We start from the raw sequence: 55906 nt of genomic DNA on the forward strand, positions 1-55906 counted from the left end.
GGCAGCAACGCGCTCGGGCTGGGCGGCGCGATTTCCGGCGCGGGCGCGCTCGTGAAGGACGGCGCGGCGACCACGACACTGACAGGCGCGAATACGTACACGGGCGGCACGACGATCAACGCCGGCACATTGGCGCTCGGTTCGGGCGGCAGCCTTGCATCGACGGGCGCGGTGAATCTCGCCGGCGCGGGCGCGACGTTCGACCTGAGCGGCGCAGCGGGCGCGCAGACGATCGGCGCGCTGACCGGTGCGGCAGGCAGCACCGTGAACCTCGGCGCGAACGCGCTGACGCTGAACGGCAGCGGCGCCGGCACGTTCGGCGGCGTCATCGGCGGCACCGGCGGCCTGACGGTCGCGGGCACCGGCATTCAGACGCTGACCGGCAGCAACACGTATACGGGCGGCACCACGATCGCGGCGGGCGGCACGCTGCAGCTCGGCAACGGCGGCACGTCGGGCAGCGTGGCCGGCGACGTCGTCGACAATGGCGCGCTGATCTTCAACCAGTCCGCCAACGTGATGGTCGCGAACGTGCTGTCCGGCACCGGTTCGCTGACGCAGGCGGGCAGCGGGCAACTGACGCTGACGGGCATCAACACGCTGAGCGGCCCGACCACCGTCGGCGCGGGTACGCTCGTCGTCAACGGTTCGCTCGGCCAATCGAGCGTGACCGTGCAGAACGGCGCGACGCTGACGGGCACCGGCACGGTCGGCAGCCTCGTGGTCCAGGGCGGCGCGTTCGCGGCCGCGTCGCAGCCGGGCGCGGCGCTGAACGTGGCCGGCAACGTCACGTTCCAGCCGGGCTCGACGCTGCAGGTCGCGGTCACGCCGCAGCAGAGCGGCAGCCTGTCGGCGGGCGGCTCGGCCACGCTGAACGGCGGCACCGTGCAGGTGCTCGCGAACCAGGCCAGCTACCAGCCGAGCACGACGTACACGATCCTCAGCGCATCATCGGGCGTGCAGGGCACGTTCAGCCAGGTGAATTCGAACTACGCGTTCCTGATGCCGACGCTCAGCTACGATCCGAACCACGTGTACCTGCGGCTCGTCGCGAACGGCACGTCGCTGCCCGACGTCGCCACGACGCCGAACCAGCGTTCGGTCGCGACCGCGATCGGCGCGCTCGGTGCCGGCAATACGCTGTACGACAAGGTGCTGACGACCGATGCGGCCACCGCGCGTCAGGCCTACGGGATGCTCGACGGCGAACTGCAGGCGAGCCTGAAGAGCATGCTGCTGCTCGACAGCCGCTATGTGCGCGATGCCGTTACCGATCGCGTGCGGCAGGGCCTTGCGCCGGGATCGGGGCCGCTCGCCGCGCTGTCGTCGGGCGGCGCCGCGCTGTGCGGCGACAACACGGCCGGCGTGAGCGCCCCGGCGATGCCGCCGGAACGCCGGACCGGTTCGCGCGACGGCTGTTACGGCGGCACGCCTTATCAGCCGGTGGTATGGGGGCAGGCGTTCGGCGGCCGCAGCCGGCTCGCCGGCGACGGCAACGCGTCGACGATCAACCGCAGCATGACGGGCTTCATCGCCGGCGCCGACATGGCGCTCAACGACAAGTGGCGAGCCGGTCTGGCCGCGGGCGTCACGCACGGCTCGCTCGACAACGGCCAGAGTTCGTCCGCGTCGGTCAACAGCTACTACCTGTCGCTGTACGGCGGTGCGCAGTACGGTGCGCTCGGCGTGCGCGGCGGCGCGTCGTACACGTGGTACCGGATCAACAGCGACCGCTATCCGGGCTTCGCGGGCTTCTCCGATCACGATTCGGCCGGCTACAACGCGAATTCGGCGCAGGTGTTCGGCGAAGTCGGCTACGCGCTGCCGGTCGGGCCGGTCGCGCTCGAACCGTTCGCGGGTCTGGCCTACGTGAACCTGCATACCGACGGCTATACGGAAAGCGGCGGCGCCGCCGCACTGCGGGCCGGCGGCCAGACGACCCACGTCGGGTTCTCGACGCTCGGCCTGCGCGCCGCGTCGCAGCTCGGCACGATCGCGAGCGGCACGTTCACCGCGCGCGCGACGGTCGGCTGGCGGCATGCGTTCGGCAACGTGCGGCCGTCGTCGGCGTTCACGTTCGCGAACGGCGGCACGTCGTTCCAGGTGTCGGGCGTGCCGATCGGCCGCGACAGCGCGGTGCTCGAAGCGGGCATCGACGCGAGCATCACGAAGCGCCTGACGCTCGGCCTCACGTTCAGCGGCCAGTACGGCAGCGGCGTGCGCGACAACGCGGTGCTCGGCAACATCCTGTGGAAGTTCTGACAGGCATGTAACCTGCGTGCGCAGGCGGCGCGATGCGGCGATCGATTCGCTGCGTCGCGCCGTCTCGCCTCGTCGCTGCGCGCGCCCCCCGTTCTGGCCTATCCTGTGCGGAAACACGCGACGCGCGCCGCGCGTTGCGCCTCGACACAGGAGCATCGATGCCGAATCACGCCGAAGCCACCACGACGCAGGCGCCGCAAGTCGCGCCTGTCCCTCCGACTCAAGCGTCCGGCCCCGCATTCATCGCGCCCGAAGCCGATCCGCAGGCGCTCGCGCGCAACAACCAGTACGTGCTGAAATCCGGCGACGCGTTCGTGGTCAGCGACGCGCTCGGCGACGTCAGCGGTCACGACGACGGCCTGTTCGTCGACGACATGCGCGTGCTGTCGAAATGGCGTCTGACCTTCGGCGGCCGCGCGCCGTCGCTGCTGTCGGGCGCGACGAGCGCGGACAACGCGTCGTTTACCGCGCACCTGACGAACCGTCCGCTGCCGCCGCTCGGCGGCCGCGAGACGCCCGAGGGCGTGATCCACATCGAACGGATGCGCGTGCTCGCGGGCGACGTGCTGTACGAAGCGCTGACGCTGACGAACTACGGCGAGAGCGAGGCCGAGGTGCCGCTGTCGCTGTCGTTCGCGGCGGATTTCAAGGACATGTTCGAAGTGCGCGGCACGCGGCGCCCGAAGCGCGGCACGGTGGCCGCGCCGCGCGTCGACGCAGGGGCGGTGCGGCTGCGCTACGACGGCCTCGACAAAGTCGAGCGCAACGTGACCGTGCATTTCTCGCCGGCACCCGACGCGCTGTCGGTCGATCGTGCCGACTACACGCTGACGATCGCCGCGCAGGCATGCGTATCGATCTACCTGACCGTCGACGCGACGCTCGGTCAGGCGCACCACGGCGAGGGCCCGGGATGCGGGCGTGTCGCGCTGCGCACCGCGCTCGTCGGCGTGCATCGCGAAATGCGTTCGCGCCGCGAGTCGATGGCGCGCGTGAACACCGGCAATCCGCTGTTCGACGCGTGGCTCGACCGGTCGCTCGCGGATCTCGGGCTGCTCACGACGCAGCTCGACACCGGGCCGTATCCGTATGCGGGCATTCCGTGGTTCTCGACCCCGTTCGGCCGCGACGCGGTGATCACGTCGCTGCAGCTGATGTGGCTGCAGCCGTCGCTCGCGCGCGGGGTGCTGCGCTTTCTCGCGGAGCACCAGGCACGCGAGACGTCCGCGTTCCGCGATGCCGAGCCCGGCAAGATCATGCACGAGTTCCGCCGCAGCGAAATGGCCGCGACGGGCGAGGTGCCGTTCGCGCTGTATTACGGCGGCGTCGACACGACCCCGCTGTTCATCGTGCTCGCGGGCGCATACGTCGAACACACTGGCGACGATGCGCTGATCGACGAGCTGTGGCCCGCGCTCGAGCGCGCCGCGCAGTGGGTGATCGACAAGTGCGACCGCAATCCGTACGGGCTGCTCGATTACCAGCGCACGTCAGAGCGCGGTCTCGCGAACCAGGGCTGGAAGGACAGCCACGATTCGGTGTTCCACGCGGACGGCCGCTTCCCCGACGGCCCGATCGCGCTCGTCGAAGTGCAGGCGTATGCGTGCGCGGCGCTCGATGCGATGTCGATGTGCTCGCACCGGCGCGGCCACGCGGCCGATGCGACGCGCTATGCACTGCGCGCGAAGATGCTGCGCGACCAGGTCGACGCGCTGTTCTGGATGCCGGAGGGCCAGTTCTACGGGATCGCGCTCGACGGTCACGGCGACCTGTGCCGCGTGTTCGCTTCGAACGCGGGCCATCTGCTCGCGTTCGGGCTGCCCGACGCGGAGCGCGGCGCGGCGGTCGCGGGCGTGCTGGGCTCGACGCTGTTCCAGACGGGCTGGGGCATCCGCACGCTCGCGGCCGGCCAGCCGCGCTTCAACCCGATGGCCTATCACAACGGCTCGGTGTGGCCGCACGACAATGCGCTGATCGCGCGCGGGCTTGCGCGCTACGGCGACAAGACGGCCGCGGTGAACCTGCTGCGCGCGCTGTTCGAGGCGGCGGTCAGCTTCGAGATGCGGCTGCCGGAGCTGTTCTGCGGATTCCCGCGGCGGCGCGGCGAACCGCCGACGGCCTATCCGGTCGCCTGCCTGCCGCAGGCGTGGGCGGCCGGTGCGCCGTTCATGATGCTGCAGGCGTGTCTCGGCGTGAGCGTCGACGCGGCGCGCCACGAGGTGCGCGTCGAGCGCCCGGCGCTGCCCGAAGGCGTCGACTGGCTGCGCATCGACGACCTGCGGGTCGGCGACGAAACGGTATCGCTGACGTTCCGGCGCGTCGACGGCCAGGTGGTTGCGTCGGCGGCGCAGCCGGGGCGGGTGAAGGTGGTCGCGGTGCTGTAGCCGGCTGCACGGACGTTGCGCAATGTCGCGCCACGTCCGCGCGCAGCGGCATAGAATCGTGACATGACCCTTGAACGATGGCGGAGGCACCTACGATGACGACCGACAATCGGCCCGACGACGGCGAGCAAAAGCTCGAGAACCTGGAAGCGGCGGTCGACCACCTGCACAAGTCGATCGAGTCGCAGAGCATCGCGGCGGGCGCGGCGAAGGGCATCCTGTTCAGCCTGATCGAAACGCTCGGCGCGCTGATCGGCGATCCCGACCTGCCCGAACATGCGCGCTCGGGCTACGAGGCGCTGCGCGACAAGGCGAGCGAATTGCGCAGCGGGCTCGACCGGCATTGACGAACCGGCAGCGCCGGCGTTGGCCGCACGGCCCGCGCCGGTGCTGCCCAATCCTGCGCGGCGTACACAAAACCCCATGTGCTCAATGAGTTAGCCGGACGATGCGCAGGATATCCACAAGCTTGCCAACACAATCTGTGGAGAACCGGCTGGCCCCGAACCGGACGCGCAGGGCCCCCTGCGAGGTCACAAACGATGCCGCGTCGTTGACCTGCCGGGCCCGATCTACTGAATCTTCTTTTGTATCAGTGTGTTACGTGTCACATCGGCGGAATATCCACAGGCTTGCCAACAAAATCTGTGGATAAGTCTGACGTGATTGCTTCTTGAGGGTTGAGGATCCCGCGTGCGGCGGCCGGTGCGCCGGATCCCGTGCGCACCGGCTGCCCGATGCGCGCATCGTCACGGTAAATCGTGCGCGATCAACGGGTTAGGTCCCGGGTACCCAGGATATCCACATCCTTGCCAACAAAATCTGTGGACAAGCCGGGGCCGTCAATCGACTGCCGCCGCGTCGGCCGCTTCCGCGACGATCCAGTCGCGAAACAGCGTCATCGCCGGCGTGAGCGGCTTCGACTTCAGCGACGTGAGCCAGTAGCCGCCCGCGCGCACGTCGATGTCGAGCGGCCGCGCGAGCAGGCCGAGCTGCAGTTCGCGCGCGAACATGCAGGCCGGCGCGAGCGCGATGCCCGCGCCCTGCATCGCGGCCTCGACCATCAGCCGCGACGAATCGAACACGGGCCCGTTGACCGACCAGGGTTCGAGCTGCGCGGCGTCGAACCAGCCGAGCCATTCGTCGGTGCGGTACGAGCGCAGCAGCGTTTCGTTCGCGAGATCGGCCGGCCGCGCCAGCCGCCGCGCGATCTCCGGCGCGCACAGCGCGGTGAGCGGCGCGTCGAGCAGCCGCTCGTTGCGCGTCGCCGGCCAGTTGCCTTCTCCGAAGCGGATCGCGAAATCGAGGCCCTCGGCCGCGAGGTCGACGACGTTGTTGTTGGTCCGCAGCCGCAGCTCGACGAACGGGTGCGTGTCGCCGAAGCGCTTCAGCCGTGGCATTAGCCAGCCTATGGCAAAGGTGCCGACCGCGCCGAGCGTCAGCACCTCGTGGAAGCGCCCGCCCTCGAACTGCTTGAGCACGGTCTCGATCCGGCTGAATGCGTCGCTGAGCACCGGCAGCAGCGCGCGTCCTTCGTCGGTGAGCCCGAGGCCGCGCGGCAGCCGGGTGAACAGCGCGCAGCCGAGCCGTTCCTCGAGCGAGCGCACCTGCTGGCTCACGGCCGCCTGCGTCACGCTCAGCTCGAGGCCGGCGCGCGTGAAGTTCAGGTGGCGGGCCGACGATTCGAACGCGCGCAAGGCATTCAGCGGAAGATGAGGACGGAGCTTCGTCATAAGAATTTCTTGTATCAGCGCTCAATTATCGTTGCTTGTCAGGCAACCGTAAAGTCACGATAGTGCTGTCTCGCCGGCCGGCCGTTCTGCATCCATTCCACCACCAGAGAGACATGACATGACTTACTCATCGCAACGTCGAACCCTGTTGCTGGCCGCCGCGACGGCGCCGCTCGCCCTGACTGTCGCGGCGTGCGCGTCGCCGCCGGCCGCGGGGCAGGACGTGTCGTCCGCGACATCGTTTGCCGCGCTCGAGCGCGCGGCGGGCGGCCGTCTCGGCGTGTGCGCGATCGACACCGCGAGCGGCCGGCGTGCGCAGCATCGCGCGGACGAGCGTTTCCCGTTCTGCAGCACGTTCAAGGCGATGCTGGGTGCGGCGGTGCTCGCGCAAAGCGTCGCGCGTCCGGGGCTGTTGCAGCAGCGCGTGATGGTCGGGCAGTCCGATCTCGTGAACTACTCGCCGGTGTCGGGCAAGCATGTCGGCACCGGGATGACCGTCGCCGCGTTGTGCGAGGCGGCGATCCAGTACAGCGACAACTCGGCCGCGAACCTGGCGATGAAGCTGATCGGCGGACCGTCGGCGGTGACCGCGTATGCGCGCTCGATCGGCGACGACACGTTCCGGCTCGATCGCTGGGAGACCGAGCTGAACACCGCGTTGCCGGGCGACCCGCGCGACACGACGACGCCGGCGGCGATGGCCGCGAGCATGCGCGTGCTCACGCTCGGCGACGCGCTGCCGGGCGCGCAGCGTGCGCAGCTCGTCGCATGGCTGCGCGGCAACAAGGTCGGCGACAAGCGGATTCGCGCGGGCGTGCCGGCCGGGTCGCAGGTGGCCGACAAGACCGGCACCGGCGACTACGGGACGACGAACGACGCGGGCGTGATCTGGCTGCCGTCGCGCGCGCCGATCGTGCTCGTCGTGTACTACACGCAGGCGCGTGCCGATGCGAAGGCGAAGGACGACGTGATCGCGGCCGCCGCGCGCATCGCGGTTGCGACGTTCGCTTGAGCGGGCGGCGCGGCGTGCGTGATCGACGGATGGATGACGCGAGGAATGCACGCCGTGCCGCAGTCGTGACCGGCATGTCGAAACGTTGTGCGATCAACGACTTGGGTCACGCATGCTCAGGATATCCACATCCTTGCCAACACAATCTGTGGACAAGCCTGCAAGCGGTCGCGTTCGTGGCAACGACCGCCTCGATGGCATGCGGCACGCGTTGCGCCGGCCCGCTTGCACGGTTCGAAGCGGCGCGGACAAAGTCTTTCGGATCAAGCGCTTGTGCGTGGTATGCGCAGGCTATCCACACGCTTGCCAACACAATCTGTGGACAAGCGGCGTGGCGCGCGCGACACGCGGCGCTTCGCGTCGCGTGACGATGCGCGAGCGGCACCCTGCCTGCCGCGTGCCGTTTTCGAAGCGGCGCGGACTAAGCCTTTCGGATCAAGCGCTTGGCCGTGGTATGCGCAGGCTATCCACATGCTTGCCAACACAATCTGTGGACAAGCCTGCCGGGCCGCCTGCTCGAAGTTCAGCCATGCCGATCGTCGAGCGCGGGCCAGCGCGCGAATGCGAACACCCACAACATGATGAAGTTCAGGACCGGGACGAACATCGTCAGGATCCACCAGCCCGAATGTCCGGTACGCCGAACGATGCGGACATACGGATAGACGACGATCGCGACGAGCACGAGCGAGACGAGCAACTGCCATGCGGTGAAGTGGTGTTCCATGGTCTTCCTCGGTGAAGGTGTCGTTGTCCGATACGGGCGGAACGGCCGGCCCGTGGTGCCGTCGCGTGAAGGCGCGTGATGCGTGGCCGCGCACGGCTCGTGTGATCCTGACGCGTCGCGTGTGCGGGCGTCAAGGGGCGGGCGGGGGCCGCTGCCGCACGGAATCGTCCGTCCGGGCGCGCGGGTGAATCGCGCGGTGCCGCAACAATGACGCGGCACATGAATCGTTGGCCGATCAACGGGTTAGTCGAGGCTTGCTCAGGATATCCACAAGCTTGCCAACACAATCTGTGGGTAAGTGGCGGGACGGCACGCGTCGTGCATCGTCAAGGTGCCGACGTGGCATCGTGATGCGAAGTGCGGCGAACCGGCGCGTATGACGGCCCGGCGCGCGCCGCGTCTGCATCACGCGTGCCAAAGTCCGTCGGATCAAGGGCTTAGCGTCGCGGTGCGCAGGATATCCACAAGCTTGCCAACATTTTCTGTGGAGAAGTCCGCGTCGCGATCGGGCCGCACGGCACAGCGTGCAAACCGCGCGCGACGCCGCTTCGTGCGTCGGCTCACGCGGTGCAAATGCCCGCCACGGCGACCTTCCGGAACAAGTGCGGGCTCGCGACGGCAGACGACGGATAGGCCGAGAGTTTGGCGACGAACTCGGGATGCGTGAAGGCCGCGCGAAACGCGTCGGTCGACTCCCAGATCGCATGGTTGAAGTAAGTCGGGCTGTCGCCGAGCGCGCGATGCAGCTGCGTCGCAATGAATCCCGGCTGCCGTTTCATGAACTCGGCGTCGTCCTTCCACACGGCCAGGAAATCGGCTTCATCGGCCGGGTCCAGCGTGAAGACGTTGACGAGGACGACGGGGCTCGCGTCGATGCCGAGCTGTTGCTGGATCGGAAAGGCCGGATCCATCGGTTTGAAATGAGGCATGGGGCACTCCTGTGAGTCGTGGGTCAAGGGGGCGATCACGCTTGCTCGTCCGGCGCGTGGGCGGCGGACATCGCTGACAGGACGCGAATCGCCGCATCGAGGTCGGTCGAACTGAACTGGCCGGAGATGTCGCGGACATGCTGTTGCCATTGCTCGACCACCGCCTGATAGGCCGCGGCACCGAGCGGGGTCAGCGCATACAGCGGAGAGCGCTTGTGTGTCGGGTTCGGCAGCGGCTGCACGAGGCCTTCTTCCGTCAGCACGTTGATCTGTTTCAGGACGCCCTGCCGCGTGATGCCCATGGTGTCGGCGATCTGAGGGATGTTCGGGGCTTCCGGCGCCATCGAGATGGCGCCCAGCACTTGCCAGCGCGCGCTGGTCAGGCCGTGCGGCGCGGCAAAGGTGTTGCCCCATTCGATCAGCAGGCCGTTCAGCCGGAAGACGGACAGCGCGACGGTGGTCAACTTGGCGAGTTTCGTCATGGTCGGGAGACGCGATAAATTGACAACTACTTTACGTAATGGACAACCAGTTGTCAAGTTTGATCGCATGTCGCCCCGCTTGGCGCATTCGCTGCGCACGACCGCCAAACCCTTTCAGATCAATGGTTTGTCACCGTTAGCGGCCGGTTGTCCACAAGCTTGCCAACACAATCTGTGGAAAAGCCGCGCATCAGGCGTGCGTCAGGCCGGCACGGGAAAGCGCACCGTCACGGTCAGCCCGCGCCCGCCTTGCGTCGTGCCGAGCGCGACCGTCGCGCGATGCTGTTCGGCGATCCGCTTGACGATCGACAGCCCGAGCCCGCTGCCCGACGACGTGGCCGCCTGCGCGCCTTCGCCGCGATAGAAGCGCTCCCAGACGTCCGAGCGCTCGGCTTCCGGAATGCCCGGGCCGTCGTCGGCGACTTCGAGCACGGGCGTCGCGCCGTCGAGGCGCGCGGACACGTCGACACGCGCACCGTCGCCCGCGTAGCGGATCGCGTTGTCGACGAGGTTGTTCAGCAGCACGCGCAACGTCTCCATGTTGCCGGCGGCCATGACCGGTGCCGACACGATCGCGCCGAGGTCGATGCGGTGCGCATCCGCGACGCGCGTGCGGTCGGCGACCACCGAGCGGCACAGCGCGGCGAGATCGACGGGCGTGGATGCCGCGGCGGACGCCTGCGCATCGGGTTCGAGGCGCGCGAGCGTCAGCAACTGTTCCGCGAGGTGGCCGAGGCGCGTCGTGCCCGCGTGGATCTGGGCGAGGATCTGCTCGCGTTCTTCGGAGGTCGCCGCGCGCCGCAGCAATTGCGACTGGATCGACAGCCCCATGATCGGCGTGCGCAGCTCGTGCGCGGCATCGGCGATGAAGTGGCGCTGCAGCGTGAACGAACGATCGAGCCGCGCGAGCAGGTCGTTGATCGCTTCGGCGAGCGGCCGGACCTCGTTCGGCATCGACGCGACGTCGACCGGTTCGAGATTGTTCGCATTCCTGCGCTTCAGGCCCGATGCGATCGTGCGCAGCGGCCGCAGCCCCGCGCCGATGCCGAACCACAGCCCGATCGCGAGCACCGGCAGCATCGAGAACACCGGCCACAGCAGGTGCACGGCGATGCCTGCGATCGCTTCCCAGCGCGCATGGCGTGCCTGCGCGAACCGGATCGTCGTGCCGCCGCGTTCGGTGACATAGGTGCGCCACGGCTGGCCGCCGACATCGACGCTCGCGATGCCCGTTTGCGCGGGCGGTGGCAGCGTCGATTTGCGATCGGTCGAATAAACCAGCGTGCCGTTGCGCCAGACCTGCAGCAACACGGCGTCGGGATCGCTGGCCTCGAAGTCGTGCTTGCCGTCGCCGTGATTGCGGAACGACAGCTCGCCGTTCGGGCCGACGACGATCTGCTTCGACATGCTGCGCATCTGGTCGTCGAGGAGATCGTCGAGCTCGCGCAGCGCGCCCCAGTAGGTGCCCGCGCTTGCAACCAGCCCGATCACGCATGCGGCGGGCAGCAGCCACGTCAAGAGGCGCCGCCGCAGCGACGCGCTGCGCCAGCGCGCGATCGCGTGTTGCAGATTCGTCATGCGCCGTCACCGATCCGGTAGCCGACGCCGCGCACCGTGCGAATCATGTCGTGGCCGAGTTTCTTGCGCAGGTTGTGGATGTGCACCTGCACCGCGTTGCTCTCGATTTCCTCGCCCCAGCTGTACAGCCGTTCCTCGAACTGCTCGCGCGAGATCACCGCGCCGGGGTCGCGCATCAGTTCGTGCAGCAGCACGAATTCCTTCGGCGACAGCGTGACTTCGTCGTCGTTGAGCCAGACCAGGTGCTTGACCGGATCGAGCCGCAGCGGGCCGATGGCGAGCGTCGTTTGCGCGCGCCCCGCATGGCGGCGGTTGACCGCGCGGATGCGGGCGAGCAGCTCCTCGAGCACGAACGGCTTGACGAGGTAGTCGTCGGCGCCGCTGTCGAGCCCGGCGATGCGGTCCGGCACGCCGTCGCGCGCGGTGATGATGATCGCGGGCAGGGTTTCGTCGCGGCGGCGCAGCGACGCGAGCACCGACAGGCCGTCGCGATTCGGCAGCCCGAGGTCGAGCAGCAGCAGCCCGTAGCCGGTCGAGCGCAGCGCGAGCGCCGCGGCGTCGCCGTCCTTGACCCAGTCGACCGCGAAGCCCTCCTGTTTGAGGCCCTGTTCGAGCCCGCTGCCGATCAGCGGATCGTCCTCGACGAGCAGTACGCGCATGGATTCGTGTCTGTTGGCGGGCGCGGGCGCCCGGGATTCCCATGATAAGCGCAGGTGTCTTAGGCCGAGCTTAAAGGGCGGTAGCCGGTTGCGCTTTCGTACTCGTCCAATGCGGCACCGTGTCGCTTCGGCGCGCCTTCAGGTTTGCTTAATCTTACGGTCCGTAATCTTGGTGCGTCGCGTTCAACGGGGCGCGGCACCACATCGAAGAAGAGGAACGCAATCATGAAACACCTGGCCAGAATCCTGACAGTCGCGCTCGCGACGCTGCCTGCCGCCGTCTACGCGCAATACACCGGGCCGTCCGCGCTCGCGACGACCACCGTGAAGGAACTGCTCGCGAACGGCAAGGACGATCAGCACGTGCAGCTGCAGGGGCGCATCGTCAAGCACGTCGGCGGCGAGGATTACGAGTTCGCCGACTCGACCGGCACGATTCGCGTCGAGATCGACCACAAGCTGTGGGCGGCCGGCCAGCCCGTCAGCGACAAGAGCGAGGTGAAGGTGACCGGCGAGTTCGAGCGCAAATGGTCGGGCCGCGTGAAGGTCGATGCCGACCACGTCGAAGTGCTGCGCTGACCGATGCGCGCGGGGCCGGTGATACCATGGACGACCGGTTCCCGTTCTCACCAAGATGGCTGCCAATTTCGATGAACTCGCGTCCCGGATCCGGGCGCAATTTTCCGAACTGAGCCCGCAATTCCAGGCGGGCGCTGCATTTCTGCTCGATCATCCCGACGAGGTCGCCACCTCGTCGATGCGCAAGGTCGCGCAGCGCGCGCAGGTTCAACCCGCGTCGCTCGTGCGGCTCGCGCAGCAATTCGGTTTCCCCGGCTGGAACGAGTTGCGCGACCTGTGCGTCGCGCGCGTGCGCGCGCGTCCCGAGCCGCTCACGCAGCGTGCGCGCTCGCTCGTGCGGCCCGACGCGAAGGCGTCGCTCGCGCATGACCTGCTTGCCGCGCAACAACACAACCTGTCGGCCACCGCCGCGCAGAACGAGCACGCGCTCGTCGATGCCGCGAAACTGATCCGCAAGGCGTCGCACGTGCATGTCGCGGGGTTTCGCTCGTGCTATCCGGTCGCATTCGGCTTCGTGTACGGCTATCGGCTGTTCCGTCCGACCGTGTCACTGCTCAACGGCGTCGCCGGTTCGCTCGAAATGGAGCTGAGGACGATCGCGAAACAGAGCGTGACCGTCGTCGTCAGCTTCGCGCCGTATTCGGCGGAAGCGACGCGCGTCGCGCAGGCGGCGAAAGCGCAGGGCAGCAAGATCGTCGCGATCACCGACAGCGCGGTGTCGCCGATCGCGCTGCACGCGGATGCGCAACTGATCTTCACGCACGACAGCCCGTCGTTCTTCCCGTCGCTGGTGGCCGCGCACGCGATGGCCGAAGCGCTGGTCGCGCAGTTGCTGGCACTGGAAGGCAGCGATGCGATCGCGGCGCTCGAGCGCACGGAAGCGGAACTGCACGCGAAGGGCGCTTACGTCGTTTGACGCGGTACCTGCGGCTGCAATCCTGCGTCATTCACGATTCAACCGGACTCAACCGATAACGTTCACATACGAGGTGAGCGACGCGGGCGTTCGCAAGCAGAGAACGTTCGCAAGCAGATCGTCGCGCCGCTCATCCGATTCAACGAAAGCAGGGCCGGCTCGAACGACTTCCGTTCGCTGGCCGTGGTCGTGACGGATGGCGTGCCGCAAGCCGTGCGCGACCTCGCCAATCCGGACGGCGTGCGGATCGACGGTCGCGCGATGCGCTTTTCCGAAGCCGTCACCGACGTGTTGCTCGGCATCGACGGCGGGCCACCCGCAGCGGAGTAGGCGACTGCGGGCCGGCAGCGGACGGGCGGTGGCGCCGGCCCGCACGTTGCCGGCTGCCGGCCCGTAGTCGGCGCACCGGCTTTTTTCCTGTCGCGCGACGACATTTCGACGAACGCTGAAACGTCGCGCGCATGACTGGCGTAAGCTCATCCGTCAACTTCTTCCGGGAGTCCGAGATGACCCGTTCCGATCTTCAAGCCCGCCACGCCGAGGCCTTCCGCGCACTGCATGCACGCCCTGGCGCCTTCATCATCCCGAACCCGTGGGACGCAGGCACCGCGCGCCTGCTTGCGATGGCCGGCTTCGAGGCGCTCGCGACCACGAGCGCCGGCTATGCCTTTTCGAAAGGTCAGCCCGACAATGCGATCGGCCGCGACGCGATGCTCGATCACATCGCCGAGATCGTCGCCGCGGGCGGCCTGCCCGTCAGCGCCGATCTCGAAAACGGCTTCGGCGACGCGCCCGACACGGTGGCCGAAACGATCCGGCTCGCGGCCGAGGCCGGCGCGGTCGGCGGCTCGATCGAGGACGCGACGGGCCGCGCCGACGCGCCGATCTACGCGCGCGAAGCGGCGATCGAGCGCATTGCGGCGGCGGTCGACGCGGCGCGCGCGCTGCCGTTTCCGTTCACGCTGACCGCGCGGTGCGAAAACTACCTGCACGGCCGCGACGACCTCGCCGACACGATCGCGCGGCTCGTCGCCTATCGCGACGCGGGCGCCGACGTGCTGTATGCGCCGGGCATCACCGATGCGGACGAAATCGCGGCGGTGACGCAGGCGGTCGGCGCGCCCGTGAACGTCGTGATGGGGCTGCGGGGCGGGTTGCTGAGCCTCGATGCGCTGGCGGCGCTCGGCGTGAAGCGCGTGAGCGTCGGCGGCGCGCTGGCGCGGGCCGCGCTCGGCGCGTTCCTGCGCGCCGCGAAGGAGATGGCGCAGGAGGGCACGTTTACGTTCACGCAAGCGGCCGTGCCGGGGCGCGATATCAACCGCTGGTTTGCGGCACCGGATAATTCACCGGTTTTATTCGGGGAATGAGCGAAAGTAAATCGTGGGATCGTTCCCAGTGGAAAGTTTGATTGACTATAATCAACTGACTCCGCGTCCGGATTAATCGGCGGTGACGACGCAAAATACATCGTCTATTCTCTGCATTCCGCCCGTTTGACCGGAGCCGGCGCGCAAGCCGTGCCGGATCGGCCGATCGAGTGTGCGCCATGCGCGTCGATGCCGCGCATTGTTGCATTTTCCGGCCAGTACATTTTTTTGTACGCGGGAGTTGCCGTCCGATTTTTTGATTGATAATCTGCGGCACGTTCGAATGAACGGTTGGTGGGCCGCCGATAATATCGATATATAAAAATGCTGAGAGAGCGATGACGATCCGAGAAAATCAACGCTTCAGGTTGCGCGTCGGCGATGTCGTGACGCTGAAAACGGGCGGGCCGCGCATGACCGTCACCTATGCCGGGCCGGTCGTGTTCGACGACGGCGACTGGCTGATCTGCCAGTGGTTCGATGAACACGGCGAATTCCGGCAGGAAATGTTCCATCACGACACGGTGGTGCCCGAGCCGCGCGCGATTTCGGCCGGACGCGTACGCATGCGGATGCAGTCGCACCGCTACCGGTCGGCTGCCTGACCGCCAGCTGTCGTCGCGATGCGGCCACGCCCGGTGCCCGCGCCGCGACATTTCACGCCAGCCCGAAACATGCGGCGGCGCGCCGCGCCGATACTGTCCGCATGAACCCGACCGATCCCATCGCAGCGGTCACGCACCGCGATCCCTATCCCTACTATGCGGCGCTCGTCGACGGGCCGCCGCTCGCGTTCGACGCCACGCTCGGCCTGTGGGTCGCGAGCCGCGCGGCCGCCGTGACGGCCGTGCTCGGTCATCCGGCCTGCCGCGTGCGCCCGCTGGACGCGCCCGTGCCGCCTGCGTTGCGCGGCACGACGGCCGGCGCGCTGTTCGGCGAGCTGGTGCGCATGAACGACGGTGCGTCACGGCACGACCTGCCGAAGCAGGCGCTGCGCACGGCGCTCGCGCCGATCGACACGGCTGCGCTGCGCGACCGTGCCGCGCAGCTTGCCGCGCGGCGCTTGCCGGCGCCGGGTGATGCCGGCGCGCTGAACGCGTGGTGCCTGACGGTGCCCGTCTGCGCGGTTGCCGATCTGCTCGGCTTCGACGAGGCGCGGCTCGACGAGATCGCGGCGCAGGTCGTCGATTTCGTCGCCGCGCTGTCGCCGCTGTCGGATGCCGCGGCACTGGCCCGCGCGAGCGACGCGGCGCGGCAGTTGCTCGACCGGATGACGGAGCGCGTCGCGCAGACGCATGCGCACGACGGCACGCTCGTCGCGGCCGTGCAGCAGGCGGCCCGCGCGTCGGGCTGGCAGGCAAGCGGTGCGCTGGTCGCGAATCTCGTCGGGCTGCTGTCGCAGACCTGCGAAGCGACCGCCGCGTGGCTCGGCAATGCGCTGGTGGCATGGCACGGGGCAGTGGAAGCGGGCGCCGCGCGCGTCGCGCCGGACGCCGCCGCGCTCGACGCATTCGTTGCCGAAGCCGGGCGCTTCGATTCGCCGGTGCAGAACACGCGCCGCTTCGTCGCAGCGCGCACGACGATCGAAGGCGTGACCGTCGAAGCCGGCGACGCGATCCTCGTCGTGCTTGCCGCCGCGAACCGCGACCCGGCCGTGCATCGCGATCCGCACCGGCTGATGCCCGGCCGCGCGGCCGGGCCGAATTTCGGCTTCGGCACGGGGCCGCATGGGTGCCCGGGCGAGCGAATCGCGCGGGCCGTGACGGCGGGGGCGTTCGGGGCGTGGCTACGTGCGGGCGGCGGGCCGCCGCGCGGCGGGCTGGCGTGGCATTACCACGCGTCGACCAACGTCAGGATGCCGAGGTTCGACGCAGTGCGGTAACGGGGAAAGAGGGACTTAACGGCAGCCTTGCTTCTCCGCCCATTGTTCCTGGGCGGCGACGCGGCGCTGCACGCGCTCGACGAGACCGGTCGAGAAGGTCCGCATGCTGATGCCGCGGCGTTTGGCGAGGATGGTTTGCGCGACGTCGGTTTGCGGGTTCGGCTGGCATGCCCAGTACAGTGTCATCAGCCAGCCGATGCCGGTCCACCCGAACAGCGCGTTGAACATCGCGACCGTCAGCTTGTCGTGCCGGCCGCGCCGGTCGGCAATGACCGCCGGCAGAAAATAGATCGCGATCGCGGCCACCGAACCGGCCACTTGAATCAGGACTGCGTTCTGCATGTTGCTGCTCCATCCGAACTGCAATGGGACCGATTGTCGCGCTTTTTCCGTTCGTGTGCTGGCAATTGATTGTTGCGTTTTTAGTGACGATCAGCCCGCTTCGGCGTCCGCCGGCTGCACTTCGTTGCTCAGCGAGAAACCTTCGTCGAGCCAGCCGGTGACGCCGCCGATCATCAGCTTCACCGGCCGGCCGAGGCGCGCGAGCCGGATCGCCGCGCGCGCGGCGCCGTTGCAGTGCGGGCCCGCGCAGTACACGACGAACAGCGTGCCGGCCGGATGGCCGGCGAGCTTGCCGGCGATGATCTTGCGGTGCGGCAGGTTGCGTGCGCCGGGCACGTGGCCGGCCGCAAATTGCTCCGGACTCCGCACGTCGAGCAGCACGAAATCGGGCGCGCCGGACGCGAATGCATCGTGCACGTCCCAGCAATCGGTCTCGAAGCGCAGCGACGCTTCGAAGTGCGCGAGGGCGGCGGCGCTGTCGGCGGCGGGGACGTCGGTGACGTATGACATGAAAGGCGCTCCTGAGGAACGGCGCGGAATGCGCCGGAATGAGGGGCAGTATCGCGGTTCCGCGGCTTTTCCGGCAGTGGCGCGATCGACAAGTTCCGGTAACATCGCGCCATGCACAATCATCTCGTCGTCGCGCTCGCCTACGATCGCCTCTGCACCTTCGAATTCGGCTGCGTGGTCGAACTGTTCGCCCTCGAACGCCCCGAGCTCGGGGTCGACTGGTATCGCTTCGCGGTCTGCGCGAGCGAGCCGGGGCCCGTGCGCGCGGCGGGCGGCATCACGGTCGCCGCGCCTTACCGGCTCGCGATGCTCGATCGCGCGGATACCATCGTGATTCCCGGCTGGCGCGATCCGGATGAACCGCCGCCGGAACCGTTGCTGAAGAAACTGCGGGCCGCGCATCGCCGCGGCGCGCGGCTCTGCTCGATCTGCTCGGGCGTGTTCGTGCTGGCGGCGGCCGGCGTGCTCGACGGCCTCACGGTGACGACCCACTGGCGCTATGCGGAGAAACTGCAGGCGCGCTATCCGGCGCTGCGCGTGAATCCCGATGCGCTTTACGTCGACGAAGGGCAGGTCGTCACGTCGGCCGGGTCGGCGGCGGGGCTCGACATGCTGCTGCATCTCGTGCGCCGCGATCACGGCGGCGCGATCGCGAACCGGGTCGCACAGCGCCTCGTGCTGCCGCCGCATCGCGACGGCGGCCAGGCGCAGTTCGTGCCGCGCCCGGTGGCGCCGGGCGGCACCGACCGGCTCGCGAAGCTGATCGACTGGATGCGCGCGCACGCGGCCGAGCCGCACACGCTCGCGTCGCTCGCCGCGCAGGCCGCGATGAGCACGCGCACGCTGCAGCGGCAGTTCGCGGATGCGACGGGGATGTCGCCGCTCGCATGGCTGATCCGCGAGCGCGTGAACGTCGCGAAGGACATGCTCGAAGCGCATCCCGCGCTGTCGCTCGCGCAGGTCGCGGCGCGCGCGGGGTTCGGTTCCGAGGAATCGCTGCGCCGGCATTTCCGGCGCGTCGCGGCGACGAGCCCGGCCGCATACCGGCGCGGGATGGATCGCGGCGTCAGGCCGCCGGACGCGTGAGCGTCGCGTCTACTCCTGCCTCAGTGGCGCCCGGCCGTCGGTCGCTTCTTGCTGACTTCAAGCGCGCGTAAGATGGCGGTCGCCGTGCGGCGATCCGATCCACGCATGCCGCGCATCCCGCGCCGCTGCAGGAAGCCGCCATTGATCCCTCACAACGACAAGGACAATCACCATGGGCCTGCTGGGAAAGCTGTTCGGAAAGAAACCGCGTGACGAAGCCGCATCGCCCGCGCCGTCGGCCGGAGCGCCAGACGCCCCGGAAGCATCCGAAGCGGCCGGGCAGAACGGCCCCGACATCGCGCCCGAACTCGCGCCCGCGCTGAACGCATTCCAGGCCGGCCGGCACGAGGCCGCGATCGCGGCGGCCGCGCCGCACGCGGAGCGGCTGGCCGATGCGGCGCGCCTGTGCGCGCTGTCGTACTCGGCGATGAAGCGTTACCGGGAGGCGTTTCCGTACTGGCTCGCGTTGTTCGAGCACGAGCCGAGCGCGCACAACGCGGTGCAGCTCGCGACGACGTCCGTGATGTGCGACGAAGTGGAGCGCGGCGAAGCGTGGATGCAGAAGGCCGCCGAGGTCAATCACGACACGCACGAGCAGTCGGATGTCGCCGCGCGCGTGAACTTCATCTCCGCGCTGATGCAAGGCGGCCACCTGCGCGAGGCGCTGCCGCATCTCGCATGGGTGCGCGACGTGTACGGCCATGTGCGCATCACCGATTCGACCTTCCTCTACATGCGCGGCATTCCGTTCTTTTCTTCCTTCCTCGAGAACAGTCTCGAGATCCTGAAGGCCACGCAGCCGGCCGACGCGATCGCGCCGTGGTACGGCGAACTGAAGGGCAAGCTCGACGAAGAAGGCGAGGCGCAGCTTGCCGCGTGGGTCGGTCAGCTGCCGGCGTAACCGGCGGGTCATCCCGCGTCGCGATGCCGGCCGCGTCCTGCCGGCGCGGCGTCGCGACGCGCGTGCTCAGCGCGTGTTGGTATCGCGCGCGGTTTCCTTGATGCACGCGATCCGGTACACGCCGTCCTCGACTTCGACGCCGTGCGTGTCGTGCGTGAAGCCGGGGAAGCGCAGGTCGAACTGCTCGAGCGCCTTCAGGTAGCCGAGCAGCGGGCCATCGGCCGGCCCCGCGTTCTCGCCGGGCATCAGCAGCGGGATGCCCGGCGGATAGGGCACGACGCCCGTCGCGACGGTGCGGCCCGCCATCTCCGCCAGTTCCAGCATCTCGATGTCGTTGTGCACGAGGTGCTCGAACGCCTCGGCCGGGCTGAAGTCGGGCTGCGGCAGCGTCGAGAAGCCGCGGGACATCATCTCGGTCGTCTTCAGGTCGCTCATCGCGCTGAACATCAGGTCGCACAGCTCGCGCAGGCCGAGCTTGCCGTAGCGATCCGGATAGCGCGCGGCGAGTTCCGGCAGCGCCTGTTCGAGCGGCGCGTTCGCGTCGTAGTCGCGCTTGAAGTCGAGCAGCGTGTTGACGAGCGTGCCCCACTTGCCCTTCGTCACGCCGAGCGAGAACAGGAACAGGATCGTGAAGTCGGTCGTCTTCTCGACGACGATCCCGTGCCGGTCCAGATACGCGGTGACGACCGACGCCGGAATGCCGACCGGCATCAGCCCGCCGTGCGGCGCGACGCCCGGCGTGACGATCGACACCTTGATCGGATCGAGCATGCAGTAGTCGTCCTCGATCTCGCCGAAGCCGTGCCACGTATCGCCCGGATGCAGCACCCAGCACGACGGATCGGTGGCGAGCAGCGTTTCGTCCGCTTCATGGAAGCGCACGCGCCGGCCCGTCTTGCGATCGACCACGGTGTCCGGCTGCCAGCCGTTGAAGAACCAGTCGTCGTTCTCCTCGCATTCCGCATGCAGCCGCGCGAGCATCCGGCGGAACGAGACGGCCTCGCGGATCGCATCCGTCGTCAGCGCCTCGCCGCCGGGGCCGTCCATCATCGCGGCGCTCACGTCGTTCGACGCGATGATCGCGTAGTTCGGCGACGTCGACGCATGCATCATGTACGCCTCGTTGAAGCGCGCATGCTCGATCGGGTTGCGGCCGTCGCGGACATGGATGAACGACGCCTGCGACAGCGCGGCGAGCAGCTTGTGCGTCGACTGCGTCGCGAACACGGTCGGCTTGCTCGCGTCGTGCTGCGACGGATCGCCGTGCATCGCGTGACGGTCGCGGTAGATCGGGTTGAAGCGTGCATAGCCGTACCACGCTTCGTCGAAATGCAGCCGGTCGACGCTCTGGCCGAGCAGTTCCTCGACGCGCGCGACGTTGTAGCAGAGGCCGTCGTAGGTCGAGTTCGTGATCAGCGCATGCACGGGCGTCGGATCGATGCCGTCGCGGCCGCGCACCAGCGGGTTCGCGTCGATCGCGAGGCGCACGGCGGCGGCCGTGAGCCGTTCCGGCATGATCGGCCCGATGATCCCGTAATGGTTGCGCGACGGAATCAGGTAGGTCGGGATCGCGCCGGACATCGTCATCGCATGCTCGGCCGACTTGTGGCAGTTGCGGTCGCACAGCGCGACCTGGTTGCGCGTGACGCTTGCCATCAGGATCACGCGGTTCGACATCGACGAGCCGTTCGTCACGTGATACGTGCGGTGCGCGCCGAACACGCGCGCCGCGTAGCGTTCGCTTTCGCCGATCGGGCCCGAGTGGTCGAGCAGCGAGCCGAGTTCGCCGACCGAGATCGACAGGTCCGAGCGGAACAGCGCTTCGCCGAAGAATTCGAAGTACGCGCGGCCGACCGGCGATTTCAGGAACGCGGTGCCGCCGGTGTGGCCCGGCGTGTGCCACGAGTATTCGTACACGCGCGAGAACTGCGCGAGTGCGCGGAACATCGGCGGCAGCACGGTCTCGCGATAGCGTTCGATCGCGGCGACGATCCGCCCGCCGATGAAGGCGGTGGTGTCCTCCAGCAGCCAGATGAAGTCGTCGGCCTTGCGCATCGCGTCGACGGGAATCGCGGCCGCGCTCGCCCGGCTCGCGAGCAGGAACACCGGCACCGTCGCGTTGCGCGCGCGCATCGCGTCGAGCACGGCCTGCGCGGGCGCATGACCGGGATCGTTGCCGAGCTCCCAGTTGAGCAGCAGGCACTGGATCGCGGGATCGGCGTCGACCACCGCGCGCGCGTCTTCGGCGGACGTCGCGATCACGACGTCGACGAGCCGCGTGCGCAATTCTTCGGCGAGCGCGCTGGCCGCGCGTCCGGTGGCCGTGCGTTCGTCGATGTCGTGCTGCACGAGCAGCGCCTTCATGCCGAGGCGGCGGAACGCCGGTTGGGTCAAGGAAGCGGTCATGGGTTATTCCCCCGTTTGCTGGGTTGCCTGGACGCCCGCGGCCGGCGAGCGTGCGTGAAGGAGGTCGGCCTCGTGTCGGCCCACGGAGATCCAGAAGGTCGCGACGAGCGCGACGATGGTGACGCCGAGCGCGAGATAGCGCACCCAGCGCGGCGAACGGCCGCCCGGATGGACGTGGGTTTCCTCGATTTCGCGCTGGCGGTTGATCGACAGCTCGTAGAACACGATCGTCGCGATCACGAAGATCAGCGACCAGCGCGTCTGCTGGCCGTCGGAGCCGACCATCGCCCACAGTGCGTAGACGGCGCCGATCAGGCCGACGATCGTGTAGAAGGTGAACTGGTGCGACGGCATCTTGCCGTAGCCGAGCACCTTGATCGCGATGCACGAGTAGATGTACGGCAAGAGCGTCATGATCACGGCGATCGACGCGATCTTGCCGAACTGCTCGCTCGCGCTCGGCGACATCGTCGCCAGCACCTGCACGGACATGATCACCGCGACGATCGCGAGGCCGGCAGACGGCACGTTCTTCGAGTTGACGCGCGCGAACACGCCGGCGAACAGGCCGTCGTCGGCCGCGGCCTTCGCGGTCTGGCCGACCAGCAGCGTCCAGCCCGCGAGCGAGCCGAGGCAGCCGAGCGCCGCGCAGATCGCGACCGCGTTCGCGGCGGTGTCGCCGAGCGCGAGCCGCGCGGCATCCGCGAACGGCGCGCTCGACGCGAGCAGCGCCTTGTTCGGGATCATCCCCATGATCACGGTCGAGCTGAGCACGTAGCAGACGGCCGCGAGCACGACGCCGCCGACGGTCGCGATCGGCACGTTGCGCGACGGGTTCTCGACGACGCCGGCCGACACCGACGCACTCTCGACGCCGATGAACGCCCACAGCGTGAAGTTCAGCGTCGCGCCGATCGCGCTGAAGCTGCTTGCGCCCGATACGTTCCAGCCGGCGAAATACACGTCCTTGCTGAACCAGAACCAGCCGAACACGGCCATCCCGAGGATCGGCACGAGCGCGAAGATCGTCGTGACCGACTGCACGCGGCCGACCACGTTCGGCCCGAGGATGTTCGCGTAGGTGAACAGCCAGATCACGAAGATCTGCGCGAGCGCGAACACGAGCGGGTCGCGCAGCATCGGGAAGAAGTGCGTCAGATAGCCGAGGCCGGCGACCGCGAGGCCGACGTTGCCGAGCACGTTCGCGAGCCAGTAGATCAGGTTGGTCTGGTAGCCGATGTACGGGCCGAACGACTTGCGCGCATACGCGTACGGGCCGCCCGCGGCCGGGTCGATCGCGGCGAGCTTCGCGAATACGAGCGCGAGCGACACGGCGCCGACCACGGTGATCAGCCAGCCGAAGATCGCGATGCCGCCGGTGGCGGCGAGGTTCGCGGGCAGCATGAAGACGCCGGAGCCCATCATGTTGCCCGCGACCATCAGCGTGGCGGGGATGACGCCGATTTTCGGCGCGGAAGTCGCGGCTGGCGCGGCGGCGGATCGGGAGGAGGACGAGCTGGCATCCGACATGCGAGGCTCCTTGAGTGAACGTGACGCGGTTGAGGTGGCGCGGCCCGGCGCCGGTCGACGATTCCGGAATGGATCGCCGTTTTATTAAACGACGTCATGTTATATCGTCCATCGAATCGGTTAATGGTTAACGCTGAAATTTAATGGGTTAAATTTTGACGAATGTCATTGAAATTACCGGATTGGTGGTTCCGTGCGGAGCTGGCGGGGCAGTGTGGAAGGATCGATGTGGGTTGCTGCGGTGATGGCGGAAGCCGAAAATCAGGCTGGATCGACATTGGGTGGATAATTCATATTCTTGTCCAACTGGTTAAATCATTTCGTGATGTAAATAATGCGGCCGTTCATGATCGAATGTGTCGATTATGATCGGGCGCGTTGAACAGACAGGCGCGCCGCCGGCGTGCATGACGATCTTTTCTTTCGAAGGGTGATGCCGATGCTGCCTTCCCGTTTGCCGTTGATCCAGGCCCCGATGGTCGGTTCGCTGAGCGCGCTTGCAATCGCAGTCTGCGAAGCGGGCGGGCTCGGCTCGCTCGCCTGCGCGGCGCTCGGTCCGCGGCAATTGCGCGACGAGATCGCGGCGATCCGCGCGCGCACGCAGGCCCCGTTCAACGTGAACTTCTTCTGCCATGCGCCGCCCGCGCCCGACGCCGAGGTCGACGCGCGCTGGCGCGCGGCACTGGCCGGCTACTACGCGGAAGCCGGGCTCGATCCGGCCGACGTGAAAGGCGGCGCGGGCCGCGCGCCGTTCGACGACGCGATGTGCGCGGTCGTCGAGGAGTGGCGGCCGGCCGTCGTGAGCTTTCATTTCGGGTTGCCGGACGACGTGCTGCTCGAGCGCGTGCGCCGCACGGGCGCGCAGGTCGTATCGTCGGCGACGACCGTCGAGGAAGCGCGCTGGCTCGACGCGCGCGGCGTCGATGCGATCGTCGCGCAGGGTGCGGAGGCCGGCGGCCATCGCGGGATGTTCCTGACCGACGACATTCACGCGCAGCCGGGGCTGTTCGCGCTGTTGCCGCAAGTCGTCGACGCGGTGCGCGCGCCGGTGATCGCAGCCGGCGCGATCGCCGACGGCCGCGGCATCGCGGCCGCGTTCGCGCTCGGCGCACGCGCGGTGCAGATCGGCACCGGCTACCTGCTGACGCCGCAGGCCGGCCGCTCCGCGCAGCACCGCGCGGCGGTGCGGGCGGCGCGCGACGACGGCACCCGCATGACCAACCTGTACACGGGCCGGCCGGCGCGCGGCCTGCTGACGCGTTTCATGCGCGAGCAGGGGCCGATGAGCGCGCTCGCGCCCGCGTTCCCGCTCGCGACGGCCGCGGTCGATCCGCTGCGCGGCGCATTCGAACGGCAGGGACGCGACGATTTCTCGCTACTGTGGGCGGGCGAGGCCGCGGCGCTCGCGCGCGAAGAGGACGCCGGGGCGCTGACGCGACGACTGTGGGACGACGCGCTGGCGTGCGCGGCGGGGCTGCGCGACGCATTCCCGCCAGGCGTCTGAACGGGCGCGGAAAGCGGCTTGGGAAAGGGGCTCGGGAAAGGGGGCCGGGGACCCGCCCGAAGCGGGCCGCGGAAAGGGTCCCGGAAAGACTCCCGGAAAGGCTCCCGGAAAGGCTCCCGGAAAGGCTCCCGGAAAGGCCCCGGCCGGGGGCCAACGGCGTATCATCCGGGTTTTCGTCAGCCCGATCCAGGCACCCCACCATGACCTCCGTCGACACGACCCCCGTCCTCGACCATGACAAGCTCGTTACCTTCGTCGAGCGCAAGTGGAACGATGAAATCCTCCACGCACTGACCGATTACATCGCGATCCCCGCGAAGAGTCCCGCATTCGACCCCGACTGGGCGCAGCGCGGCTATCTCGAGCGCGTCGTCACCGATGCCGCGCAGTGGGCCGAACGCCAGCCGGTGAAAGGCCTGAAGCTCGAGATCGTGCGCCTGCCGGGCCGCACGCCCGTGATCTTCTTCGAAACCCCTGCAACGCGCTCGGGCAGCACCGACACGATCCTGCTGTATGGCCACCTCGACAAGCAGCCCGAATTCGACGGCTGGCGCGCGGACCTCGGCCCGTGGACGCCGAAGTTCGAGAACGGCAAGCTGTACGGCCGCGGCGGCGCCGACGACGGCTACGCGATCTACGCAAGTCTCGCGGCGCTCGGCGCGCTCGACGAGCAGGGCGTCGAACGGCCGCGCTGCGTCGGCCTGATCGAGACCTGCGAGGAGTCGGGCAGCTACGACCTGCTGCCGTACGTCGACGCGCTGCGCGACCGGCTCGGGCAGGTGTCGCTCGTCGTGTGCCTCGATTCGGGCGCCGGCAACTACGACCAGATGTGGCTCACGACGTCGCTGCGCGGGCTGGTGTCCGGCGACCTGCAGGTCGAGGTGCTCGAGGAAGGCGTTCACTCGGGCGTCTTCGGCGGCATCGCGCCGTCGAGCTTCCGCGTGATGCGCCAGTTGTTCGAGCGCTTGGAAGATGCGAAGAACGGCAACCTGCTGCCGGGCGTGTTCCATTGCGAGATTCCCGACAGCCGCGTGCGCGAAGCCGACGCGGCCGCCGCGATCCTCGGCGACACCGTGTGGAAGGGGCTGCCGTGGGCCTGCGGCGCGGACGGCAAGCCGGTGTTGCCGACCACGACCGATCCGCGCGACGCGCTGCTGAATTCGACCTGGCGCCCGTCGCTGTCGGTGACGGGCGCGGCCGGCCTGCCGGCGCTCGCCGACGCGGGCAACGTGCTGCGTCCGCGCACGGCGTTCAAGCTGTCGCTGCGCCTGCCGCCGCTCGTCGACGCCGCGCAGGCCGTGCAGCAGCTGAAGGCACTGCTCGAACTCGATCCGCCGTACAACGCGAAGGTCACGTTCAAGCCGGACGCGGGCGCCGCGACCGGCTGGAGCGCGCCGGATCTCGCGCCGTGGCTCGCGTCGTCGCTCGACGCCGCGTCGCGCCGCCACTTCGGTGCGGACTGCGCGTACATGGGCCTCGGCGGCACGATCCCGCTGATGAACGTGCTGCAGGAAGGTTTCCCGGCCGCGCAGTTCATGGTGTGCGGCGTGCTCGGGCCGAAGTCGAACGCGCACGGCCCGAACGAGTTCCTGCATGTGCCGTACGCGAAGAAGCTGACCGCGGCGGTGGCGGACGTGATCGCGTCCGCGCGCTGAGCGTTCGCGCTGCCTCTTCCGCCCTCACCGGATTCCACCCGACCAGACGGAGCCTTGCCGATGACCGCGCCGCCGCCCCCCGATACCGACCCGCTGCGTATGCGCGCCGAACCGCTGCACGCATTCGTCGCGGCACTCTGGGAGCGGGCCGGCAGCAGCGAGCGCGAGGCGCGGCTCGTCGCCGATCACCTGGTCGGCGCGAACCTGGCCGGTCACGATTCGCACGGGATCGGAATGATCCCGAACTACGTCGCTTCGTGGCGGGAAGGGCAGTTGCAGTTGAACGGTCACGCGTCGATCGTCCGCGACGGCGGCGCGGTGCTGACGATCGACGGCGGGCGCGGCTTTGGCCAGGTGATCGCGTTCGAGGCGATGGTCGAAGGCATCGAGCGCGCGCGGCGCATGGGCATCTGCGCGATCGGGCTGCGCGACGTCCATCACCTCGGCCGCATCGGGCACTGGGCCGAGCAGTGCGCGCGCGCGGGGCTCGTGTCGTTCCATTTCGTCAACGTGCCGGGCGACCTGCTCGTCGCGCCGCTCAACGGCACCGATCCGCGCTTCGGCACGAATCCGTTCTGCGCCGCGTATCCGCACGCGGGCCGGCCGCCGCTGCTGCTCGATTTCGCGACGAGCGCGATCGCGTACGGCAAGACGCGGGTGGCGTACAACCAGGGCAAGCGCGTGCCGGCCGGGTCGCTGATCGATCATCGCGGCCAGCCGACCGACGAACCGGCCGTGATGCACGAGCAGCCGTTCGGCTCGCTGCTGCCGTTCGGGCTGCACAAGGGCTATGCGCTGGCCGCGATGTGCGAGATCTTCGGCGGCGCGCTGGTCGGCGGGCATACGACCTACGGCGACACGCTGCAGAAGACGAGCGCGATCGTCAACGGGATGCTGTCGGTGCTGATCGATCCGGACGCGTTCGATGCGGCCGATGCGCAGCGTGAGGCCGATGCGTTCGTCGCGTGGGCGAAGGCGTCACCGCAGGCGGGCGATGTGCCGGTGCGGATGCCCGGCGAGCCGGAGGAGGCGAGCCGCGCCGCGCGCGGCGCGGACGGCATTCCGGTCGATCGTGCGACGTGGCGGCAGATCCGCGCAAGCGCGGCGGCCGTCGGCTTCGACGACGCGGAACTCGACGTGTGGACGCAGCGCTGCACGGCGTTCGAATGAGCTGGCAAGCGGAGAAGGCGCACGGCGAGGAGATCGCGTACCAGCTCGCGCCGCTCGGCAAGGTCGAGGTCGCGCGGTTCTTCAGCGGCGCCGCGATGCGGCTCGACGGCGTGATGTTCGGCTTCATGTCGCGCGGGTCGCTGTTCCTGCGCGTCGACGACGTGAACCGTCCGGCGTTCGTTGCGGCGGGGATGGGGCCGTTCTCGTACGAGCGGCCCACGCGCACCGTTGCGCTCGAGGGCTATTACGAAACGCCGGCCGACGTGCTCGAGGACGCGGGCGCGCTGTTCGACTGGTGCCGCGGCGCCTATCGCGCGGCGCTGCTGGCGGGGGCGCCGAAGCGCAAGGCAAAGGTAAAGGCGGCGCCAAAGACGCCGTTGGAATCGAAACCGGCTACGAAGCGGCGTGCGAAACCGTCCGCGAAGCCGACGCCGAAACCTGCATCGAAGCCGGCCGTGAAATCCGGCGTGAAGCGCAAGCAATCGTAGTGTCATCGACGCGTCGCCTGCCCCGGATACGCGAAAACATCAAGCCGGCCACCCGCATCTTCCCCGTGCTTCACAACGGTGGCTTCGACGTTTATGATCGGCGCGGATCGCGTCCGTGTCTGGCTCGACCCGCGCCTGCCCTGACGGCGGTCACGCGAACGGCGCATCGTAAGCCGCGCGAATGCTTCCCCCCACTCATCGTTCCAGACGGAGATAGCCGATGCTCGTCCTGATTCTCGGTTTAGCGATCTTTCTCGGTGTGCATTCGATCCGGATCGTCGCGGACGGCTGGCGGTCCGCGACCATCGCGCGGATCGGCGAGAAACGCTGGAAGGGCCCCTATGCGATCGCGTCGATCGTCGGCTTCGTGCTGATCATCTGGGGTTACGGGACCGCGCGCCAGGGCGTGACGCTGCTGTGGGTGTCACCCGTCGGTGTCCGGCACCTCACGGGCATGCTGACCGCGATCGCATTCGTGCTGATCGCCGCGGCCTACGTGCCGCGCAACCGCATCAAGACGCTCGTCGGCCATCCGATGGTGGCCGGCGTGATGGTGTGGGCGGTCGCGCACCTGCTCGCGAACGGCACGCTGCATGCGGTCGTGCTGTTCGGCGCATTCTTCGTGTGGTCGCTGGTCGATTTCGTCGTGTGGCGCGCACGCGACCGCCGCGACGGCGTCCGCTATCCGGCCGGCAGGCTGTCGGGCGATGCCGTGACGATCGTGGCGGGGCTCGTCGCATGGGCCGTGTTCGCGCTGTTCCTGCACGGCCCGCTGATCGGCGTGCGGCCGTTCGGTTGAACACGCCGGCCCGCAACGCTTGACGAGCGGGGCGCACAAGCCGCCCCAGGCGCCCGCGACATCGATGCAGGCGCATGACGCGCCCTGGCTCGACGCACGGACGCCTGCCTGAGCGCGCGATCGGCGCGCGCGCGTCAGATCGGCTTGACGAACAGGCCGACGGTCAGCGCGGCGCCGATGCAGACGATCGCGATCCGCAGCACGCGCTCGTTCACGCGGTGCAGCGCCCACGCGCCGAGCAGGCCGCCGACGATCGCGCCGCCGCCGAGTGCGATTGCCGCCTGCCAGTGCAGGTGCGGCGAGGTCAGGAACAGCACGACCGCCGACGCGTTCATCACGCCCGCGAGGGCATTCTTGGTCGACATCGCGTGACGCGGCGACAGGCCGGCCATCGTCAGCGCGGCCATCATCAGGAACCCGATGCCGCCGCCGAAGTAGCCGCCGTAGATCGCGATCAGGAACTGCGAGATCGCGGCCGTGACGGGGCCGAGGTGCTGCGTGCCGGCGCCCGGCTTGCGGAAGAAACTGCCCCATGCGAACACGACCGTCGCGAACAGCACGAGCCACGGCACGAGGTGCGAGAAGATCGACGACGGGGTTTTCAGCAGCAGCAGCCCGCCGAGTGCGCCGCCGACCACGCTGATCGCGAACAGCGCGCGAAACGGCAGCTTGCCCGCGCCGCGCACCATGTTCCGGCTTGCCCAGCCCGTCGTGACCTGGCCGGGAAACAGCGCGACCGTCGACGTGATGTTCGCCGCGAGCGGCGACATCCCCGACACGATCAGCGCGGGCAGTGTGACGAACGAGCCGCCGCCCGCGAGGGCGTTCTGCAGGCCGGCCCACAGGCCGGCGACGATGATGAGAGCGAGCATTCGTGCGGGAGCGTAGAGGTGGTGGGTCGCGCGGGCCGGAGGCGCGCGCGGGGGTCGCCCGATGGTAATGCAGGATCGCGGCGGCGCAAACAGGGGCAAGCGTGCAGTGTGTCGTACGCAGGGCGGCGGCCGGTCGACGCGGGGCGTTGCGCCGGGCTTCAGGCCATCCCCGCCGTGCGCACGACCGGCGCCGCGTTACCCGTTCGGCTGCGCGCCGGCGTCCTCCGCAGCCGCATCGCCGTCGACGTCCGGATAGACGAGCGTGCCGTCGTCCCGGATCACCGCGCCGGCCGTGAGACGCGCGGGCTCCACGCGATTGCGGCCCATGATGTGCAACACTGTTTCGCCGCGTGCGATCAGGTAGTCGGACACGATGCGCCGGTGACAGCGCCACCACACGGCTTCCGAACACATGATCGCGCAGCGCTGCCGGTGCCCTTGCGCGACCAGCTGGTCGAGGCCCGTTCGAAACTCGGATGACAGCGCGTAGTCGGCGTAGCGATGGAAGCTGCGGTTCGTCCAGAAGTCGTTGACCTCGTCGGGCACGCCGCGCGACTTGCCGCGCAGGCCGCCGAGCGCCGCGATGTGTTCGTACGCGATATCGACGGCGGCCAGTGCGTCGGGGAGCGTCGCTTCGTTGAACTGCGGATTCGTGCGCGAGCGCGTCATCTTCCGGATATCGGCAAGCAGTGCGATATCGACCGCGTCGAGCAGGTCGACGAATTCGTCGAGCGTGCGGTTCGAATGGCCGATCGTGTAGAACGGGAGCGTCACGCGTCGTCCTTGCCCGCCATGCGTTCGAGCACGCGGCCGCGATGCGCGGCGATGTGGTCGGTGCGGTCGCTCTTGATCTCGTATTGCGGATCGTCGGGCGACGCGCGGTGGCGATGCCCCTTGTAGTCGAAGTCCTGCGTGTGGATCGCGATGATCGTGCCGGTCACGTAACCGGCTTCGGAATTCCAGCGAACATGGTCGCCCAGCTTGAACGGCGTCGTCATGCGGGGGCCTCCTTGAATCGATGCGGTGTCGTCTGTCGTTGCCGTACGCATTATCGGCGCTGGCCGCGCACGAAAAAAGATAGGGATGGCTGGATAGGGCCGTGTTGCTGGCGCAAGCGTCATGCCAGCGACGTTGTTGGCGCAAGCTCTGGCGGATCGAATGACCGCGATCCGCGCCTGCCGTAGTGTCGAGTTGCACGTAGGTCGCGTGCCGTGCCACCCGGGACGGAATATCGCGTCAAACGCGTAGCCACTCGCTGTCTGGCCGGCGAAGTGTGTTGATCCATTTCGCGAGCAGCAGCGGCTACGCGCTGCGCTTCAAAGATCCGTATTTTCAAGCAGTGTCTTCAACTGAGCCAAAAAATGATCAACCGGCGGCGTCGCCACACCCGGGCGCTTGGCCAGATCGTCGTACCGGCGCACCCGAATCGCCTCCTGCGCGTAGGGTTTGCCGATAAACGCTTCGACCTCTTCCCGCGACATCAAGCCCCCCTGCAATTGAAGCGAGCGGATCGAATCCGGTGCGAGGCACTGCGTATATTCCTGTTCGACCGTGCACAGATAGCGTTTCGCTGCCACGTGCAGCCGGATCGGTTCGGTCACCGCGGGACCGAAGTACTGCGCAAGCCAGCGCGCTCCGCGCTCTTCGTGCGTGTCATCGATGCCTCTGGCTGCGCAATCTTCCCCAAGATCATGAATCATATGACCAGCGTCATGAAGAAAGGATGCGGCAATCAGGCTGGCCGGTTCGTTATTCGCCTCCGCCAGCGCGCCCGCCTGCAAGGCGTGCTCCTGTTGCCGTACGGCAGTCAGTCCATATCGCCCCTGGGCAGCATCCGTATAGAGGACGGCAAGTTCGTTCAGGATTGAGGACATCAAATTCTCCTTTCGGTTGTCACAACGTTAAGCTCGACATGAGCGATTCGATAGATGTCATCTCAGCCGAACCGAGACGACACCGGTCGCCAGCATGGGGGGCGTCAGATCTCACGCGACGGCCGCAGGCTCCACGTCGAAGGGCGTGTCGCCTAGCAACTGGACCCGTGACCGGTCTGCCACGATTCGTCCCTTTTGCATCACCACCGCACGCTTCACCACCGACGCGACAAAACTCAGGTCTTGATCGACGATCAGCATCGACAACTGGTCTTCCTGCGCGATCCTGTTCAGGAGGTCCGACAATTCATCACATACCGACGGTTGGACACCGTCCGTGATCTCGTCAATGAGCAACAGCCGCGGGACCGTGATCAGTGCCCTTGCCAATGAAAGCAGTTGACGCTCGCCGCCGGAAAGTGCGGCACCCGGCCGTTTGAGCAGGCGATTCAGCCGGGGTATCCGGGCTAGCACTTTCTCGATAGCGTGTTCGCGCCGGCCACGATCCGCAAACGATGCGAGACGCAGGTTCTCCATCACGGTGAGCTTCGGAAAACCAGTGCATCCCTGCGCCACCAGGCTGATTCCGGCTTGGCTCCTCAGGTGAACGGGCACCCCATGGATCGGGGCCCCGCGCCAGGTAATCGTTCCGGATCGAACCGGCAAGGTGCCCATCACGGCGCGCAAGAGCGACGTCTTGCCCATGCCGTTGTAGCCGACGACACCCACGATCTCCCCGTCGCCCATTGCCAGATTCGTGCCGTGCAAGACCGGAGCGTCGTCATAACCGGCAGTCACGTCCTTAAGAATGAGCATCGCCCGCTTCCTTCTTTCGACCGAGGTAAACGTCGCGCACGGTTTCGTTTGCCTGAATGTTGGCCATCGTGTCCTCGGCGAGGATTTCCCCTTTGTGGAATACGGTTACGCGTTGCGCAAGACGCGCAATGAAGTCGAGATCGTGTTCGACGACGATGACGGTGGCCTGTTTGTTGAGGAGTTTGATCAGTTCCACCGTCTTCAGCATCTCGCTCGAGGTCATGCCCGCTGTCGGCTCGTCCAGCAAAGCCAGGCGGGGGGCGCTGGCTCTGAGCATCCCCAGTTCGCACCATTGGCGATGCGCGTGCGACAGGCTGCCGACCGGCATGCCGGCCATTTCTTCGGTAAAGCCGATTTCCTCGAGCGTCGCCGCTACCTTGCTTGACGCGCGGCGCCTGGACAAACCCTGACCGCGCAGGGCCAGCCAGATGCTTTCGCGCACACTGAGGTTCGGATACACGCTGGGAATCTGGTTCTTGATGGCGATGCCCAGCCGCGCAACCTGGAAGCTGGGGAGGGCGCTGACGTCCGCTCCGGCAAAGTACACCGATCCGCTGGTCGGCCGGTATTGATGCGTCAGGCATTTGAACAACGTGCTCTTGCCTGCACCGTTCGGGCCGATCAGACAACGTATTTCGCCGGGAAACACCTCGAAATCGACGTTGTTGACGGCGCGCACCGCGCCAAACTGTTTCACCAGCGCATGAGTCGAAATGATGGGCGTCAGCTTCATTCGGGTGCCCTCGATATCGGTGCAATCCGGCGGAGCCGGACGCTCCAGGTCGTGATCCACGGCAGAATGCCCTGCGGAACCAGCAGCACGAAAACGATGATCACGGTGCCGAACACCAGTTCGGTGTTGATCGTCTGGCTTGTCCCGAGGTAGCTCGCCAGCAGTTGGAAGCCGAGGCTCGCCACCACGGGGCCGGCCAGGGTGCCCAGGCCGCCTGCGATAACCCACAGGACGAATTGCGACGCCTGGGACAGGTCAAATGCGTTGGGACCGACGAACCCCGAGACCGACGTATAAAGCGCCCCGGAAAGTCCGGCTGCCATCGCGCTGAGTGCATATCCCAGCAATTTGTACAGGCGCACGTCGTACCCGAGTAACTCGCTTCGCAATTCGTTCTCCCTGATCGCAGCCATCACACGACCGGTTCGATGCTTGCGCAACCACGTCAGCGCCGCGTAGACGATGGCCAGGGACATCACGCAGGTAACGAACGTCGCCTCGACCGACAGTTGCGCCGCCGGCTGGCCGGGAATGTTGAGACCCGGCGCGCCGTTGATCCCGTTGAAGCCACCAAGCGGAACGCTCCCGAGGTGGTAGAACGGATCCGCCGTGCTGCTGAAAAACGAAAAGAAGATCAACGTCACGCACAGGGTGATGACCGAGAGGTACACATCGCCCAGGCGACTGAAGAACAGGAAGTAGCCCAGCGCGAGGGATACCACGACGGGGAGGGCGACGGCGACGACGATCGCCCACGTGCTGCTACCCGTATTGAGGGCGCACAGCGCATAGGCATACGCACCGAGACCGAAAAACGCGGTATGTCCGAGACTGAGAACGCCCAGCGTCCCCCACACGAACGCGAGGCCCAGGCCGCCGATGGCCAGCGCCGCGTAACCCGACCATGCGACGAGGTGGAACGGGTCGAGCAGGTACGGCGCGCAGATGCCCGTCGCGATGAGTACAAGAAAGAAGGTATGCCTGATGATGAGTTGACGCATGTTAGTGCTCCCGGGTCCAGAGTCCGGATATGCCCTTCGGATAGATGCGCAGCAGGACAATCGCTACCAGCAACAGGGCCGCCTGTCCGACGATGGGGGTTGCAAGGTAGGAGACGAGCGCCTCGACCGGACCCAGGACCGTGGCCGCTGAAATCAGCCCCATGACTGGCGAGCCGCCGCCGCAAATGACGGAGACGAAAGCCTTCGCGATGTAGGCGGCGCCCATGTGTGGCGTGACGCCCGAGATCGGCGCCAGCAGCGCGCCGGCAAAACCGCTCAAGGCTGCACCCAATGCAAAGGTCACCGCGTAGATTCGCTGCCGGTTGAAGCCGAGCACCGACACAAGCTCCGGATTGAGCATTGCTGCGCGCGCGACGAGTCCGAAGCGCGTTCTCGTCAGCGCGAGAAAACCGAGCCCGACCAGCGCGAACGAAATTGCGACGATCGCGATCTGGTAGACCCCCAACGTATAGCCGCCCTGCCCGATGGGGATATGCCCGAGCGGGGCGCTGACGCCATTGATCGTGTTTCCAAAGATCGCGGTTACCCCGCCAGTCAGAAACAGGCTCAGGCCCCACGTTGCCAGCATTGTCCCGACGAGATTGCCGTACATGCGCCTGATGATCAGGCGCTCCACGACGTACCCGATGAGGCCCACGGTCAACGGTGCCGCGAGAAAGATCGCAAGCCAGATGTTCAGCCCGAGACGGGACGCCAGGATGGTCGCGTACCCACCCAGCATCAGAAACTCGCCATGCGCGAAATTGATGACCCGCATCATGCCAAAAATGACCGCGAGCCCCGAACTGATCAGTGCCAGCACCGCGATGGCATTGACGATCGTGAATGCCAGAATCAGCGTTTTGTCCATGTTTCACCCGCGCATCGTGCGTCGCGACAGGAAGTCTTGCGCGCGACGGTTCACGTCGTCCGCCGCGCGCCATCCGTCACAACGGCACACAGCACTCAAAGTTGCGGTTGCAGAAATTCGGTCTGGGCAGGATATTGGGGAACGTTGCATCGGCCGCCATACGGGTCGGGACGAATCTGCGTCTTCGTCTCGATGAGGTGCCATCTGCGATCCTGTACCCGGATGATGTGGACGTCCTGAGTCGTATGATGGGTCGTGCCGTCGGTGACCATCTTTCCACCCGGCCCCTCCCAGGTGATACCGCTTTCCCAGGCCTTCATCACGGCATCGCGATCGAAACTCTTCGCCCGCTTCACGCACTCGGCCCACAGCATCACGCCGTTGTAGCCGCCGATCGCCTCCCCGCTGAGGTAGGGGTGATCCTTGCCCATCGCGTTGGTGAAGCGGTTCAGGAAGTCCCTGTTCTGCGGCGTGTCCAGTTCCTGGAAGTAGTTGTAGGCCGCATAGATGCCATTGGTCTCCTGCGGCGAAAGCACCTCGTGTTCGAGGCCTGCACCGAAGATCATGGAAACGATCGGGATTTTCTTCAACATGCCGGCCGCGGCCCATTGGCGATAGAACGCCATGGCAGGGCCGCCGACCAGGCACGAATGAATGAAATTCGGCTTGGCCGCCTGAATCTTCGCGATCGCGGACGTAAAGTCCGTCGTGTCGAGCGGGTAGTAGTCGTCGGCCACGACGCTGCCGCCTTCGCGCTTCGCCATGACGTGGTTCCAGGCGCCGAACGTGCGTGGTGCGTTGTAATCCGACGCGATGTAGTAAAGCTTTTTTCCGAGATTCTTGAACGACCACTCCAGCAGCGGGACGATCTGCTGGTTCCCCTCGGTATTGACGCAGAAGGTGTTCTGCTCACAGACACCGCCTTCGTAGACGGACCCGTAGAAGAACGGTACCCGGTACTTGCGGAGAATGGGACGGGTCGCTTCCCGGGCTGCACCGGTAAGCGCACCGATGGCCATCACGGCACGTTCACCAAGCGCGGCCTGCTGGGCATACTGGGGATACTTGTTGATGTCGGACTGCGCGTCGTAGGTCTTCACGACAACCTGTTTGCCCAGAAGGCCGCCGGCCTTGTTCAACTCCCTGGCGGCGAATTGCGCGCACAGGTTGGCGCCGACGCTATAAGCATTGAATGCACCCGAGATGTCATACAGTGCCGCGACCGTCACCGTGTCAGAGCCTGCAACGGCCGAAAACGGAAAGGCTTCAGCCAGCGCTGCTCCCGATAGCGCAGCCGCGGATTTCATGAAACTTCTTCGTGTGACGTTCATTTTTCACCATTAGGTATGCGAAGTAATATGCGTTATGCGACGCGCAGAAAAGACGATTTATTAATGGTCTGACTGCATGCGCTGCACCTGATGACCCTTGTCGCGATTCGGGTTGTATCGAAACCGTGGACTGCGGTCGAGGAACTCGTGGTTGTGAATCACGAGCCCGGTGTCGTTGAAAAATGCGATCGAATAGGCCGGCGGTTCGAGGCTCGTCACGATCCCGCTCTCGGCAAAGTCGAGCGCCGTCTGATGGTTCAGGCCCGCGAGCGTGCTGAACGGGATGTTGCGCCACGTGCCGGACACCGGCCGATGCACATGCCCGAAGAACACGTGCCCGATATTGTGTCGTTCGACGACCGCGGCAAATGCTTCAGGATTTCGCAGCATGATGGTGTCCATCGACTGAAGATGGATCCGGAACGGCGGATGATGCATGAACAGATACGCCGGCTTGCCGGCCGCTTCGCCAAGCCGTGCGTCGAGCCATGCCTGACGCTTCTCGCAATACCATCCTGCGTGCGTGCCATCCTGCTTCGTGTCCAGAAAAATGAACCGCCCGGCAGGCGTGTCCGCGTACGACTGGATGAAACCGTGCTCGTCTGCCTCGGCGTCGGGAAACACGTTCCGGAACTTGCGCCGGTCATCATGGTTGCCCACGACCAGGCGGACCGGAACGGGGAAGTTGCGCAACGCATCGCGCAGCACGACGTAGGCTTCCTCGTCGCCGTCATGCGCGAGATCCCCGGTCATGATGCACATGTTCGCATCAGCGTGATGGGTCGCCACGTGCGCCAGGCAGGCATGCAACCTCTCCTGCGGATCGCTTTCAAACAGCTGCTGGCCCGGCGGGACCAGATGGACGTCAGTGATATGAATGATTTTCATTGATTGACCGGCAAATTTTCCTGGTGCATCGAGTGTTACGTCGCCTTGCGCCACAGCCGGGCTGACGCGATTTCCGCCCCCTGCACCATGGCCTCGAGCTTCTTCCATGCGATATCGGGATCGACCGTCTTCATGGTGGCGAGACTGGCGAAACCGCAGTCCGTACCGGCAATCACGCGCTCGCGCCCGACCAGATCGGCATACTGCTGGATTCGTTGTGCCACGACTTCACGGTGTTCGATGTAGTTGGTGCAGGTATCGATCACGCCTGGCACGATGATCTTGTCGTCCGGAAGGGGCGTTTCCCTGAACAGGCTCCATTCATGCGCGTGACGCGGATTCGCCGCTTCGAGCAGGATGGCCATGGGGCGCGCGGTAACGATGAGATCGAAGATCTCGTGCAGGTCGATATCGTGATGATGCGGGGATTCGTAGTTGCCCCAGCACAGGTGCATCCGGACGCGATCGGGCGGGATATCCCGCAACGCATGATTCAGCACCTCGACGAGCAGCGCGACTTCGTTCCGGAACTCCGCGACGCCGAGCGGCTCGGCACGGAAATGACGCCCCAGCGCCAGGTCAGGGCAGTCGACCTGCAGGATCAGGCCGGCGGCGACGATTGCGTCGTATTCATGCTTCATCGCATCAGCCAGCGCATAGAGATAGGCTTCGTGGCTCGGGTAGTGCCGGTTCGGCATGTAATGCGCCATGATGCCGGGCGAGGAGGCGTTCATGAAGCCGTCCTCGTGCGCCACGTTCGCAAGCGCCGACTTGAAGTTGGCGATGTCCGTCTGCAGTTCGGCTTCGCCGCGATACGCGATCGGGCCAATGCATGCGGGCGTCTGGATATCGAGGTTCACACGCCTCGCGAAGTTCGGAAACTCGGTGAGCTCGGAGAGCGCGAGCGTTTGATTGGCGCCGGTGAGGCCGCTCAGACGATTGCGTGCGTAGGTCGAATACGCGTACTTGCTCATCTCGCCATCGTCGATGATCGACACGCCCAGATCGGCCTGCTTTTTCACCACCTCGGCGACGGCGGATACCACCTGTTCCGGGAAGCTGGATGCCTGTCCGGGTTCCAGCGTGCCCATCTCCTTTGCGTACAGCATCTCCTCCAACGGAAGCGGCCGTGGCAGGCTGCCGACGTGGGTGGTCAGTATGCGATCGCTGCTCGTTTTCATCGTTGCTTCCTCCAAAACATACGGCTGGATTGTGTGTCGACCGGGGCCGACCGTTTCACCAATCGTATCCAGTACGATTGACCTGAATAAGTCGTTTTATTAGTTTCGCTAATGCATGACGGGGCATGTGCTGGCGATGCGTCGTGTTGTCCGGCATTGCCAGCCGCCCCCGGTTTGCTCTTCCGAAACCTGAACCCCGGCCGCCTTTCAATCAGATGAATTCGAAACCGCCCGGACCGAGTTCGACATCGTGATAATGGGCGCGCGCCACATCCGGATGTGAACGGATTCTTGCCTTGAGATGATTGGTTCCGACATCGTGAAAGAGAGGGTTGGCAGGATCTTTCGTGATGCCGCGAACCGCCCGCTTCAGATCACCGGTGACGCGAAGCTGCGGCAACGGCGCAAGCAGATTCGCCCCAAGAAAGAACGGCACGGAATATCGGCTGACGCCGGCCGGTGGGGTAATCACGCGATGGACGTCCGCGCGAACGAAGCCGTCGGTGATCATCTCCAGCAGTTCGCCTGTATTCACGATGAAGGAGCCTTCAATGGGCGGCGCGTCGATCCATTCACCTGACGACGACTGCACCATCAGGCCGGGATGATGATCATTGAGCAGGATCGTGATCAGCCCGCCGTCCTTATGCGAACCGACACCCTGCTGGTTCTCGACGCGATCGTCTCCGGGGTAACGAACGATTTTCATATGTTGCGCCGGATGCGGTTCGAACATGGGTTCAAACGTGTCTTCCGGCTCATTGATGGCAACTGCGATGGCTTTCAGGACTGCTCTGCCAACGCGGGTCACCTCGGCCTGGTATGCGGTGATTACCTCCCGCATTTCAGGCAATGCCGGTGGCCATTGGTTGGGCCCGATCGCGCGTTTCCATGGTGCGTCATCGTGCCGAATCGGAAGTGCGGGCCTGTCGGTATCGAAATCGACCTGCTCGCGCCAGTCCTTCTTGCCCCCCGTAAGTTCGAAGCCCACGCGGTTGTAGCCACGGAAATGCGGCGACTTCACCATCTCGATGGCAAGCTTTTCTTCGTCGGGCAGCGCGAAGAACTGCCTCGCCACGTCCAGTACACGACGCGTAAGCGCCGGGTCGACCGAGTGACCGGTCAGGTAGAAGAACCCGTGGTCATAGAGCATGGCGCGCAGATCCGCGACAAAGCGGGGACGCGTCAGCGGAGAGTGAAACAGCGAAAGATCGACGGTGGGTAAGGAGATTGTGCTCATTGCTTCATTGGCCCTCGGCAGGCATCGGCTGCTGGAATGAAGCAACTTTAATCAGTGTGGTTAACGTTCCGGTGACGTCATATTAGTTGTACTTATGCAAAACGTCTGTCTCAGCGTGCTTGCGGCCGGCAGCGGCTATCAGCACGTGTCGGCGCGTCCTGCGACAAGCATTCAGGTGGCCAGTGCCACATCAAAGAAGGAACGAACGAAGTGCAGGGCCCGGCGCCCGCTCGTGGTGACGAGATACGTTTTGTAGAGCCGATCCATCTCCTGAACGGGCCGGGAAGTGAGTTCGTCTTCGGGATACATGCTGTCCTCGAGCGCAATGGCCACACCGAGTCCATGCAATACGGCCTCCTTCATCACCGGGTAGCTGGTCATCTCGATCAGGTCCGTCAGACCGATTCCCAGCTTGCTGCATGTCGCACGCACCTCCCGGGCGGTGAGCGTCCCTTCGCCGGGAAGGATGAGCCCATTCGCGGTCAGCTCCGTGAGCGAGACCGTGTCCTGCCTCGCGAGCGGATGTTCCCGTCGCAGCATCGCGACCATTCTCTGCGAGAGAAGCTCCTCGCGATACAGGCCGGGAAGATCCGCAGGATCGGTGACGATCGCGATATCGACCTGGGATCCCTCGAGCCGTTGCATGGAGGCCGCCCAGGAGACGACGGAAAAGTTGATCTTGACCCCGGGGAAGAGCCGCGAAAACGTCGCGATCAACGGCATCGCAGGACGGGGTGCATTGGCGACTACGGTCAAATGACCGGTCGACAACATTTCGTAAGCACCGATCTTCTCGGACACCAGTTGCTCCAGCACCCGCATCTGATCAGTGAGCGCAAACAGTTCAATCGCCGGCTTGGTCGGCTCCAGACCTGCACGGTAGCGCGTGAAGAGCGGCGCGCCGATCCGCTTTTCAAGATTCGACAGATGCTGCGTGACGGCCGACTGTGTGATGCCCAGCGCGGCCGCGGCATCCGTCACGCTCCTTTGCCTGAACACTTCGGTGAACGCCGCGATCTGGTGTGAACTGAGTTTTCCAGGTTGCATCTCGCCTCGCAGTTGGCATTAGCTGGACTTATAAAACGACACTTCCGGGTAAATTCCGCTTGGTACTTTACATCGGCGCCGGGCAAGAAGGAAAGGGTCCGACGGCCGAAGGCATCAGCGGGAGACTGTGTCTCGCCCCCGTGCGAGGTTCCATGGCGAAAGGCGGCGTTATCTCTTTAATGTAAATAGGACTGCAAATGAAAATGAAGATCGGGCTGTTGGCCGGAGCACTTGCTGTGGCGTCTGCGTCAACGATGGCCCAGAGCAGCGTAACGCTATATGGGGTCATCGACGAAGGGCTGAATTTCAGTACGAATGTATCGGGCAAGTCGCTCGTGGCCCTGCAGAGCGGTTACACGCAGGGGAGTCAATGGGGATTGCGCGGTGTCGAGGATCTCGGCGGCGGTACCTCCCTGGTATTTCAGCTGGAGAACGGTTTTGACCTGAATAGCGGCCAGCTCGGGCAGGGCGGGCTGGCATTCGGACGCCAGGCATTCGTCGGTTTTACCAACCGGCAGTACGGCACCCTCACGATCGGACGCCAGTACGACACGTTCTTCTTCTTCGTCGCGCCGTTGACGGCCAATGGCAACTGGGCCGGCTTTGCGTTCACTCACCCCTACGACAATGACGACACGGAAGGCTCGACCCGGGTCAACAACGCGGTTCAGTATACGAGCGCGAACTACCGTGGCTTCCAGGTGGGTGCCACATACGGCTTCAGCAACAGCACAAACTTCGCGAATAACCGGCAGTACAGCGTCGCGGGTCGATATACCAATGGTGGCTTCTCGGTTGCGATGGGCTACGAGGAGCAGAACGCCCCGGGTAGTTCGTCCTCCGGCGCCATCAGCAACGGTAGCGATGACACGATCAAGGCCGACCGCTTGCGGAGATTCGGCGCCGGGATCAACTATGAAACCGGACCCGTCACTGTCGGCCTTGTGTATACCTACGCCCATGCGCTTCGACCGGTAAGCTCGACGTATGCTGGATCCCTGCTGCCCGCCAGTGGTGCGAACGTTTCGTCGCTGGCGTTCAACAATATCGAGATCAATGCAAAATATCAGGTGACGCCAGCCTGGTTTCTCGGCGCCGAATATGTGTTCACGCGGGCGAACTACAACGTATCCGGCACAACCCAACACCCGAACTACCACACGGTGGGGTTAATGTCCGACTACTTCCTCTCGAAGAGAACCGATGTGTACGTCCAGGCGGTTTATCAGCACGCTGGCGGAGATGCTACGGGATCGGTGATGGACACGGCCTATGTGATCGGATCCGGCGGCCCGTCATCTTCCGACAACCAGGCACTGGTGCGGCTCGGGATCAGACACAGGTTCTGAGCGTGGTCTCGGGGCGCTTGATCCCTGCCGGGGCACGGCCGCCTCCGACCCGGTCGCCGCAGTCCTGGCGTCGCGATACTTTGCTTCTACCGGCCCATGTTTTTTGGGGTGGCCATTCGGTTGTGCTGTCGCCCAAAGATGGCCTTCCCGGGGCCGCTCGCACAGTGCGCGGGAAAAATGCCGCCCCGCCGTAGACGATCGATACCAATCGGAGTGGACTCATTTGTTCCGCGCGTGTCACAAAAGAGTCAATGTGCGACGGTAGAGTTTGCACATCGATGACATGCGAAACGCCCAAATGACTCCTGCCCGCCGGTTCTTGACCATCCCGTGCACAAGGTTGCGCCGCGATCTGCTTTTCGCCGGCCGGCCGCTCAAGTTGTGGTTGTTGCGGCAAGCCGGAACACCAATCTGCCGGGTTGTCGCGTATTGGCCTTTGTTTGCCGCAATCCGGACGGGATTGACCGCGGACACGGGCTTCACCTGGATATTGGAAGGTGCCGCATGCTGACAGTCAATGAACTCAGCGTGACCTACCCCAATGGTTTTACAGCGCTGCACCCGACTTCCGTGCAGTTCCATCGCGGCGAAGTCACGGTGCTGCTCGGTGCGTCCGGGGCCGGCAAATCGACACTTCTGCGTTGCCTGATCGGTCTTGCCACGCCGACTAGCGGCCAAGTGTCGACTGCGCGTCAAAGCAATATTGCTGCGAGCGCCGCCGCGCTCCGTGTTCACCGGCGGCGCGCCGGCATGATCTTTCAACATCATCAACTGATCCAGCGTCGCACGGTCCTGCAGAACACGCTGATGGGGCGCCTCGCGGCGCATTCGACGTGGCGAAGCCTGTGGCCCTTGCCCGCTGCGGATGTGCGGATTGCGCTCGGATGCGTCGAGCGAGTCGGCCTATTACCCCACGCGATGAAACGTGTTGATCAATTGTCCGGAGGGCAGCAGCAACGCGTGGGCATTGCCCGGGCGCTCGCGTCCCGGCCGGAACTGCTGCTGGCCGATGAGCCCGTTGCGAGTCTCGATCCCGCGTCAGCTGACGGCGTCATGAAGCTGGTCCGTGATATCTGCAAGGAGGACGGCCTGACGGCCGTCGTCAGCCTGCATCAGGTTGAACTGGCAAAACGCGTCGCGGACAGGATCGTTGGCCTTCGCGGAGGCATGGTGGTGTTCGACGGATCGCCAGCGTCATTCTCGAGCAGGCACGCGGACGCGCTTTATACGCACGGCGCATTCGTGCAGTCGACCAGCACGGATGCTTCAAACACCGGCAACGCGGCTATGTCGCATCCTGCGAGCGGCACCTGAGCATGTCGCGCGCCATTGAACGAACGAAACGAACCATGAAGCTACGATCCTTTCACTCGCGCATCGACCGTGCACTTGCGACGATCTTGATCACTGCGGCCGCGGGATTATCCGCGCTTGTCGCGCACGCCGCGCCCGCGGATCCGGACACGCTCAAGGTTGCGCTGATACCCGAGGAAAATCCGTCCACGATCATCCAAAGCAATCAGGCGTTCAAGGAGTATCTTGAGCGAGCCACCGGCAAGAAAATTGAACTCGTTGTCACGCTCGATTATTCGGCGATGTTCGAAGCTGCACGCTTCAAGCGGATAGACCTCGGCTACTACGGCCCGATGCCTTACGTGATGGCGAAGAGCAAGGCGGATATCGAGCCTTTGGCCGCATTGGTGACTCATGGCACGCCGAGCTACCAAGGCTGCATTATTGCGAGCAAGGCGGGTGGTGTCAGGACGCTGGGCGATGTCCGTGGCAAGACCTTTGGTTTTACCGATCCCGCCTCCACGGCCGGGCACCTGCTTAGCCGCTTGATGCTGCTGAAGCTCGGGATGGTAGCTGGCAAGGATTACCAGTATCAATTCCTCAATGGCCATGATGCGCTTGTACTTGCCGTGCAGAACAATCGCGTACAGGCTGGCGCCACAACCTGTCCGCTGCTCGAGTCGTTTATCCAGCGCAAGATCGTGGATCCGGCCCGTCTCGAGGTGATCGCGCGTACAAGTCCGATTCCCAATTATCCGTGGGCGGTGCGCGCCGACCTTTCGCCGCCGCTCAAGGAAAAGCTTCGCACGGCCCTCCTTACCCTGAAGGACCCCAGGATCCTGACCGTATTCCACGGCGAAGGCTTCGCGCCGATCTCCGACAAGGATTTCGACGGTTTGCGTGAAGCGGCGGAAAAACTCGACATCGATACGAGCGGGAAAAAGAAGTGAATACAACTTGTGCCTCGACAGGCGTCGGCATGCAAGCCGATATTCCCGAACTGATCCGTCTGCATCGCAGGCGTGCGCTGCTACAGCGTGCCGTGCTTGCAACGTTCCTGCTGGCGGGGCTTCTTTCGCTGTATATCGTCGGCCTGTTCGACATCGATCGTCTCGTCAGCGGCGTGCCGGCCTGCTTGACCATCCTGCGCGAGATGATGCCGCCTGATTTCTCACGCTGGCCCGAGTGGGTCAAGCCACTCGCCGATACGTTCGCCATGAGCGTCGCGGGTACCGTAATCGCGGTACTGCTCGGCATTCCGCTCGCACTGTGCGCTGCGGCGAACAGCACACCGCACTGGACTGTCTATCGTGCTGCCCGAATTGTTCTGAATTTCCTGCGCGCAGTGCCCGAACTGATCATGGGTATCTTCCTGGTTGCCGCGGTCGGCTTCGGTGCCTTGCCCGGTGCGTTGGCCCTTGGTCTGCATTCGCTTGGGATGGTAGCGAAATTCTTCGCGGAATCCATCGAGCATGTGGACGCCAAACCGCTCGAGGCGGCCGTGGCGATGGGCGCCACGCCGATGCAGGTGGTATGCCATGCGTTGCTGCCGCAAGTCGTGCCGCAGTTGGCCGACACGATCATCTATCGCTGGGAATACAACTTTCGCGCTTCGACGCTGCTTGGCATTGTCGGGGCAGGCGGTATCGGTTTCGAAATGATGGCGGCGCTGCGCATCTTGAAGTATCAGGAGGTTTGCGCGTTGATGCTCGTCATCTTCGTTGGGGTGACGCTGGTTGACGGCCTTGGCAGCGCGTTGCGCAGGCGCCTGAAGTAATTCCGCTGTCGCGGTCTTTCACTATCGATAGCGTTCGTGCTTGCTGCTGGTGCCTGCCTGCTTGAATCGGTACGGCCGGATCTGATGTATTGGTCGACCGCGGATTACGTGCAGCACAAGCACGCGCCAGGAACAGCAGCGGCGAACCGCTTCCATGCGATGATCGACCGCTACCTTTGCGTCTCTACCGGCGCGTCAACGCATATTGCGAAGATTGCGCCGTAGAGCGATCACAATACTTCAGCCCATGCCGTCGGCTCGCAAAAGAGCGTATCTCGAAAAGCCAGTCGCGATGGACAATTCATGCATCGAGCAGAGCGGCAGCTGCTTTCTCGTCCGTGATGAGGACGTGGCAGAGCTTTGCGCTTATCGCTGCCTGAATAATCGGCACCTTGTGAACGCCGCCGGCCGCCAGTACGAGTTCGGGGATCTTTCGGATCTGCATCAACGTCGGATGTACGACGCATCTGGCAATCGGGTGATCGACCGTTGCGCCATTTTCATCGAGGTAATGACCGCAAACGTCACCTACGGCACCGGCTTCGCGCAATGACCTGCAAGTGCCTTTTGAGATGACGTCGTATTCGAGCGCCTTCGACAGGTCCGAGAGATCGATTGCGCTCAGCAGCGCCATGTCGACCTGCGCCGTCATGTTCAGGACGGTGCGCACCGGTTCGCTCGCAGTCAGTGCCTCTCGCAGTTTTGCGCTTTCTGCAATGAGCGGGGCGGTCATGTAGTAGCAGGTCGCATCGAGGGCGCGCGAGAACAGCGATGCATTGTCAAATGGGTTGATCAGTGTGCTTTTCGAGAGCCCCCCGCACATCAGGACAACCGTATTGCCCGCGCCTTGTCGTCGCACGATGTTCTGCGCGGCCGCATTGATGGTGCCTCCCCAGGAGATACCCAGCGTTGCACCGCTTTGCAGGTTATCGCTGATGTATTTGCCAGCCGCGGCGCCTACGACTGTACGCACGTCAGTATCGTCCGAAGCGGTTGGCACGACGATCACCTTGCGCAGCTGATATCGCTCGCGCAGTCGCGCCTCCAGGTCCATGCAGGCGCCAAACGGACTGTTGATCGTGATCTGGACAAAGCCGTTTGTCCGCGCGTCATTGAGTATCCGGTTGACCCGCTTTCGCGTGAATCCAAGGTGCTGGGCAATGGTTTCCTGGGTGAGTCCTTCCTTGAAATAGTGCCAGCAGACGCGCGCCATCAACTGCGCGTCGATGGATCCTTCATCACCCTCAATTTCGTTGCGTGTTGCCATTTTTCTCGCTCGTGATCGATACAGCGGAGGTCGTGTACACATCCATGTGAGGCGGCGCCAGTGTAGGCGAAAAGGGTCGTCAGGGGCAAATGTGCCACCATCGTCACAAAAGAGTAATGACTCAAATGTACCATTGCGATCACATTTGAGTCGATGATGGATGTTGACGGGAAGGAACGGACGTGGAAGCACAAGACGCAATGGCCCAGGCGCGTAAGGTGGTATTCGTATGTTGCGATGGCCTGAGCCGGAGTTGGATTTCAGACGAGCGCACGCCGGGTCTCGCACGCATGAAGCGCGAGGGGGTCTGGTTTGACCGTCACCGGGCGGTGTTCCCGTCTGTCACGCGTGTGTCTGCCGCCACGATTGCCACGGGTTGCCTTCCGGTGCGCCACGGGCTGCACGGCAACCGGATGGGATTGTGTGAAGCAGGGCGCGTAGTGGTTCGGGACGTCGGCGCGCCGGACTTTCGTGAACACATGCGTCGAGCGACAGGGCAAACCCTCAAGATGCCGACACTCGCGCAGCGCGTCGCGCACCTGGGACGCGCTGTCGCATTTTCCAACGTGTCGCCTGGTGCCGCGTATTTTCTCGATCCGGAACACTTCGGATACGTTTATCACCGGGCCGGCTCGTATGGACCTGGTGGTGTCAGGGAAGCCGGTACGGCACACCTTGACGTGACGCATGATGTGGGCGGCGATCTTGCCATGACCCGTCGCTTCTGCAACGAAGTGCTGATGCAGCGAAAGCCACCCGTGGCGATGCTCTGGCTGGCCAATCCCGATCTCACGCTGCACGGCGCGCCACTAGGCGGTCCGGACCACCTGGCTGCGATGCGTAGCATCGACGGGTACGTGCAGATGGTTGTCCGGACTGTAGAGCGCCTGCGCGAGACAGGAGAAGACATTCTCTTGCTCGTCGGGTCGGATCACGGGCAGGAAACGATCGGCGAAACGGTCGATCTGGAAGCGCACCTGTCGTCCCGGGGATGTGAGCGTGAGCTCGCCCAGGGTGACATTGCCGTCGCGAGTCAGGGCACGGCCGCGCTGCTCTACGCGACCGGGCGCGCGCGAAGCAAACTTGAAAGCATGCTGGCCGAGCTCGCTGCGATGCCTTGGGCGGAAAGCGTCATATCGGGTGAGTCGCTCATCGATGTCGGCCTGCGTCACGACGAGGAAATCGTTGCGGCCATCAACATGGGCGTGATGAACGCGGCCAACGAGTTCGGCGTGCCGGGGCGCCGGTGGATCGCCGCGGAACCGGGGAAATCTCCCAGGGTCGGGGATGGCCAGCATGGCGGTTGGGGGGGAGAGGAGACGTCTCCGTTTCTCGTTGTCGACTATCCCGGGCTGGAGGCCGGGCCGGTGTCTGCGCGGACGCACCTGGCCGATATCGCGCCTACGGCGCTGACGTTTCTTGGCCTTCCTGTCGACGGTGTTGACGGGCGCTCGCTGATCGCAATGAACCGGGATGGTGCCATCGGGCTTGCGTCGTGCCTCGATTCTGCTGACGTTCAGCCAATTCTGGAAGGAAGCTGAAACGTTCAGGAAGTGGCTTTGTTGTGTTGACGTTCACCCATAGGTGGCCGTGCAAATTCGGACAGTCGTGAGCCAGCGAGAATGCTGGCAAAGGAACCGAACACATGACGAAGAGAACCCGACTGGCGCACTCAGCGGCGTTCAAAGCGAAGGTGACGCTGGCAGCGGTCAAAGGCGAGCGCACGCTGGCCGAACTGGCGCAGCAGTCCGATGTGCATCCGAACCCGATCACGGAATGGAAGCGACAGTTGCAGGAGCGTGCGGCAGACGTGTTCGGTGTGGCAGGCGCGCCATCGAGCGAGCCGCCGGTGGGCGTAAAAACGCTGCACGCGCAGATCGGACAGCCGACGCTGGAGAACGATTTTTTGCCAGGAGCGCTAGCCATGCCATGATTCCCCCTCTTGCTCCCATGAAATTGCCGTGCTAATTTTTCATGAAATTAACCGGCGGAAATTTCACGGGAGCCCGCATGTTCGTGCAGTCCGACCGTCACGTCGCAAGCTACTACGCCGGCACCTGCCCGGCGCCGATCCTGCTGCGTCCGGAACTGGACGAACGCATCGACGCCGACGTGCTGGTCGTCGGTGCGGGCTTCAGCGGGCTGCACACGGCGTTGCGCCTCGCGCTCGCGGGCAAGCGCGTGGTCGTGCTCGAGGCGAGCCGCGTCGCGTGGGCCGCATCGGGCCGCAACGGCGGACAGGCGCTGCTCGGCTGGTCGTGCGACATGCAGCCGCTCGAGGATTCGCTCGGCCGCGACGGCGCGCGCGTGCTGTGGGACAGCATGCGCTGGGCCGCGGCCGAAGTGCGCGAACTGCCGGCACGTCATGGTTTCGACATCGACTACCGGCCCGGCAGCCTGTGGGCCGCGGTGCGGCCGCGCCGCGTCGCGATGCTCACGCAGGCCCGTGACGAAGCCGCGGAGCGCTGGGGTTACGACCGGCTGCGCGTGATCGGGCAGGACGAAATGCCGGAATGGATCGGCAGCGCGCGCTATCTCGCCGCGCTCTACGATCCCGAGGCCGGCCATCTGAATCCGCTGAAACTCGCTCTCGGTCTCGCGCAGGCGATCGAACGGGCCGGCGGCCGCATCTTCGAGCAAAGCCGCGTGCTCGACTGCCGCGAGACGGCCGTCGGCCACGTCGCCCGCACCGCGCACGGCGAAGTGCGCGCGGACGTGCTGGTGCTCGCGTGCAACGCGTACGTCGACCGGCTCGATCCCGAGCTGTCGCGCCGGCTGCTGCCGGTCGGCACCTACCAGGTCGCGACCGCGCCGCTTGCGCCGGACGTCGCACGCTCGCTGCTGCCGCGGAACAGCTGCGTGATCGACAACCAGTTCGTGCCCGACTACTTTCGCCTGAGCCCCGACAACCGCCTGCTGTTCGGCGGCGGCTGCACGTATCTCGGCGGCATACCTGCCGACATCGCGGCGGTGACGCGCCCGCATCTCGAACGCGTGTTTCCGCAACTGAGCGGCGTGCCGCTCGACTACGCGTGGGGCGGCCACATCGACATCAGCATGCGACGCACGCCGGACATCGGCCGCCGCGGCCAGCGTTTCTGGCTGCAGGGCTTCTCGGGGCACGGCGTGCTGCCGACGCTCGCCGGCGCGCGCGCGGTCGCCGATGCCGTGCTCGGCGACGAGCGCCTGCTCGCGCAGTACCAGCGCATCCGCAACCCGCGCTTCCCCGGCGGCGACCGCATGGCCGCGCCGCTCGAAGCGATCGGCAAGGCCTGGTACCGTTTGCGCGATACCGTCTGACGCACCGGAATTCATCATGAACGAACAGGAAGAGATAGAAAGTCTGGCGATCCTGATCCGCGACCTGCGCAAGCATCGCAAGGTCACGCTCAACGATCTCGCGGAACGGATCGGCCGCTCGGTCGGCTTTCTGTCGCAGGTCGAACGCGGGCTGTCGCGCCCGACGGTCGCCGACCTGACCGCGATCGGCGAGGCGCTCGGCGTGCCGACCACGTATTTCTACAGCCTGAGCAAGCCCCGCAGCGTGCCGTGGGTCACGCGGCCCGACGAGCGGCGCACCGTGTATTACGCGGCCGGCATCACGGACATCCTCGTGTCGCCGAACATGCGTTCGCGCTTCTCGATCCTCGAGAGCCATCTCGCGCCCGGCGCGAGCAGCGGCGAGCGCTCCGTCGACGACAGCGACGAGCAGGGCGGCTTCGTGCTCGAAGGCGAGCTGACGATCTGGATCGACGGCGATGACACGCCCGTCACGCTCGGCCCGAACGACGCGTTCCAGTTGCCCGCGCACCAGCGGTTTCGTTACGCGAACCTGGGCGATGCGCCGACGCGCGTGATCTGGGTGTTCACCTGAGTTGTCGGCGGGGCGGCCTGACGGGCCGTCGCGCCGTGCTGCCGGTTTGCAGTACTGATCGACATCGGGCATGTGACGTGCCGCATGCCGATGAGTCCGGTTCGCCGCGACGCGGCACCGCCATACAAGACATGGAAAGGATGAGACATGGCTGACGTCGTTCCCGTGCTGGTCGATGAAGTCCGCGCATTCCGGCAGGCGCATCCCGAGATTCGTTATGTCGACCTGATCTGTCTCGACCTGCCGGGCCACTTCTACGGCAAGCGCTATCCGATCGATGCGCTCGAGAAGGTCGCGTCCGGCTCGCTGCTGAAGCTGCCGCAGAACTGCGTGCTGCTCGGCACGCAGGGCGGCCTCTACAGGATCGGCGATTACTGTTTCAACGACGGCGACCCCGACGCGCCGCGCCGCCTGATCCCCGGCACGCTGAAGCCGGTGCGCTGGGAGCGGCAGCCGCTCGCGCAGATGCTGATCAGTTCCGACGGCACCGATGCACCGATCGAGTTCGAGCCGCGCGAGGTGCTCGCGCGCGTGCTGCGGCGGTTCGCGGCGCGCGGCATCCGGCCGGTTGTCGCGTTCGAGCTCGAGTTCTACCTGTTTGCCGCGCAACTCGCGGAAGGGATGCCGCAGTATCCGCGCGATCGCCTGAGCGACGACCGCGACGACCAGCCGAACATGCACATCGAACGCCTGTCGCGGTTTTCCGACGTGCTGCACGAGATGGTCGAGGCCGCGTGCGAGCAGGGTGTCGACGCGACGGTGATCACGGCCGAGCTCGGGCCCGGCCAGTTCGAGATCAATTTCGGCCATACCGACGACGCGTTGCGCGCGGCCGACTGGTCGGCGCTGTTCTGCCGCAGCACGCGCGGCGTCGCATTGCAGCACGGCTATCGCGCGAGCTTCATGGGCAAGCCCTACCTGCATGCGCCGGGCAGCGGGATGCATGTGCACGTGAGCCTGTACGACGACGCGGGCCGCAACCTGCTCGCCGCGGACGGGCAACGGCCGCTGCGGCATGCGGTGGCCGGCTGCCTCGCGCTGCTGCCGCACTGCATGCCGGTGTTCGCGCCGAATCACAACGCGTTCCGCCGCTACGGATCGATGGTGAACGCCGCGAGCCGTGCAAGCTGGGGCTTCGAGGATCGCGATGCGTGCATCCGGATTCCGGAATCGGATGCGCGCAATCTGCGCATCGAGCATCGGCTCGCGAGCGCGGACGCGAACCCGTACCTGGTGCTCGCGGCGATCCTGGCCGGGATGGAGCATGGGCTCGACGCGCGGAGCGAGCCGATCGCGCCGCTCAACGACGATCGCGGCAGCGGGATCGATTTTCCGAAGGAGATGCTGTCGGCCGTCGCGGCGATGCAGGATCACGCGGCCGTGCGTGAAGGGCTCGGCAGCGAGTTCGTGATGGTGTACTGCGAGAACAAGCGGCAGGAGGAGCTGGATTTTCGCAACGAGATCGGCGCGCGGGAGTATCGGTGGTTTCTGTGATGGTGCGGCACCGGTGGTCCATTCGCGATGCGTCGCGCGGTTCGTCCGTGCCTTTTCGGGCAGATGTATTGCAGCACGGAAGGTGCCGCGCCGCGAAGCGACTCGCGGCACGGCACCCGAGCAGCGCTTACTCCCCGAGCTTCGCCGTCACGCACCCCGTGCTCGCGCATTCGCGCTCGCGTTCGCGCAGGAACGACAGGCGCGATTGCGTCGCGTCGATCGCGCACTGGAGGTTCACGAGGTAGCCGTCGTCGCGCGTTTCGCTGCAGCGGGCGTCGCGCTGCTTCATCCACGCGAGCTGGCCTGTCTTCAGCTTCGCCTGCTGGTCGCCGCTCAGCTGCTTGCGAACGCGCCCGTATTCGTCGTTCAGTTCGCGGTCGAGCTGCGAGAACTCGTTGCTGCTGCAGTACACCTGGTCGAACGCGCTGCGCGGTTTGCCACAGCCGGCCGCCTGCGCGGCGAACGGAACGGCAAGCGCGAGCAGCGCGCAGGATGCGAGCAGATTCTTCTTCTTCATGGGTGATGCTCCTCACTGGGTGAAAACCGTTGAAACCGACCGGCGCCAGTCTTTACCTGGCCGCCGTACACGCATCGATCCCGCCCGCGATCGCGGTGGCGAGACGCTGGATCGTCTCGCGCTGCGCGAGCCGCTTTTCCTCGTCGGGATTGACGATCACGCCGGCTTCGACCAGCACGGCCGGAATCGGCGCGGTGCGCAGCACGACGAGATCGTCGAAGCGGTGGATGCCGAGTTGCGGATCGATCAGCGGACGGTTCTCGCCCTTGATCGGCTGCGCGTGATACAGCGACGGCCGTTCGCCGGCCGCGACCAGCCGCTCGGCGATCGACTGCGCGCAACGCAGGCTTTCCGTGTAGTGCGGATTGCGCGCCGACACGAACACGGCGAAACCGCGGAATTCGCGTTGCCGGCCCGCGTCGATGAACTGCTGCTGCATCGAATCGTGATGGATCGACACGAACAGGTTCGCGTCGGGCGCCTGCGTCGAGCGCTGGTCGAGCGCGATCTCGCGACCGTCGGCCGACGTGCGCAGCACGCGATCGCCACGTGCGACGAGCTGTTCGGAAACCGCGGTGGACAGGTCGAGGTTGTACCGGTATTCGACGCGGCCGCTTGCGCCGGTTGAACCCGGATGAGCCGGCGTATGGCCGGTGTCGACGACGATGTAGCGGCCCGAGGCCGGTTGCGCATCAGGACTTGCGGCATCGGCCGCATGCAGCGCCGGCGGCGCGCCGAGTAGCGGCGCGCACGCGAGCAGACGCACGGCGGCGCGCGCGAACGGGCGAAGGCGTCGAACGGTTCGGTTTGTCATTGTTGTTGTCGAGGAGGGCATACGGCGCGTCACATGGCGCGGCACCGTCGGCCTGCTCAATGCAGTCGGAATGTCGCGCGATTATAGCCGTTGCCGGCGGCGCCGCAATGACGAATTGAACGCCGCCGCACGCGCCGGAAACCGGCACTCACGCGAGCACGCGCCGGGCCGCGAGCATGCCCCAGTACGACGCTTCCTCGAACAGAGACAGTCCTGACAGATCCGCATGCGCGAACACGACGGGGCCGTCGGCCTCGCGCAGCGCGAGCAGCCCCGGCCGGCTCAGGAAGCCGACGTCGGGCGTCGCCATCGCGTGGCCGCGCACGGTGATCTCGAGCGCGGTCGCATGCTTCCACAGCTCGCGTCCGTACACGGCCTGCAGGTCGATCGCCGCCTGCTCGCGCAGCGCGTCGGGCTTCGCCTGCGCGAGCCAGCGGCGCGTATCGTCCGGCGCGTGCGTGCTCAACGCCTGGTAGGCGGAGAACACCGAGCGCGTCGGCGGCGACATCCGGATCAGCTGATGCGTCGACACGACATAGCCGAGCCCCGCGCCGTCATAGACGACGTTGTCCCACGCGAGCGGCACGCCGGCTTCCTCGGCCGGCATGCCGTCGAGCAGGAAGTTGGACACGAGCCACGGCGCACGCGGCGGCAGGTCGCGCGCGGGATCGAAGCCGTACGCGTGAAGCTGCGGAAACACGCGCGCCGCGACGAACAGCGGCATCGCGCTCACGACGCGCCGCGCCTTCAGCGTGAAGGTCGACAGCGTACCGTCGTCGGCGACGCGCGCGCACAGCACGTCGACGCTGCCCGCGCGCTCGTTCGCGCGAACGGCGAAGCCGTCCCGTGACCATGCGTTCGAACCGGTGCGCGCGGTGATCGAATCGCTCAGCTTCGTCACCATCGCATGCAGCCCGTCGGGCCAGGTCAGCACCGCGCCGTCACCCGCATTGCGCGCATGGCCGCCGCGCGACGAGAAGTAGTGCAGGCCGGCCCACGCAGACACATGCTCGTAGCCCGCGCCGTAGTCGTCGCGGCAGCAGTAGTCCAGGTACCAGTGCAGCGCGGTCGCGGTGTAACCCTCATCGAGCAGCCACTGCTTGAACGAGCGCCGGTCGAGCGCGCGCCAGCGCGGGTCGCGCGACGATTCCGCGATCGGGATGCAGAACACCTTGCGGCCGTCCGCGCCGCGCGCGGTGCGCAGGTTGTCGGTGTACGCGAAGAAGCGCGTTTGCTGCGCGAGCGCGTCGGCGTCGAGGCCGGCGGTCGGCACGATGCCGTCCTGCCACTGGCCGCCGATGAACAGCCGTTCGTCGGGCGCGTGCACGAGTGCGCGCTCGTCGTACACGGGTTGCGCGGAAAACGGTGCCGACTCGATCACGCCGAGATCGGCGAGCATGTCGCGCAGGTGCGCGGATTCGAGCGACGGCAGCGGCAGGTAGTGCGCGCCCTTCGGATAGCCGAGCTCGCCGAAGCGGCCGCCGGCCGCATTGCCGCCGAATTCGGGGCCGGCGAGCACGACGAAGCGTTGATGGCCGGCGCGCGCGAGCTGCCACGCGCACGACAACCCGGCCGCGCCGGCGCCGAGGATTGCGACGTCGGTCTCGATCGTGCCGGACGGCGGCGGCAGCGCGGCGTGGTCGCGCAGCGCATGGCCTTCGCGCATGCCGGGGTAGCCGACGTGCGGCGTCGTCTCGATCCAGCCGGTGCGGCCGCACGCGGCGAGCGACGTGGCCGCGGACGCGACGAGGAAGGTGCGGCGATCCATCAGCGCAGCACGTGCTTCCAGTCGTCGTCGAAGCGGCGCACGAGCGGCTGGTCGTTGAGTTCGTTCGGCGACATCGGCAGCGCCGGCATGTCGGCCGGGAAGTGGAACATCTCGGCGGCCGTCTGCGTGTCGAGCCAGCGCGCCGGCACCGAGTAATGCGTCGGCACGGTGAAGTCGCGGCGCTTGCCCGCGATCACGAACCCCCAGTCGCCGAACGACGGCACGTAGCAGTGGTACGGCCAGGTGTTGAGCCCGGCTTCGTGCAGCGTCGCGATGATGGTCCAGTACGCGTGCGGCGCGAAATACGGTGACGTCGACTGGATCACCGCATAGCCGTTCTCCGACAGGTGGCGCGCCAGCAGCCGGAACACCGGCACCGAATACAGCCGGCCGAGCCCGAAGTTGGTCGGATCGGGGAAGTCGACGACGATTGCGTCGTACACGTCGGCGTTCGATTCGAGCCAGCGCACCGCGTCGGCGTTGATCACGTGCACGCGCGGGTCCTTCAGCGCGCCCTGGTTCAGCTTCACGAGCGGCGCCGAGGTCGAGAACAGCTTCGTCATCGCGGGGTCGAGATCGACGAGCGTGATCTGCTCGAGGTTGCGGTGCTTGAGCAGTTCGCGCACCGCGAGGCCGTCGCCGCCGCCGAGCACGAGCACGCGCCTTGCCCACGGCAGCGCTTCGATCGTCGGATGGATCAGCGCCTCGTGATAGCGGTGCTCGTCGCGCGACGAGAATTGCAGGTTGCCGTTCAGGTACAGCCGCATGTCGTCGTGCCACTGCGTGAGCACGATGCGCTGGTACGGCGTCGTTTCGGAATAGATCGTCTCGTCGCCGTACACGCCGTGTTCGGCCCAGTGCGTGATGCGGTCCGACAGCGCGAAGCCGGCGACGAGCAGCCCGATCACGAGCGATGCGCGCATCAGCTTGCCGCGCACGTTGCGGATCTCGTCGCGGAACAGGTGCGTGGTCCACAGCGCGACGAGCGCGTTCAGCAG

53 protein-coding genes and 2 pseudogenes (1 of these 55 cut by a window edge) are annotated in these 55906 nt (G+C 66.1%); 26 read left to right on the forward strand and 29 right to left on the reverse strand.

Translation table 11 applies throughout. The annotated features are described in order from the left end of the window. The 3 genes from DIE21_RS31305 to DIE21_RS31315 all read left to right on the forward strand — a co-directional run. Nucleotides 1–2262: autotransporter domain-containing protein (locus DIE21_RS31305; RefSeq protein ID WP_124501303.1), on the forward strand; the 2262-nt coding region annotated here is incomplete at its 5' end. 158 nt (nucleotides 2263–2420) lie between these two features. Further along, the gene (locus DIE21_RS31310) at nucleotides 2421–4646 is read left to right on the forward strand and encodes an amylo-alpha-1,6-glucosidase (protein WP_124501304.1); all 2226 of its coding nucleotides are present in this window, start codon (nucleotides 2421–2423) and stop codon (nucleotides 4644–4646) included. A gap of 95 nt (nucleotides 4647–4741) precedes the next feature. Beyond that, complete coding sequence (locus DIE21_RS31315) at nucleotides 4742–4993, forward strand: hypothetical protein (protein ID WP_011659343.1); 252 nt, start codon at nucleotides 4742–4744, stop codon at nucleotides 4991–4993. A gap of 495 nt (nucleotides 4994–5488) precedes the next feature. Here DIE21_RS31315 and penR read toward each other — a convergent pair whose 3' ends face one another. Next, complete coding sequence (gene penR / locus DIE21_RS31320; RefSeq protein WP_124501305.1) at nucleotides 5489–6379, reverse strand: beta-lactamase transcriptional regulator PenR; 891 nt, start codon at nucleotides 6377–6379, stop codon at nucleotides 5489–5491. A 118-nt stretch (nucleotides 6380–6497) separates the two neighbouring features. Here penR and blaPEN-bcc point away from each other — a divergent pair, with 118 nt between their 5' ends. After that, nucleotides 6498–7391, forward strand: coding sequence for a PEN family class A beta-lactamase, Bcc-type (gene blaPEN-bcc, locus DIE21_RS31325; RefSeq protein ID WP_124501306.1), 894 nt, complete (start codon nucleotides 6498–6500; stop codon nucleotides 7389–7391). 523 nt (nucleotides 7392–7914) lie between these two features. On the opposite strand, the gene DIE21_RS31330 is transcribed toward blaPEN-bcc, so the two are convergent. The 5 genes from DIE21_RS31330 to DIE21_RS31350 all read right to left on the reverse strand — a co-directional run bounded on the left by DIE21_RS31330 (nucleotide 7915) and on the right by DIE21_RS31350 (nucleotide 11766). Further along, nucleotides 7915–8118 (reverse strand): hypothetical protein, encoded by a 204-nt coding sequence (locus DIE21_RS31330; protein ID WP_124501307.1) that lies wholly within the window; start codon nucleotides 8116–8118, stop codon nucleotides 7915–7917. A 560-nt stretch (nucleotides 8119–8678) separates the two neighbouring features. Further along, the gene (locus DIE21_RS31335; RefSeq protein ID WP_124501308.1) at nucleotides 8679–9047 is read right to left on the reverse strand and encodes an antibiotic biosynthesis monooxygenase; all 369 of its coding nucleotides are present in this window, start codon (nucleotides 9045–9047) and stop codon (nucleotides 8679–8681) included. Nucleotides 9048–9082: 35 nt separating this feature from the next. Continuing rightward, nucleotides 9083–9529 carry a MarR family winged helix-turn-helix transcriptional regulator gene (locus DIE21_RS31340; RefSeq protein ID WP_124501309.1) on the reverse strand — a complete coding sequence of 149 codons (447 nt, stop codon included), beginning with the start codon at nucleotides 9527–9529 and terminating at the stop codon, nucleotides 9083–9085. Between the two features lie 201 nt (nucleotides 9530–9730). Continuing rightward, a complete protein-coding gene (locus tag DIE21_RS31345) occupies nucleotides 9731–11107 on the reverse strand; it encodes an ATP-binding protein (RefSeq protein ID WP_124501310.1) in 1377 nt (458 codons plus the stop codon). After that, on the reverse strand, nucleotides 11104–11766 hold the full coding sequence (locus tag DIE21_RS31350; RefSeq protein WP_124501311.1) for a response regulator: 663 nt from the start codon (nucleotides 11764–11766) through the stop codon (nucleotides 11104–11106). The genes DIE21_RS31345 and DIE21_RS31350 overlap by 4 nt, the downstream gene beginning before the upstream one ends. A 225-nt stretch (nucleotides 11767–11991) precedes the next feature. On the opposite strand from DIE21_RS31350, the gene DIE21_RS31355 reads away from it, so the two are divergent. Then, nucleotides 11992–12345 carry a NirD/YgiW/YdeI family stress tolerance protein gene (locus DIE21_RS31355; protein WP_124501312.1) on the forward strand — a complete coding sequence of 118 codons (354 nt, stop codon included), beginning with the start codon at nucleotides 11992–11994 and terminating at the stop codon, nucleotides 12343–12345. A 55-nt stretch (nucleotides 12346–12400) separates the two neighbouring features. Next, nucleotides 12401–13261, forward strand: a complete 861-nt coding sequence (locus DIE21_RS31360) for a MurR/RpiR family transcriptional regulator (RefSeq protein ID WP_124501313.1) — start codon at nucleotides 12401–12403, stop codon at nucleotides 13259–13261. A 48-nt stretch (nucleotides 13262–13309) separates the two neighbouring features. On the opposite strand, the gene DIE21_RS38340 is transcribed toward DIE21_RS31360, so the two are convergent. Next, nucleotides 13310–13741, reverse strand: a complete 432-nt coding sequence (locus DIE21_RS38340; RefSeq protein WP_185642880.1) for a hypothetical protein — start codon at nucleotides 13739–13741, stop codon at nucleotides 13310–13312. A 26-nt stretch (nucleotides 13742–13767) separates the two neighbouring features. Between DIE21_RS38340 and DIE21_RS31370 the strand changes: the two genes are divergently transcribed. The 3 genes from DIE21_RS31370 to DIE21_RS31380 all read left to right on the forward strand — a co-directional run bounded on the left by DIE21_RS31370 (nucleotide 13768) and on the right by DIE21_RS31380 (nucleotide 16510). Further along, the gene (locus DIE21_RS31370; RefSeq protein ID WP_124501314.1) at nucleotides 13768–14628 is read left to right on the forward strand and encodes an isocitrate lyase/phosphoenolpyruvate mutase family protein; all 861 of its coding nucleotides are present in this window, start codon (nucleotides 13768–13770) and stop codon (nucleotides 14626–14628) included. 338 nt (nucleotides 14629–14966) lie between these two features. After that, a complete protein-coding gene (locus tag DIE21_RS31375; RefSeq protein ID WP_124501315.1) occupies nucleotides 14967–15233 on the forward strand; it encodes a YodC family protein in 267 nt (88 codons plus the stop codon). Between the two features lie 101 nt (nucleotides 15234–15334). Continuing rightward, the gene (locus DIE21_RS31380) at nucleotides 15335–16510 is read left to right on the forward strand and encodes a cytochrome P450 (RefSeq protein WP_124501316.1); all 1176 of its coding nucleotides are present in this window, start codon (nucleotides 15335–15337) and stop codon (nucleotides 16508–16510) included. 15 nt (nucleotides 16511–16525) lie between these two features. Here DIE21_RS31380 and DIE21_RS31385 read toward each other — a convergent pair whose 3' ends face one another. After that, complete coding sequence (locus DIE21_RS31385) at nucleotides 16526–16852, reverse strand: superinfection immunity protein (RefSeq protein ID WP_124501317.1); 327 nt, start codon at nucleotides 16850–16852, stop codon at nucleotides 16526–16528. Between the two features lie 90 nt (nucleotides 16853–16942). Next, complete coding sequence (locus tag DIE21_RS31390) at nucleotides 16943–17362, reverse strand: rhodanese-like domain-containing protein (protein WP_124501318.1); 420 nt, start codon at nucleotides 17360–17362, stop codon at nucleotides 16943–16945. Between the two features lie 111 nt (nucleotides 17363–17473). On the opposite strand from DIE21_RS31390, the gene ftrA reads away from it, so the two are divergent. Together ftrA and DIE21_RS31400 are read left to right on the forward strand one after the other, a co-directional pair. Next, nucleotides 17474–18448, forward strand: coding sequence for a transcriptional regulator FtrA (ftrA, locus tag DIE21_RS31395; RefSeq protein ID WP_124501319.1), 975 nt, complete (start codon nucleotides 17474–17476; stop codon nucleotides 18446–18448). Between the two features lie 172 nt (nucleotides 18449–18620). Next, on the forward strand, nucleotides 18621–19349 hold the full coding sequence (locus DIE21_RS31400; RefSeq protein ID WP_124501320.1) for a hypothetical protein: 729 nt from the start codon (nucleotides 18621–18623) through the stop codon (nucleotides 19347–19349). A 66-nt stretch (nucleotides 19350–19415) separates the two neighbouring features. On the opposite strand, the gene DIE21_RS31405 is transcribed toward DIE21_RS31400, so the two are convergent. Both DIE21_RS31405 and adiC read right to left on the reverse strand, forming a co-directional pair. After that, nucleotides 19416–21755 (reverse strand): Orn/Lys/Arg decarboxylase N-terminal domain-containing protein, encoded by a 2340-nt coding sequence (locus tag DIE21_RS31405; protein WP_124501321.1) that lies wholly within the window; start codon nucleotides 21753–21755, stop codon nucleotides 19416–19418. A gap of 3 nt (nucleotides 21756–21758) precedes the next feature. Continuing rightward, nucleotides 21759–23285: an arginine/agmatine antiporter gene (gene adiC / locus DIE21_RS31410; protein WP_124501322.1), complete on the reverse strand. Its 1527-nt coding sequence runs from the start codon at nucleotides 23283–23285 to the stop codon at nucleotides 21759–21761. Nucleotides 23286–23718: 433 nt separating this feature from the next. Between adiC and DIE21_RS31415 the strand changes: the two genes are divergently transcribed. The 5 genes from DIE21_RS31415 (at nucleotide 23719) to DIE21_RS31435 (ending at nucleotide 28901) form a co-directional block, all read left to right on the forward strand. Next, nucleotides 23719–24789: a nitronate monooxygenase family protein gene (locus DIE21_RS31415; protein WP_124501323.1), complete on the forward strand. Its 1071-nt coding sequence runs from the start codon at nucleotides 23719–23721 to the stop codon at nucleotides 24787–24789. Nucleotides 24790–24989: 200 nt separating this feature from the next. After that, nucleotides 24990–26444: a M20 family metallopeptidase gene (locus DIE21_RS31420; protein WP_124501324.1), complete on the forward strand. Its 1455-nt coding sequence runs from the start codon at nucleotides 24990–24992 to the stop codon at nucleotides 26442–26444. A 60-nt stretch (nucleotides 26445–26504) separates the two neighbouring features. Beyond that, a complete protein-coding gene (locus DIE21_RS31425; protein WP_124501325.1) occupies nucleotides 26505–27614 on the forward strand; it encodes a malate/lactate/ureidoglycolate dehydrogenase in 1110 nt (369 codons plus the stop codon). Beyond that, nucleotides 27611–28102, forward strand: coding sequence for a TfoX/Sxy family protein (locus tag DIE21_RS31430; RefSeq protein ID WP_124501326.1), 492 nt, complete (start codon nucleotides 27611–27613; stop codon nucleotides 28100–28102). The genes DIE21_RS31425 and DIE21_RS31430 overlap by 4 nt, the downstream gene beginning before the upstream one ends. 220 nt (nucleotides 28103–28322) lie before the next feature. Continuing rightward, on the forward strand, nucleotides 28323–28901 hold the full coding sequence (locus DIE21_RS31435) for an NnrU family protein (protein WP_124501327.1): 579 nt from the start codon (nucleotides 28323–28325) through the stop codon (nucleotides 28899–28901). 134 nt (nucleotides 28902–29035) lie between these two features. Here DIE21_RS31435 and DIE21_RS31440 read toward each other — a convergent pair whose 3' ends face one another. The 13 genes from DIE21_RS31440 to DIE21_RS31500 all read right to left on the reverse strand — a co-directional run bounded on the left by DIE21_RS31440 (nucleotide 29036) and on the right by DIE21_RS31500 (nucleotide 40755). Further along, nucleotides 29036–29773, reverse strand: coding sequence for a sulfite exporter TauE/SafE family protein (locus DIE21_RS31440; protein ID WP_124501328.1), 738 nt, complete (start codon nucleotides 29771–29773; stop codon nucleotides 29036–29038). A gap of 195 nt (nucleotides 29774–29968) precedes the next feature. Continuing rightward, complete coding sequence (locus DIE21_RS31445; protein ID WP_124501329.1) at nucleotides 29969–30547, reverse strand: DUF488 family protein; 579 nt, start codon at nucleotides 30545–30547, stop codon at nucleotides 29969–29971. Beyond that, entirely contained in the window at nucleotides 30544–30771 is a 228-nt protein-coding gene (locus DIE21_RS31450; RefSeq protein ID WP_124501330.1) for a DUF2945 domain-containing protein, read from the reverse strand. The genes DIE21_RS31445 and DIE21_RS31450 overlap by 4 nt, the downstream gene beginning before the upstream one ends. A 318-nt stretch (nucleotides 30772–31089) precedes the next feature. Further along, a complete protein-coding gene (locus DIE21_RS31455) occupies nucleotides 31090–31647 on the reverse strand; it encodes a phosphohydrolase (RefSeq protein ID WP_124501331.1) in 558 nt (185 codons plus the stop codon). Nucleotides 31648–31758: 111 nt separating this feature from the next. Further along, nucleotides 31759–32463 (reverse strand): ABC transporter ATP-binding protein, encoded by a 705-nt coding sequence (locus tag DIE21_RS31460; protein WP_124501332.1) that lies wholly within the window; start codon nucleotides 32461–32463, stop codon nucleotides 31759–31761. Continuing rightward, on the reverse strand, nucleotides 32450–33196 hold the full coding sequence (locus DIE21_RS31465) for an ATP-binding cassette domain-containing protein (RefSeq protein WP_124501333.1): 747 nt from the start codon (nucleotides 33194–33196) through the stop codon (nucleotides 32450–32452). The genes DIE21_RS31460 and DIE21_RS31465 overlap by 14 nt, the downstream gene beginning before the upstream one ends. Next, nucleotides 33193–34197, reverse strand: a complete 1005-nt coding sequence (locus DIE21_RS31470) for a branched-chain amino acid ABC transporter permease (RefSeq protein ID WP_124501334.1) — start codon at nucleotides 34195–34197, stop codon at nucleotides 33193–33195. The genes DIE21_RS31465 and DIE21_RS31470 overlap by 4 nt, the downstream gene beginning before the upstream one ends. A gap of 1 nt (nucleotide 34198) precedes the next feature. Next, the gene (locus tag DIE21_RS31475) at nucleotides 34199–35068 is read right to left on the reverse strand and encodes a branched-chain amino acid ABC transporter permease (RefSeq protein WP_124501335.1); all 870 of its coding nucleotides are present in this window, start codon (nucleotides 35066–35068) and stop codon (nucleotides 34199–34201) included. Nucleotides 35069–35163: 95 nt separating this feature from the next. Next, nucleotides 35164–36375: an ABC transporter substrate-binding protein gene (locus DIE21_RS31480; RefSeq protein ID WP_185640552.1), complete on the reverse strand. Its 1212-nt coding sequence runs from the start codon at nucleotides 36373–36375 to the stop codon at nucleotides 35164–35166. 84 nt (nucleotides 36376–36459) lie between these two features. Beyond that, nucleotides 36460–37395, reverse strand: a complete 936-nt coding sequence (locus DIE21_RS31485) for a phosphodiesterase (protein WP_260432570.1) — start codon at nucleotides 37393–37395, stop codon at nucleotides 36460–36462. After that, complete coding sequence (locus DIE21_RS31490) at nucleotides 37323–38468, reverse strand: cobalamin-independent methionine synthase II family protein (RefSeq protein WP_124501337.1); 1146 nt, start codon at nucleotides 38466–38468, stop codon at nucleotides 37323–37325. The genes DIE21_RS31485 and DIE21_RS31490 overlap by 73 nt, the downstream gene beginning before the upstream one ends. 211 nt (nucleotides 38469–38679) lie before the next feature. Then, nucleotides 38680–39708 carry an isopenicillin N synthase family oxygenase gene (locus DIE21_RS31495; protein ID WP_124501338.1) on the reverse strand — a complete coding sequence of 343 codons (1029 nt, stop codon included), beginning with the start codon at nucleotides 39706–39708 and terminating at the stop codon, nucleotides 38680–38682. Between the two features lie 171 nt (nucleotides 39709–39879). Next, nucleotides 39880–40755, reverse strand: coding sequence for a LysR family transcriptional regulator (locus DIE21_RS31500; protein ID WP_124501339.1), 876 nt, complete (start codon nucleotides 40753–40755; stop codon nucleotides 39880–39882). Nucleotides 40756–40952: 197 nt separating this feature from the next. On the opposite strand from DIE21_RS31500, the gene DIE21_RS31505 reads away from it, so the two are divergent. From DIE21_RS31505 to DIE21_RS38035, 5 genes and pseudogenes are all read left to right on the forward strand, one after another. Further along, entirely contained in the window at nucleotides 40953–42104 is a 1152-nt protein-coding gene (locus DIE21_RS31505; RefSeq protein WP_124501340.1) for a porin, read from the forward strand. Nucleotides 42105–42608: 504 nt separating this feature from the next. After that, nucleotides 42609–43418, forward strand: a complete 810-nt coding sequence (gene phnC, locus DIE21_RS31510) for a phosphonate ABC transporter ATP-binding protein (RefSeq protein ID WP_124501341.1) — start codon at nucleotides 42609–42611, stop codon at nucleotides 43416–43418. A 35-nt stretch (nucleotides 43419–43453) separates the two neighbouring features. Further along, the gene (phnD, locus tag DIE21_RS31515; RefSeq protein WP_185640553.1) at nucleotides 43454–44347 is read left to right on the forward strand and encodes a phosphate/phosphite/phosphonate ABC transporter substrate-binding protein; all 894 of its coding nucleotides are present in this window, start codon (nucleotides 43454–43456) and stop codon (nucleotides 44345–44347) included. Between the two features lie 29 nt (nucleotides 44348–44376). After that, nucleotides 44377–45174: a phosphonate ABC transporter, permease protein PhnE gene (phnE, locus tag DIE21_RS31520; protein ID WP_124501343.1), complete on the forward strand. Its 798-nt coding sequence runs from the start codon at nucleotides 44377–44379 to the stop codon at nucleotides 45172–45174. A 33-nt stretch (nucleotides 45175–45207) separates the two neighbouring features. Next, nucleotides 45208–45351 (forward strand): annotated as a pseudogene (locus DIE21_RS38035) (phosphonoacetate hydrolase); the annotation flags it as partial. A 124-nt stretch (nucleotides 45352–45475) separates the two neighbouring features. On the opposite strand, the gene DIE21_RS31530 reads toward DIE21_RS38035, so the two are convergent. Next, a complete protein-coding gene (locus tag DIE21_RS31530; RefSeq protein ID WP_124501344.1) occupies nucleotides 45476–46441 on the reverse strand; it encodes a sugar-binding transcriptional regulator in 966 nt (321 codons plus the stop codon). 182 nt (nucleotides 46442–46623) lie between these two features. On the opposite strand from DIE21_RS31530, the gene DIE21_RS31535 reads away from it, so the two are divergent. From DIE21_RS31535 to DIE21_RS31555, 5 genes and pseudogenes are all read left to right on the forward strand, one after another. Continuing rightward, on the forward strand, nucleotides 46624–47982 hold the full coding sequence (locus tag DIE21_RS31535; protein WP_124501345.1) for an alkaline phosphatase family protein: 1359 nt from the start codon (nucleotides 46624–46626) through the stop codon (nucleotides 47980–47982). Between the two features lie 104 nt (nucleotides 47983–48086). Further along, nucleotides 48087–48347: pseudogene (locus tag DIE21_RS31540) on the forward strand (transposase); the annotation flags it as partial. Between the two features lie 104 nt (nucleotides 48348–48451). Beyond that, nucleotides 48452–49741 carry an FAD-binding oxidoreductase gene (locus tag DIE21_RS31545; protein ID WP_124501347.1) on the forward strand — a complete coding sequence of 430 codons (1290 nt, stop codon included), beginning with the start codon at nucleotides 48452–48454 and terminating at the stop codon, nucleotides 49739–49741. Nucleotides 49742–49757: 16 nt separating this feature from the next. Next, nucleotides 49758–50315, forward strand: a complete 558-nt coding sequence (locus DIE21_RS31550) for a helix-turn-helix domain-containing protein (protein ID WP_124501348.1) — start codon at nucleotides 49758–49760, stop codon at nucleotides 50313–50315. Nucleotides 50316–50462: 147 nt separating this feature from the next. After that, nucleotides 50463–51809 carry a glutamine synthetase family protein gene (locus DIE21_RS31555; protein ID WP_124501349.1) on the forward strand — a complete coding sequence of 449 codons (1347 nt, stop codon included), beginning with the start codon at nucleotides 50463–50465 and terminating at the stop codon, nucleotides 51807–51809. A gap of 127 nt (nucleotides 51810–51936) precedes the next feature. Here DIE21_RS31555 and DIE21_RS31560 read toward each other — a convergent pair whose 3' ends face one another. The 4 genes from DIE21_RS31560 to DIE21_RS31575 form a co-directional block, all read right to left on the reverse strand. Further along, nucleotides 51937–52326 carry a lysozyme inhibitor LprI family protein gene (locus DIE21_RS31560; RefSeq protein ID WP_124501350.1) on the reverse strand — a complete coding sequence of 130 codons (390 nt, stop codon included), beginning with the start codon at nucleotides 52324–52326 and terminating at the stop codon, nucleotides 51937–51939. A gap of 52 nt (nucleotides 52327–52378) precedes the next feature. Beyond that, nucleotides 52379–53140, reverse strand: a complete 762-nt coding sequence (locus DIE21_RS31565; protein WP_124501351.1) for an N-acetylmuramoyl-L-alanine amidase — start codon at nucleotides 53138–53140, stop codon at nucleotides 52379–52381. Between the two features lie 148 nt (nucleotides 53141–53288). Then, nucleotides 53289–54908 carry an FAD-dependent oxidoreductase gene (locus DIE21_RS31570; protein ID WP_124501352.1) on the reverse strand — a complete coding sequence of 540 codons (1620 nt, stop codon included), beginning with the start codon at nucleotides 54906–54908 and terminating at the stop codon, nucleotides 53289–53291. After that, on the reverse strand, nucleotides 54908–55906 hold the 3' portion of the coding sequence (locus DIE21_RS31575; protein WP_124501353.1) for a polyamine aminopropyltransferase. Its footprint extends 516 nt past the window's final position; the window shows 999 of its 1515 coding nt (coding positions 517–1515); its start codon lies beyond the right edge, outside the window; it ends in the stop codon at nucleotides 54908–54910. The genes DIE21_RS31570 and DIE21_RS31575 overlap by 1 nt, the downstream gene beginning before the upstream one ends.

This window comes from Burkholderia sp. Bp9140 (genome assembly GCF_003853425.1).
In the GTDB taxonomy this organism is placed as follows: Bacteria; Pseudomonadota; Gammaproteobacteria; order Burkholderiales; family Burkholderiaceae; genus Burkholderia.

Excerpts from the sequence above, each read along its gene's own strand:
- DIE21_RS31390 (WP_124501318.1), bottom strand. The coding sequence starts at position 17,362 with ATGTCATACGTCACCGACGTCCCCGCCGCCGACAGCGCCGCCGCCCTC.
- DIE21_RS31505 (WP_124501340.1), top strand. The coding sequence starts at position 40,953 with ATGAAAATGAAGATCGGGCTGTTGGCCGGAGCACTTGCTGTGGCGTCT.
- phnE (WP_124501343.1), top strand. The coding sequence starts at position 44,377 with ATGCAAGCCGATATTCCCGAACTGATCCGTCTGCATCGCAGGCGTGCG.
- phnC (WP_124501341.1), top strand. The coding sequence starts at position 42,609 with ATGCTGACAGTCAATGAACTCAGCGTGACCTACCCCAATGGTTTTACA.
- DIE21_RS31355 (WP_124501312.1), top strand. The coding sequence starts at position 11,992 with ATGAAACACCTGGCCAGAATCCTGACAGTCGCGCTCGCGACGCTGCCT.
- DIE21_RS31460 (WP_124501332.1), bottom strand. The coding sequence starts at position 32,463 with ATGCTCATTCTTAAGGACGTGACTGCCGGTTATGACGACGCTCCGGTC.
- DIE21_RS31425 (WP_124501325.1), top strand. The coding sequence starts at position 26,505 with ATGACCGCGCCGCCGCCCCCCGATACCGACCCGCTGCGTATGCGCGCC.
- DIE21_RS31550 (WP_124501348.1), top strand. The coding sequence starts at position 49,758 with ATGAACGAACAGGAAGAGATAGAAAGTCTGGCGATCCTGATCCGCGAC.
- DIE21_RS31435 (WP_124501327.1), top strand. The coding sequence starts at position 28,323 with ATGCTCGTCCTGATTCTCGGTTTAGCGATCTTTCTCGGTGTGCATTCG.
- DIE21_RS31310 (WP_124501304.1), top strand. The coding sequence starts at position 2,421 with ATGCCGAATCACGCCGAAGCCACCACGACGCAGGCGCCGCAAGTCGCG.
- DIE21_RS31420 (WP_124501324.1), top strand. The coding sequence starts at position 24,990 with ATGACCTCCGTCGACACGACCCCCGTCCTCGACCATGACAAGCTCGTT.
- adiC (WP_124501322.1), bottom strand. The coding sequence starts at position 23,285 with ATGTCGGATGCCAGCTCGTCCTCCTCCCGATCCGCCGCCGCGCCAGCC.
- DIE21_RS31555 (WP_124501349.1), top strand. The coding sequence starts at position 50,463 with ATGGCTGACGTCGTTCCCGTGCTGGTCGATGAAGTCCGCGCATTCCGG.
- DIE21_RS31415 (WP_124501323.1), top strand. The coding sequence starts at position 23,719 with ATGCCGATGCTGCCTTCCCGTTTGCCGTTGATCCAGGCCCCGATGGTC.
- DIE21_RS31490 (WP_124501337.1), bottom strand. The coding sequence starts at position 38,468 with ATGAAAACGAGCAGCGATCGCATACTGACCACCCACGTCGGCAGCCTG.
- phnD (WP_185640553.1), top strand. The coding sequence starts at position 43,454 with ATGAAGCTACGATCCTTTCACTCGCGCATCGACCGTGCACTTGCGACG.
- DIE21_RS31400 (WP_124501320.1), top strand. The coding sequence starts at position 18,621 with ATGGGCCTGCTGGGAAAGCTGTTCGGAAAGAAACCGCGTGACGAAGCC.
- DIE21_RS31570 (WP_124501352.1), bottom strand. The coding sequence starts at position 54,908 with ATGGATCGCCGCACCTTCCTCGTCGCGTCCGCGGCCACGTCGCTCGCC.
- DIE21_RS31335 (WP_124501308.1), bottom strand. The coding sequence starts at position 9,047 with ATGCCTCATTTCAAACCGATGGATCCGGCCTTTCCGATCCAGCAACAG.
- DIE21_RS31470 (WP_124501334.1), bottom strand. The coding sequence starts at position 34,197 with ATGCGTCAACTCATCATCAGGCATACCTTCTTTCTTGTACTCATCGCG.
- DIE21_RS31480 (WP_185640552.1), bottom strand. The coding sequence starts at position 36,375 with ATGAAATCCGCGGCTGCGCTATCGGGAGCAGCGCTGGCTGAAGCCTTT.
- DIE21_RS31545 (WP_124501347.1), top strand. The coding sequence starts at position 48,452 with ATGTTCGTGCAGTCCGACCGTCACGTCGCAAGCTACTACGCCGGCACC.
- penR (WP_124501305.1), bottom strand. The coding sequence starts at position 6,379 with ATGACGAAGCTCCGTCCTCATCTTCCGCTGAATGCCTTGCGCGCGTTC.
- DIE21_RS31350 (WP_124501311.1), bottom strand. The coding sequence starts at position 11,766 with ATGCGCGTACTGCTCGTCGAGGACGATCCGCTGATCGGCAGCGGGCTC.
- DIE21_RS31430 (WP_124501326.1), top strand. The coding sequence starts at position 27,611 with ATGAGCTGGCAAGCGGAGAAGGCGCACGGCGAGGAGATCGCGTACCAG.
- DIE21_RS31440 (WP_124501328.1), bottom strand. The coding sequence starts at position 29,773 with ATGCTCGCTCTCATCATCGTCGCCGGCCTGTGGGCCGGCCTGCAGAAC.
- DIE21_RS31475 (WP_124501335.1), bottom strand. The coding sequence starts at position 35,068 with ATGGACAAAACGCTGATTCTGGCATTCACGATCGTCAATGCCATCGCG.
- DIE21_RS31565 (WP_124501351.1), bottom strand. The coding sequence starts at position 53,140 with ATGACAAACCGAACCGTTCGACGCCTTCGCCCGTTCGCGCGCGCCGCC.
- DIE21_RS31375 (WP_124501315.1), top strand. The coding sequence starts at position 14,967 with ATGACGATCCGAGAAAATCAACGCTTCAGGTTGCGCGTCGGCGATGTC.
- DIE21_RS31315 (WP_011659343.1), top strand. The coding sequence starts at position 4,742 with ATGACGACCGACAATCGGCCCGACGACGGCGAGCAAAAGCTCGAGAAC.
- ftrA (WP_124501319.1), top strand. The coding sequence starts at position 17,474 with ATGCACAATCATCTCGTCGTCGCGCTCGCCTACGATCGCCTCTGCACC.
- DIE21_RS31530 (WP_124501344.1), bottom strand. The coding sequence starts at position 46,441 with ATGGCAACACGCAACGAAATTGAGGGTGATGAAGGATCCATCGACGCG.
- DIE21_RS31450 (WP_124501330.1), bottom strand. The coding sequence starts at position 30,771 with ATGACGACGCCGTTCAAGCTGGGCGACCATGTTCGCTGGAATTCCGAA.
- DIE21_RS31465 (WP_124501333.1), bottom strand. The coding sequence starts at position 33,196 with ATGAAGCTGACGCCCATCATTTCGACTCATGCGCTGGTGAAACAGTTT.
- DIE21_RS38340 (WP_185642880.1), bottom strand. The coding sequence starts at position 13,741 with ATGAGCTTACGCCAGTCATGCGCGCGACGTTTCAGCGTTCGTCGAAAT.
- DIE21_RS31455 (WP_124501331.1), bottom strand. The coding sequence starts at position 31,647 with ATGTCCTCAATCCTGAACGAACTTGCCGTCCTCTATACGGATGCTGCC.
- DIE21_RS31360 (WP_124501313.1), top strand. The coding sequence starts at position 12,401 with ATGGCTGCCAATTTCGATGAACTCGCGTCCCGGATCCGGGCGCAATTT.
- blaPEN-bcc (WP_124501306.1), top strand. The coding sequence starts at position 6,498 with ATGACTTACTCATCGCAACGTCGAACCCTGTTGCTGGCCGCCGCGACG.
- DIE21_RS31330 (WP_124501307.1), bottom strand. The coding sequence starts at position 8,118 with ATGGAACACCACTTCACCGCATGGCAGTTGCTCGTCTCGCTCGTGCTC.
- DIE21_RS31405 (WP_124501321.1), bottom strand. The coding sequence starts at position 21,755 with ATGACCGCTTCCTTGACCCAACCGGCGTTCCGCCGCCTCGGCATGAAG.
- DIE21_RS31380 (WP_124501316.1), top strand. The coding sequence starts at position 15,335 with ATGAACCCGACCGATCCCATCGCAGCGGTCACGCACCGCGATCCCTAT.
- DIE21_RS31345 (WP_124501310.1), bottom strand. The coding sequence starts at position 11,107 with ATGACGAATCTGCAACACGCGATCGCGCGCTGGCGCAGCGCGTCGCTG.
- DIE21_RS31560 (WP_124501350.1), bottom strand. The coding sequence starts at position 52,326 with ATGAAGAAGAAGAATCTGCTCGCATCCTGCGCGCTGCTCGCGCTTGCC.
- DIE21_RS31495 (WP_124501338.1), bottom strand. The coding sequence starts at position 39,708 with ATGAGCACAATCTCCTTACCCACCGTCGATCTTTCGCTGTTTCACTCT.
- DIE21_RS31340 (WP_124501309.1), bottom strand. The coding sequence starts at position 9,529 with ATGACGAAACTCGCCAAGTTGACCACCGTCGCGCTGTCCGTCTTCCGG.
- DIE21_RS31370 (WP_124501314.1), top strand. The coding sequence starts at position 13,768 with ATGACCCGTTCCGATCTTCAAGCCCGCCACGCCGAGGCCTTCCGCGCA.
- DIE21_RS31500 (WP_124501339.1), bottom strand. The coding sequence starts at position 40,755 with ATGCAACCTGGAAAACTCAGTTCACACCAGATCGCGGCGTTCACCGAA.
- DIE21_RS31485 (WP_260432570.1), bottom strand. The coding sequence starts at position 37,395 with ATGGAAGAAGCTCGAGGCCATGGTGCAGGGGGCGGAAATCGCGTCAGC.
- DIE21_RS31385 (WP_124501317.1), bottom strand. The coding sequence starts at position 16,852 with ATGCAGAACGCAGTCCTGATTCAAGTGGCCGGTTCGGTGGCCGCGATC.